General features: G+C 67.1%; 58 protein-coding genes (1 of these 58 only partly in view). 20 read left to right on the top strand and 38 right to left on the bottom strand.

All coding sequences use genetic code 11. From position 1 onward, the window contains the following. On the top strand, positions 1–712 hold the 3' portion of the coding sequence (locus ACSVC7_RS11130; protein ID WP_448204205.1) for an ethanolamine ammonia-lyase subunit EutB. The gene continues 680 nt to the left of window position 1, outside the view; 712 of the gene's 1,392 nt are visible here — the last part of the coding sequence; its start codon lies beyond the left edge, outside the window; the stop codon is at positions 710–712. After that, entirely contained in the window at positions 709–1,446 is a 738-nt protein-coding gene (gene eutC / locus ACSVC7_RS11125) for an ethanolamine ammonia-lyase subunit EutC (protein ID WP_448204206.1), read from the top strand. Before ACSVC7_RS11130 ends, eutC begins: the two co-directional genes overlap by 4 nt. Before the next feature lie 10 nt (positions 1,447–1,456). Here eutC and ACSVC7_RS11120 read toward each other — a convergent pair whose 3' ends face one another. Together ACSVC7_RS11120 and ACSVC7_RS11115 are read right to left on the bottom strand one after the other, a co-directional pair. Beyond that, positions 1,457–1,840, bottom strand: a complete 384-nt coding sequence (locus ACSVC7_RS11120) for a response regulator (protein ID WP_448204207.1) — start codon at positions 1,838–1,840, stop codon at positions 1,457–1,459. Between the two features lie 107 nt (positions 1,841–1,947). After that, positions 1,948–2,424: a CYTH domain-containing protein gene (locus ACSVC7_RS11115; RefSeq protein WP_448204208.1), complete on the bottom strand. Its 477-nt coding sequence runs from the start codon at positions 2,422–2,424 to the stop codon at positions 1,948–1,950. A 196-nt stretch (positions 2,425–2,620) separates the two neighbouring features. Between ACSVC7_RS11115 and ACSVC7_RS11110 the strand changes: the two genes are divergently transcribed. Further along, positions 2,621–2,836, top strand: coding sequence for a hypothetical protein (locus ACSVC7_RS11110; protein ID WP_448204209.1), 216 nt, complete (start codon positions 2,621–2,623; stop codon positions 2,834–2,836). 284 nt (positions 2,837–3,120) lie between these two features. On the opposite strand, the gene ACSVC7_RS11105 is transcribed toward ACSVC7_RS11110, so the two are convergent. Both ACSVC7_RS11105 and ACSVC7_RS11100 read right to left on the bottom strand, forming a co-directional pair. After that, positions 3,121–3,279, bottom strand: coding sequence for a DUF3309 family protein (locus ACSVC7_RS11105; RefSeq protein WP_448204210.1), 159 nt, complete (start codon positions 3,277–3,279; stop codon positions 3,121–3,123). A 146-nt stretch (positions 3,280–3,425) separates the two neighbouring features. Next, the gene (locus ACSVC7_RS11100) at positions 3,426–5,102 is read right to left on the bottom strand and encodes a hypothetical protein (RefSeq protein ID WP_448204211.1); all 1,677 of its coding nucleotides are present in this window, start codon (positions 5,100–5,102) and stop codon (positions 3,426–3,428) included. A 176-nt stretch (positions 5,103–5,278) separates the two neighbouring features. Here ACSVC7_RS11100 and ACSVC7_RS11095 point away from each other — a divergent pair, with 176 nt between their 5' ends. The 3 genes from ACSVC7_RS11095 (at position 5,279) to ACSVC7_RS11085 (ending at position 8,756) form a co-directional block, all read left to right on the top strand. Continuing rightward, positions 5,279–7,048 carry an ABC transporter ATP-binding protein gene (locus ACSVC7_RS11095; protein ID WP_448204212.1) on the top strand — a complete coding sequence of 590 codons (1,770 nt, stop codon included), beginning with the start codon at positions 5,279–5,281 and terminating at the stop codon, positions 7,046–7,048. Positions 7,049–7,151: 103 nt separating this feature from the next. Further along, the gene (locus ACSVC7_RS11090; RefSeq protein WP_448204213.1) at positions 7,152–7,841 is read left to right on the top strand and encodes a hypothetical protein; all 690 of its coding nucleotides are present in this window, start codon (positions 7,152–7,154) and stop codon (positions 7,839–7,841) included. 150 nt (positions 7,842–7,991) lie between these two features. Then, entirely contained in the window at positions 7,992–8,756 is a 765-nt protein-coding gene (locus ACSVC7_RS11085; RefSeq protein WP_448204214.1) for a metallophosphoesterase family protein, read from the top strand. A gap of 1 nt (position 8,757) precedes the next feature. On the opposite strand, the gene ACSVC7_RS11080 is transcribed toward ACSVC7_RS11085, so the two are convergent. After that, positions 8,758–9,222 carry a hypothetical protein gene (locus ACSVC7_RS11080; protein ID WP_448204215.1) on the bottom strand — a complete coding sequence of 155 codons (465 nt, stop codon included), beginning with the start codon at positions 9,220–9,222 and terminating at the stop codon, positions 8,758–8,760. Positions 9,223–9,603: 381 nt separating this feature from the next. On the opposite strand from ACSVC7_RS11080, the gene ACSVC7_RS11075 reads away from it, so the two are divergent. Beyond that, the gene (locus ACSVC7_RS11075) at positions 9,604–10,464 is read left to right on the top strand and encodes a hypothetical protein (RefSeq protein WP_448204216.1); all 861 of its coding nucleotides are present in this window, start codon (positions 9,604–9,606) and stop codon (positions 10,462–10,464) included. 68 nt (positions 10,465–10,532) lie between these two features. Here ACSVC7_RS11075 and ACSVC7_RS11070 read toward each other — a convergent pair whose 3' ends face one another. The 5 genes from ACSVC7_RS11070 to ACSVC7_RS11050 form a co-directional block, all read right to left on the bottom strand. Further along, on the bottom strand, positions 10,533–11,021 hold the full coding sequence (locus ACSVC7_RS11070) for a YajQ family cyclic di-GMP-binding protein (RefSeq protein WP_448204217.1): 489 nt from the start codon (positions 11,019–11,021) through the stop codon (positions 10,533–10,535). 82 nt (positions 11,022–11,103) lie between these two features. Further along, positions 11,104–11,628 carry a hypothetical protein gene (locus ACSVC7_RS11065; RefSeq protein ID WP_448204218.1) on the bottom strand — a complete coding sequence of 175 codons (525 nt, stop codon included), beginning with the start codon at positions 11,626–11,628 and terminating at the stop codon, positions 11,104–11,106. A 24-nt stretch (positions 11,629–11,652) separates the two neighbouring features. Beyond that, entirely contained in the window at positions 11,653–12,282 is a 630-nt protein-coding gene (locus ACSVC7_RS11060) for a DUF2135 domain-containing protein (protein ID WP_448204219.1), read from the bottom strand. Next, entirely contained in the window at positions 12,279–12,944 is a 666-nt protein-coding gene (locus tag ACSVC7_RS11055) for a hypothetical protein (protein WP_448204220.1), read from the bottom strand. The genes ACSVC7_RS11060 and ACSVC7_RS11055 overlap by 4 nt, the downstream gene beginning before the upstream one ends. After that, the gene (locus ACSVC7_RS11050; protein ID WP_448204221.1) at positions 12,923–13,243 is read right to left on the bottom strand and encodes a hypothetical protein; all 321 of its coding nucleotides are present in this window, start codon (positions 13,241–13,243) and stop codon (positions 12,923–12,925) included. The genes ACSVC7_RS11055 and ACSVC7_RS11050 overlap by 22 nt, the downstream gene beginning before the upstream one ends. A gap of 194 nt (positions 13,244–13,437) precedes the next feature. Here ACSVC7_RS11050 and ACSVC7_RS11045 point away from each other — a divergent pair, with 194 nt between their 5' ends. Beyond that, positions 13,438–13,869 (top strand): CBS domain-containing protein, encoded by a 432-nt coding sequence (locus ACSVC7_RS11045; RefSeq protein WP_448204222.1) that lies wholly within the window; start codon positions 13,438–13,440, stop codon positions 13,867–13,869. A gap of 72 nt (positions 13,870–13,941) precedes the next feature. On the opposite strand, the gene ACSVC7_RS11040 is transcribed toward ACSVC7_RS11045, so the two are convergent. Continuing rightward, positions 13,942–14,352 (bottom strand): bacteriohemerythrin, encoded by a 411-nt coding sequence (locus ACSVC7_RS11040; protein WP_448204223.1) that lies wholly within the window; start codon positions 14,350–14,352, stop codon positions 13,942–13,944. A 313-nt stretch (positions 14,353–14,665) separates the two neighbouring features. Here ACSVC7_RS11040 and ACSVC7_RS11035 point away from each other — a divergent pair, with 313 nt between their 5' ends. Then, complete coding sequence (locus ACSVC7_RS11035) at positions 14,666–14,938, top strand: DUF3072 domain-containing protein (RefSeq protein ID WP_448204224.1); 273 nt, start codon at positions 14,666–14,668, stop codon at positions 14,936–14,938. A gap of 22 nt (positions 14,939–14,960) precedes the next feature. On the opposite strand, the gene ACSVC7_RS11030 is transcribed toward ACSVC7_RS11035, so the two are convergent. The 7 genes from ACSVC7_RS11030 to ACSVC7_RS11000 form a co-directional block, all read right to left on the bottom strand. Beyond that, complete coding sequence (locus tag ACSVC7_RS11030) at positions 14,961–16,013, bottom strand: GNAT family N-acetyltransferase (RefSeq protein ID WP_448204225.1); 1,053 nt, start codon at positions 16,011–16,013, stop codon at positions 14,961–14,963. A gap of 347 nt (positions 16,014–16,360) precedes the next feature. Next, a complete protein-coding gene (locus tag ACSVC7_RS11025; RefSeq protein ID WP_448204226.1) occupies positions 16,361–17,365 on the bottom strand; it encodes a peptide ABC transporter ATP-binding protein in 1,005 nt (334 codons plus the stop codon). Then, a complete protein-coding gene (locus tag ACSVC7_RS11020) occupies positions 17,365–18,354 on the bottom strand; it encodes an ABC transporter ATP-binding protein (protein WP_448204227.1) in 990 nt (329 codons plus the stop codon). The genes ACSVC7_RS11025 and ACSVC7_RS11020 overlap by 1 nt, the downstream gene beginning before the upstream one ends. A gap of 8 nt (positions 18,355–18,362) precedes the next feature. After that, positions 18,363–19,277 carry an ABC transporter permease subunit gene (locus ACSVC7_RS11015; RefSeq protein ID WP_448204228.1) on the bottom strand — a complete coding sequence of 305 codons (915 nt, stop codon included), beginning with the start codon at positions 19,275–19,277 and terminating at the stop codon, positions 18,363–18,365. A gap of 9 nt (positions 19,278–19,286) precedes the next feature. Further along, entirely contained in the window at positions 19,287–20,297 is a 1,011-nt protein-coding gene (locus tag ACSVC7_RS11010; RefSeq protein ID WP_448204229.1) for an ABC transporter permease subunit, read from the bottom strand. Positions 20,298–20,424: 127 nt separating this feature from the next. Continuing rightward, entirely contained in the window at positions 20,425–22,026 is a 1,602-nt protein-coding gene (locus ACSVC7_RS11005) for an ABC transporter substrate-binding protein (RefSeq protein WP_448204230.1), read from the bottom strand. Positions 22,027–22,386: 360 nt separating this feature from the next. After that, positions 22,387–23,151 carry a class I SAM-dependent methyltransferase gene (locus tag ACSVC7_RS11000; protein ID WP_448204231.1) on the bottom strand — a complete coding sequence of 255 codons (765 nt, stop codon included), beginning with the start codon at positions 23,149–23,151 and terminating at the stop codon, positions 22,387–22,389. A gap of 127 nt (positions 23,152–23,278) precedes the next feature. Between ACSVC7_RS11000 and ACSVC7_RS10995 the strand changes: the two genes are divergently transcribed. After that, complete coding sequence (locus ACSVC7_RS10995) at positions 23,279–24,091, top strand: helix-turn-helix transcriptional regulator (protein ID WP_448204232.1); 813 nt, start codon at positions 23,279–23,281, stop codon at positions 24,089–24,091. A 6-nt stretch (positions 24,092–24,097) separates the two neighbouring features. Here ACSVC7_RS10995 and ACSVC7_RS10990 read toward each other — a convergent pair whose 3' ends face one another. Beyond that, positions 24,098–25,900 carry a methyl-accepting chemotaxis protein gene (locus ACSVC7_RS10990; protein ID WP_448204233.1) on the bottom strand — a complete coding sequence of 601 codons (1,803 nt, stop codon included), beginning with the start codon at positions 25,898–25,900 and terminating at the stop codon, positions 24,098–24,100. A gap of 482 nt (positions 25,901–26,382) precedes the next feature. Here ACSVC7_RS10990 and ACSVC7_RS10985 point away from each other — a divergent pair, with 482 nt between their 5' ends. Further along, positions 26,383–27,240, top strand: coding sequence for a ChbG/HpnK family deacetylase (locus tag ACSVC7_RS10985; protein ID WP_448204234.1), 858 nt, complete (start codon positions 26,383–26,385; stop codon positions 27,238–27,240). 155 nt (positions 27,241–27,395) lie between these two features. Beyond that, a complete protein-coding gene (locus ACSVC7_RS10980) occupies positions 27,396–29,081 on the top strand; it encodes a glycosyltransferase family 39 protein (protein ID WP_448204235.1) in 1,686 nt (561 codons plus the stop codon). A gap of 9 nt (positions 29,082–29,090) precedes the next feature. Here ACSVC7_RS10980 and ACSVC7_RS10975 read toward each other — a convergent pair whose 3' ends face one another. The 3 genes from ACSVC7_RS10975 to ACSVC7_RS10965 form a co-directional block, all read right to left on the bottom strand. Beyond that, positions 29,091–30,743 (bottom strand): AMP-binding protein, encoded by a 1,653-nt coding sequence (locus ACSVC7_RS10975; RefSeq protein WP_448204236.1) that lies wholly within the window; start codon positions 30,741–30,743, stop codon positions 29,091–29,093. Between the two features lie 3 nt (positions 30,744–30,746). After that, positions 30,747–31,274 (bottom strand): MarR family winged helix-turn-helix transcriptional regulator, encoded by a 528-nt coding sequence (locus ACSVC7_RS10970; protein ID WP_448204237.1) that lies wholly within the window; start codon positions 31,272–31,274, stop codon positions 30,747–30,749. A 164-nt stretch (positions 31,275–31,438) separates the two neighbouring features. Further along, positions 31,439–31,972, bottom strand: coding sequence for a hypothetical protein (locus ACSVC7_RS10965; RefSeq protein ID WP_448204238.1), 534 nt, complete (start codon positions 31,970–31,972; stop codon positions 31,439–31,441). Positions 31,973–32,650: 678 nt separating this feature from the next. Between ACSVC7_RS10965 and ACSVC7_RS10960 the strand changes: the two genes are divergently transcribed. Then, positions 32,651–33,448, top strand: coding sequence for a response regulator (locus tag ACSVC7_RS10960; RefSeq protein WP_448204239.1), 798 nt, complete (start codon positions 32,651–32,653; stop codon positions 33,446–33,448). A 119-nt stretch (positions 33,449–33,567) separates the two neighbouring features. Beyond that, positions 33,568–33,954 (top strand): hypothetical protein, encoded by a 387-nt coding sequence (locus ACSVC7_RS10955; RefSeq protein ID WP_448204240.1) that lies wholly within the window; start codon positions 33,568–33,570, stop codon positions 33,952–33,954. Positions 33,955–34,056: 102 nt separating this feature from the next. Here ACSVC7_RS10955 and ACSVC7_RS10950 read toward each other — a convergent pair whose 3' ends face one another. After that, positions 34,057–34,209 carry a hypothetical protein gene (locus ACSVC7_RS10950; RefSeq protein WP_448204241.1) on the bottom strand — a complete coding sequence of 51 codons (153 nt, stop codon included), beginning with the start codon at positions 34,207–34,209 and terminating at the stop codon, positions 34,057–34,059. 326 nt (positions 34,210–34,535) lie between these two features. On the opposite strand from ACSVC7_RS10950, the gene ACSVC7_RS10945 reads away from it, so the two are divergent. From ACSVC7_RS10945 to ACSVC7_RS10935, 3 genes are all read left to right on the top strand, one after another. Next, positions 34,536–35,351: an N-acetylmuramoyl-L-alanine amidase family protein gene (locus ACSVC7_RS10945; RefSeq protein WP_448204242.1), complete on the top strand. Its 816-nt coding sequence runs from the start codon at positions 34,536–34,538 to the stop codon at positions 35,349–35,351. 165 nt (positions 35,352–35,516) lie between these two features. Then, on the top strand, positions 35,517–36,107 hold the full coding sequence (locus tag ACSVC7_RS10940; protein ID WP_448204243.1) for a BON domain-containing protein: 591 nt from the start codon (positions 35,517–35,519) through the stop codon (positions 36,105–36,107). 24 nt (positions 36,108–36,131) lie between these two features. Further along, a complete protein-coding gene (locus ACSVC7_RS10935; protein ID WP_448204244.1) occupies positions 36,132–37,529 on the top strand; it encodes a hypothetical protein in 1,398 nt (465 codons plus the stop codon). A 6-nt stretch (positions 37,530–37,535) separates the two neighbouring features. On the opposite strand, the gene ACSVC7_RS10930 is transcribed toward ACSVC7_RS10935, so the two are convergent. The 11 genes from ACSVC7_RS10930 to rpoZ form a co-directional block, all read right to left on the bottom strand. Continuing rightward, on the bottom strand, positions 37,536–38,555 hold the full coding sequence (locus ACSVC7_RS10930) for a YcjF family protein (protein ID WP_448204245.1): 1,020 nt from the start codon (positions 38,553–38,555) through the stop codon (positions 37,536–37,538). Between the two features lie 136 nt (positions 38,556–38,691). Then, positions 38,692–40,104, bottom strand: a complete 1,413-nt coding sequence (locus ACSVC7_RS10925) for a YcjX family GTP-binding protein (protein WP_448204246.1) — start codon at positions 40,102–40,104, stop codon at positions 38,692–38,694. A gap of 95 nt (positions 40,105–40,199) precedes the next feature. Next, entirely contained in the window at positions 40,200–41,222 is a 1,023-nt protein-coding gene (gene era, locus ACSVC7_RS10920) for a GTPase Era (RefSeq protein WP_448204247.1), read from the bottom strand. Next, entirely contained in the window at positions 41,215–41,964 is a 750-nt protein-coding gene (rnc, locus tag ACSVC7_RS10915) for a ribonuclease III (RefSeq protein WP_448204248.1), read from the bottom strand. Before rnc ends, era begins: the two co-directional genes overlap by 8 nt. A gap of 37 nt (positions 41,965–42,001) precedes the next feature. Beyond that, positions 42,002–42,772, bottom strand: a complete 771-nt coding sequence (lepB, locus tag ACSVC7_RS10910; protein WP_448204249.1) for a signal peptidase I — start codon at positions 42,770–42,772, stop codon at positions 42,002–42,004. Continuing rightward, complete coding sequence (gene acpS / locus ACSVC7_RS10905) at positions 42,769–43,224, bottom strand: holo-ACP synthase (RefSeq protein ID WP_448204250.1); 456 nt, start codon at positions 43,222–43,224, stop codon at positions 42,769–42,771. The genes lepB and acpS overlap by 4 nt, the downstream gene beginning before the upstream one ends. Next, positions 43,221–43,982 carry a pyridoxine 5'-phosphate synthase gene (locus tag ACSVC7_RS10900; RefSeq protein ID WP_448204251.1) on the bottom strand — a complete coding sequence of 254 codons (762 nt, stop codon included), beginning with the start codon at positions 43,980–43,982 and terminating at the stop codon, positions 43,221–43,223. Before ACSVC7_RS10900 ends, acpS begins: the two co-directional genes overlap by 4 nt. A 128-nt stretch (positions 43,983–44,110) precedes the next feature. Continuing rightward, positions 44,111–45,280, bottom strand: a complete 1,170-nt coding sequence (purT, locus tag ACSVC7_RS10895; RefSeq protein WP_448204252.1) for a formate-dependent phosphoribosylglycinamide formyltransferase — start codon at positions 45,278–45,280, stop codon at positions 44,111–44,113. 64 nt (positions 45,281–45,344) lie between these two features. After that, entirely contained in the window at positions 45,345–45,755 is a 411-nt protein-coding gene (locus ACSVC7_RS10890) for an HIT family protein (protein WP_448204253.1), read from the bottom strand. Between the two features lie 37 nt (positions 45,756–45,792). Further along, the gene (locus tag ACSVC7_RS10885) at positions 45,793–47,964 is read right to left on the bottom strand and encodes a RelA/SpoT family protein (protein ID WP_448204254.1); all 2,172 of its coding nucleotides are present in this window, start codon (positions 47,962–47,964) and stop codon (positions 45,793–45,795) included. Between the two features lie 88 nt (positions 47,965–48,052). Next, a complete protein-coding gene (gene rpoZ / locus ACSVC7_RS10880) occupies positions 48,053–48,499 on the bottom strand; it encodes a DNA-directed RNA polymerase subunit omega (RefSeq protein ID WP_448204255.1) in 447 nt (148 codons plus the stop codon). A 309-nt stretch (positions 48,500–48,808) separates the two neighbouring features. Between rpoZ and ACSVC7_RS10875 the strand changes: the two genes are divergently transcribed. Beyond that, positions 48,809–49,414: a LabA-like NYN domain-containing protein gene (locus ACSVC7_RS10875; protein WP_448204256.1), complete on the top strand. Its 606-nt coding sequence runs from the start codon at positions 48,809–48,811 to the stop codon at positions 49,412–49,414. A gap of 47 nt (positions 49,415–49,461) precedes the next feature. On the opposite strand, the gene ACSVC7_RS10870 is transcribed toward ACSVC7_RS10875, so the two are convergent. Then, the gene (locus ACSVC7_RS10870; RefSeq protein ID WP_448204257.1) at positions 49,462–50,484 is read right to left on the bottom strand and encodes an esterase-like activity of phytase family protein; all 1,023 of its coding nucleotides are present in this window, start codon (positions 50,482–50,484) and stop codon (positions 49,462–49,464) included. 252 nt (positions 50,485–50,736) lie between these two features. Between ACSVC7_RS10870 and ACSVC7_RS10865 the strand changes: the two genes are divergently transcribed. Continuing rightward, positions 50,737–51,429: a sensor histidine kinase gene (locus ACSVC7_RS10865; RefSeq protein WP_448204258.1), complete on the top strand. Its 693-nt coding sequence runs from the start codon at positions 50,737–50,739 to the stop codon at positions 51,427–51,429. A 15-nt stretch (positions 51,430–51,444) separates the two neighbouring features. Here ACSVC7_RS10865 and ACSVC7_RS10860 read toward each other — a convergent pair whose 3' ends face one another. Together ACSVC7_RS10860 and ACSVC7_RS10855 are read right to left on the bottom strand one after the other, a co-directional pair. Then, on the bottom strand, positions 51,445–51,837 hold the full coding sequence (locus ACSVC7_RS10860; RefSeq protein WP_448204259.1) for a NifB/NifX family molybdenum-iron cluster-binding protein: 393 nt from the start codon (positions 51,835–51,837) through the stop codon (positions 51,445–51,447). A gap of 77 nt (positions 51,838–51,914) precedes the next feature. Next, positions 51,915–52,436 (bottom strand): MarR family transcriptional regulator, encoded by a 522-nt coding sequence (locus ACSVC7_RS10855; protein ID WP_448204260.1) that lies wholly within the window; start codon positions 52,434–52,436, stop codon positions 51,915–51,917. 149 nt (positions 52,437–52,585) lie between these two features. On the opposite strand from ACSVC7_RS10855, the gene ACSVC7_RS10850 reads away from it, so the two are divergent. Next, positions 52,586–53,431, top strand: a complete 846-nt coding sequence (locus ACSVC7_RS10850; RefSeq protein WP_448204261.1) for a tetratricopeptide repeat protein — start codon at positions 52,586–52,588, stop codon at positions 53,429–53,431. 52 nt (positions 53,432–53,483) lie between these two features. Here ACSVC7_RS10850 and guaB read toward each other — a convergent pair whose 3' ends face one another. After that, a complete protein-coding gene (gene guaB / locus ACSVC7_RS10845; RefSeq protein WP_448204262.1) occupies positions 53,484–54,962 on the bottom strand; it encodes an IMP dehydrogenase in 1,479 nt (492 codons plus the stop codon). Positions 54,963–55,024 lie beyond the last annotated feature (62 nt).

Here is a 55,024-nt window from a genome sequence, read left to right as displayed (position 1 = left end):
CACCAACACCATCGCCGCCATCGAGCGGGGCGCGCCGGTGGACCTCGTCTTCCAGTCCGTCGCCGGGACGGAGGCCGCCAACCGGGGCTTCGGCATCGACCTCGCCCTGCTGCGGGAGGGGCGCGAGGCCGCGCTGGCGCTGAAGCGGGGCACGGTCGGCGACAACGTGATGTATTTCGAGACGGGCCAGGGTTCCGCCCTGTCGGCCGACGCCCACCACGGTGTGGACCAGCAGACGGTGGAGGCCCGCGCGCACGCCGTCGCCCGCGCCTTCAAGCCCTTGCTGGTCAACACGGTCGTGGGCTTCATCGGCCCCGAATATCTGTACGACGGGAAGCAGATCATCCGCGCCGGGCTGGAGGACCATTTCTGCGGCAAGCTGCTTGGGCTGCCGATGGGCGTGGACGTCTGCTACACGAACCACGCGGAAGCCGACCAGGACGACATGGACACCCTTCTGACCCTGCTGGGGGTGGCCGGCGTCACCTTCGTCATGGGCGTGCCGGGGGCGGACGACGTGATGCTGAACTACCAGAGCACGTCCTTCCACGACGCGCTCTACCTCCGCTCGGCCCTCGGCCTGCGTCCGGCACCGGAGTTCGAAGCGTGGCTGGAGACCATGGGGCTTCTGCGCGAGGACGGCGGCATCCGCGACCTGCCCGCCCCCGCCCTGACCAACCTTCTCCAACAGACCGAGGCGGCGAAGCGATGAGCGAGCGTCCAAGCCTGGATCCCTGGTCGCGCCTGCGCGCCGCCACCCGCGCCCGCATCGGGCTGGGGCGCGCCGGGGACGGGCTGCCGACCGGCACCCTGCTGGATTTCCAGCTCGCCCACGCCCGCGCGCGGGACGCCGTGCACACACCCTTCGACGGGGACGCCGTCGCCGCCCGGCTGGATGGACGGGAGGTCATCCGCGTGCACAGCGCGGCCGAGAGCCGGTCGGTCTATCTGCAACGCCCCGACCTTGGCCGGCGCCTCGCGCCGGACAGCGCCGGGCTGCTCGCACCAGGATCTTACGATGTCGCCTTCGTGGTCGGCGACGGGCTGTCCGCCACGGCCGTGCACGACCACGCAGCCCCGACCCTGGCGGCGGTGCTGGCCCGGCTGGAGGGGTGGAGCGTCGCCCCCATCGTGCTGGCGACCGGATGCCGCGTGGCGCTGGGCGACGACATCGGCGCGCGACTCGATGCGGGGATGGTGGCGGTGCTGATCGGCGAACGGCCGGGGCTCAGCGCCGCCGACAGCCTCGGCATCTACCTGACCTTCGACCCGAAGCCCGGCCGCAAGGATTCGGAGCGCAACTGCATCTCCAACATCCACCCGCCGGACGGCCTTGGTTACGAGGCCGCGGCGGACAAGCTCGTGTGGCTTATGCGCGAGGCGCGGCGGCTGAAGCTGACCGGCGTGGCGCTGAAGGACGACACGCCGGGACTTGCCGCGCCATAGAGACCATGCCTCAAGCGGGAACCGGCAGCCCCAGCAGGCGCGCAACCGCCGCGCGCAGTTCCTTGTTCTCGAACGGCTTGTAGAGAACGGCGTCGGCGTTGAACATTTCCGTCATCTTCAGAACGTAGCCGGCCGGAAGATTCGGCGCCCCACCGGACATGGCGAGCACCTTCACGTCGGGAAAACGGGTGCGCACGGTCTTGATGAGTTCGATGCCGTCCACCTCCGGCATCAGCACGTCGGTGACGACGAGGTCAATCCCACCTTCTTCCAGAAGCGCAATGGCCGGGCGGCCGTCTTCCGCCTCCAGCACGTCGAGACCCAAAGTTTCCAGTGTGTCCACGACGGAAAGACGCACCGCGGGCGCGTCTTCGACCACCAGAACTCTTGCCATGCCCTTGATCCCCCCGATTCCCCCTTTGGCATAACACTATCCAGGATAGAGGGGCAATCGAGTCAAGGGTGGCGAGTGATTGCGGCGTTTTGCAGCGGACGTCCCGCTCAGGCCGCCGCGGCCCAGCGGCGGATAGGGGCACGCGACAGGGCGGAGTTGCTGTAGGCGGGCGCATGGGTGACTTCCGCCCCCACCCAGTCCGGCAGCGGCACGAGCTGGTCGGGGTGGGACATTTCCACCTCCGCGATGACCAGACCGGCGTTCTCGCCTTCGAACACGTCCACTTCCCAGCACAGGCCGTGGTGGTGGACGAGATAGCGGGTCTTCTCGATCAGCCCGCCCCGGCAGGATTCGCGCAGCAGGCGCTCGGCGTGATCAGCGGTGATCGGGTATTCATGTTCGTCGCGGGACAGGCCGCGACGCCGGCTTTTCCGGGTGATCGTGCCTTCGCCGCCGGCCAGGCGAACCCGTAAGGTGTGCTCCCCATCCGACGGAAGGTAGCCCTGCACGATCCGGATGCCGTCCGCGCAAAGGCGACGGATGTCCTTGCGGACCAGGAACCGTCGCTCGATCTCAATCGCCATGACACAGGCCTTTCGGCATATCCGACGTTCCGGGAGGTTATCCGGATCGGCGTGGCGGGGCAACGATGCAGCACGCACATGCAGGACGCCACAGCCATTCGGTATTACCACTTGGCGGTTTTTCAAGGACATGCTGCGGTGCGACAAACCCGGATCCACCCTGGGAACGACCAAATTTCCGGGTTAGAATGGCGCCATGACGAGCGACTCGGGCCTCTGGCTCATTCTCTTCGCGCTTTACGGGGCGCCTTTGCTGCATGTGCTGCTGTCGCCGCGCGGCGGTTCGTGGCGACCGCCGCCGGGGTCGAATTGCCCGTTCGGGCCACGGGCCGGCTGGCTGGTGATGATTCTGGTGCTGGGACCGATCGGCTGGCTTCTGTTCGCGCTGCGCCGCCCCCGGCGCCGGGGCTGAGTCACGACGGAACGCTCCGGACGCGTCCTCCCTCCCTCGCGGGACGGTGCGTCCGGAGCGTCCCGGCGAGCGATGCGCCTACAGCGCCGTCCTTACCTAAGGCCGAGGAAGGACAGGATCAGCAGAACGACGACGATAACGCCGATGATGTAGAAGATATTGGCCGGCATACCTGAGGTCTCCTCCTAGGATTGCCCCGTCGGCGGGGCGAATTCTGCCGCATGGATCGGCACCGCACGGGAAACCGCGCGACGACCGGGGACGTTCCGCCCCCGCGGCAGGCGTCAAATCCGTCCCATCAACAGCAGCACGATCAGGATGATCAGCAGCACGCCGACGATGCCGCTCGGCCCATAGCCCCAGGAGCGGCTGTACGGCCAAGCGGGGACCGCGCCCAGCAGGACAAGAATCAGAATGATCAGCAAGATGGTGCCAACGCTCATGGCATCCTCCGCAGTGTCGGGAATTCGAAGAGCAAAACGCGAACTCGGCCGCTTTGTTCCTCTCTGCGGCGTGTCGTCCGAACCCGAAGACAAGCCCTGGCGAACAGGCACATGGCCTTCGGGTGCTTTGCCTAACCCTGCGGGCCTCAGCGCCGTGGCGACGGCTCCCACACCTTTCGGAGCAAGGCGAGCTTTTCCCGGCCGGGGAGCCGTTCGTCGGACAGCGCTTCCAGAAGGTCGGCCAGGCGCTTCGACCGCATCACGCTGAACAGGATCAGCGCCACCGTCGGCAGCAGGACGAGGAAGAACAGGAACACCCGCGTCAGCAGCGGCTCTTCCGCCCAGGCGATCAGGTTCATGCCCAGAAAGCCGGTCGCCAGCGTCCCGATGGTGCTGACCACGGTGACCACGGTGAGGCGCAGCACCGTGTTCGCCTGCCGCCGCAGGCCGTCGCTGTCGAGATAGTCGCTCATGTCCTGCACCTCGTCGCGGATTTCGGCGTAGAGCCGCTCCGTCCCGAGGTGCCCGGACCAGAGGCGGAAAAGGTCGCGCAGCGGTCCCTGGATCGACAGTTCCTGGAACCAGTAGCGGTGGGTGAAGCGCAGGAAGATTTCGAAGATCTGCCGGATGTCGCGCTTGAACACCTTCACCGCATCGACCTTGCCGATGTCGAGCTGGCTGACCGCGCTGCCCAGCCGGTCCGACAGCATCAGCAGCGTCGCGCGGTGGAAATGGGCGACAAGGCCCAGCAGGAAATACTGGTGCCGGAACTGGCCCAGCAGCCCCGTTTCCACATCGGTGAAGACGGGGTCGGCGTCCGGGCCGACCATGACCATGGAATGCCCGCAGCACAGGATACGGCTGCGCGTCCAGGTCCCCGGCGCGTTCGGATCCCAATAGCGGTCGTAGCAGTAGCGCCGCTCGAACCCCCTCAGGAAGGACGGCGCGAAGGGCAGAGCGTCACCGGGGCCGGGCGCCGTCGCGAAGCCCAGCCGCACCCAGTCGGCGCGGGTCAGCCGTTCCGGCTCGTCCAGCGACAGGTAGGCCAGGGCCGGCATCCGCTGGTACTCCAACTGACGGTAGCGCAGCACGCCCGGCAGTTCCGAATGGTGCGGCACCATCGGGCGCAGCAGAAAGGCCCAGTGCGCGGCGATGTGGGGCGCCCGGTGCCGGCAGACGAAGGCCGTGTAGCTGTCCTTGTCCTCGTAGTCCGACGCCGCGAGAACCGCCCCGCCCTCCCCGATCCATTCCACACGGTGCGGGCATTGCGCGGCACTTCCGTCGGCGTTCCAGGCCGGCGGATAGGCGCGGCCGAGCCGGAACAGCGTGTCCTGCACGCAATCCAGCGGCAGATCCTCCGCCAGGATCTCCACGACCAGGATCGCGACGTCCACGTCATGGAAGAAATACAGGTCCACATGCGCGATGGCGAAGGTCCGAGCCTCCTCGCCCCGGCGCAGGGTCACCCGCAAGGCCGCCACGTCGCGCCGCCGGTACACCCGGATCGGCGAGCCGCCATAGCCCGGCCGGTGGTCGCGCGATGCGCCTTCCCCATAGAGAAAGCGCTGAACATGCGGCAGGAAGGCCACGAACTCGCTGTAATGACGTTCCTTGAAGGCGCTTTCGTCCTGGGTGAACTCGTCCGCGACCTCCTGCCAGGGGCAATCGGGACCGCCCAGCCACTCCCAATGATCCTGGACCTGCGCACCCGCCTTCAGCGGCATGAGCTGGACGGGCCACAGCAGGATTTCCCGGAACTTGCGCACGCGGATCGCGCGCTCGCTCTCCTCATCGGTCACCCCGTTGGCCACCTTGTCGGCCATGGCGCACCTCCCCTGCTTCACGAGCTTGGCTCATTTTTTGAGCATCGTAGCAGAGAGCGGCGGGCAAGGTACAAAGGAGGGAAAATTGCGACACGGGATTCCGGCAAGATCTCATTAACCATACTCGCGCAGGGTCGGCTCAAATTTTAACCAAACAGCCCTCCGCGAGACCGACCATGGCCGCCACGCCGACCTCTGCCGGACTGTTCGCCCTCTACGCCCGCGTGTTCCGCGAGGCGACGCGCTTTCGCCCCCACCTGACCGGCCTGCTTCTGCTGGGCATGCTCGGCACGCCCATCGGCCTGCTGATGCCGCTGCCGGTGACCATCGCCGTGGACAGCGTCATCGGCGGCAAGCCGCTGCCGGGCGCGGTGGCCTCGGCGGTGCCGGCCTGGCTGCTGGACAGCCCGTTGACGCTGGCCGTCGGGCTGGTGGTGACCGCGGCGCTGCTGACGCAGGCGCACGGGCTGGCCGACCGCATGCTGCGCGACTGGACCGGGCAGCGCATGGTCGCCGACTTCCGGTGCAAGCTGTTCCTGCACGCGCAGCGGCTGGCGCTGGTCCGCCACGACAGCAAGGGCATTTCCGACGCGCTGAACCGGATTGAGGACGACGCCAGCGCCATCCAGTGGCAGATCAGCCATGTTCTGCTGCCCTTCGTCACCTCGGCGGCTTATTTCGTGGGCATGGTCTGGGTGACCGCGCTGATCAACCCGAAGCTGGCCATCGTGGCGCTGGCCGTGTCGCCTCTGTTCGCGCTGCTGACCGCCCTGTCGCACCACCGGCTGCGCAGCCGGTGGGACGCGGTGTGCGAGAAGGACAGCGCCGCCAAGTCCGTCCTTCACGAGACGCTGTCGGCGCTCCGCGTGGTCCGCGCCTTCGGGCAGGAGGAACGGGAGGTCGGCCGCTTCGCCGCGCGCACCGACGACCTGATCCGCAGCTTCATGCGCGCTGCCCTGGCGGAGAGCGGCCTGGGCTTTCTGGTGTCGATCCTGCTGGCCTCGGGCACGGCGGCGGTGCTGTACATCGGCGTCACCGACGTGCAGGCGGGCGCCCTGACGGTGGGCGAGCTGCTGCTGGCCCTGTCCTACCTCGCCCAACTCTATCAGCCGCTCCAGAACATGGGGCATCAGGTCGCCGCGCAGCAGAAGCTGATGGCGAACCTGCGCCGCGCCTTCGCCCTGCTGGATGAGAAGGCCGACCCGGCGGAGCGGCCGAACGCCAAGCCGATGCTGCGTGCCCAGGGCGACATCGCCTTCTCCGACGTGTCCTTCGACCACGGCACGGGCCGCCCCATCGTGCAGGGCATGACCTTCGCCATCCCGGCCGGCAGCCGCGTCGGCATCGTCGGCAAGTCGGGGGCCGGCAAATCCTCCATGATCGGGCTGCTGACCCGCCTCTACGACCCCAAGACCGGCGCGGTATACTTGGACGGCGAGGATCTGCGCGACCTGCGGCTGGCCGATTTGCGCCGCCAGTTCGCCATCGTCGGGCAGGACACCAACCTGTTCTCAACCACCGTCGCGGCCAACATCGCCTACGGCCGCCCGGACGCGACCATGCGGGAAATCGTGGCCGCCGCGAAGGCCGCCGACGCGCACGACTTCATCATGCGCCTGCCGGAGGGCTACGACACGCCGGTGGGCGAGCGCGGCATGCGCTTCTCCGGCGGCGAGCGCCAGCGCATCGCGCTCGCCCGCGCTTTCCTGTGCGACGCGCCGATCCTGATCCTGGACGAGCCGACCAGCGCGGTGGACCTGCGCACCGAACAGGCGATCATGGACGGCGTGGAGCGGCTGATGGAGGGCCGGACCACCTTCATGATCACGCACCGCCTCGCCACCCTGCGCGACTGCGACATGCTGATCGAGATGGAGGCCGGGCGCATCACCGGCATCACCACCGAGGTGCGTCATTGGGTGTCCGGAATGACGCTGGCCGCGTAACGGCTTTCCGCGTCGGACTGTGAATTCGTTAACCAAGATGAAAGCCCGACCCTGCTAGCGTCCGCCCCCTGATACCGGCATTTCGCCGAAGGGAGTTCCGCGGATGACGCGCTGGGTTGGGCTTCTTCTCCTGGGGTTGGGGTTCGCGGCGCCGGCGCTGGCCGAAACCCTGCCGACCATATCGCCGACTCCCGTGTCCATGGCCATCCCCGCAGCCACCTGCCTGGGCGAGGGTCCGGCGCGACGCTGCACCGCCATGGTGGACCAAAGCTTCGCCAACAACCGTGGCGGCATGAGCGCGCTGAGCATCAGCGCCGTGCGCGACGCCACCTGCACCACGCTGCACATCGTCTTCGACGGGCCGATCGCCCTGGACCGCCCGGTGACGCTGACCCCGGACGGCGCGCCGGCCCAGCGCTTCTACACGCCCGACGAACTGACGGACCTCGCCCGCGCGCTGGACAACGGCACCCGCCCGAGCAACCCGGCACCGGAATTCGCGCGCTTCCTGACGCAGGTGTCCAGCGGCGCGATCAAGGACGCCGACGCCGGGCGGGAGATGCTGAACCAATTCGCCGCCATCAAGGAGCCCCGGCGCATCGGCCTGACCTGCGGGCCGATGGAGCGCCTGCTGCCGCAGATTCGGACCGGCCGCGCGGTGCGCCTGGAGTTCGAGGTGGAACCGCGCACCACTCTTCAGGCCTACCACTGGTCCCGGCTGGAGGGGCGGGCCGTGGATCTTCGTCTGGACGAGCTTCTGGCCTCCCTCGATCGGGCGATGCCGGGCTCCTGAGCGGCATTTTCCGCATTTCGGGATTAACCGCGACGCTCCCTTGACATATCATGGTATTCGCGACGGAAGTAAGCCGTCGCGAAGGGTTGGAGCCGACCCACCGGCACCCCCACCCTATCCATGGACCATGCCGCGGGAGGAGAGCGTCGCGTGTTCGGTTTTGCGCGCAGACTGTGGTCGGACTCGGAACCGGCGTCGGCCTCCGTGCCGCGCGGGGTGCGGGTCTACGCGGTCGGCGACATCCATGGCCGGCTGGACCTGCTGGAACAGTTGCTGGGCCAGATCGAGCGCGACGCCGCCAGCGCGGCCGATCTCGTCAAATACATCGTCTTCCTCGGCGACTATGTGGACCGCGGGCCGCAGTCGCGCATGGTGATCGACCGTCTGGCCGGCTACCCGCCACCCGGATTCGGCGCCATTCACCTGCGCGGCAACCACGAGGCCGCGATGCTGGAGTTCCTGGAGGACGCCCGCTCCGGCGCCGACTGGATCGCCTACGGCGGCGGCGCCACCATAGCCAGCTACGGCATCGTCCCGCCGGCGGAGGACGCCCCGGTCGAGCGCCTGGCCGAGATCCAGCATCAGCTTCTCGCCGCGCTGCCCCACCATCACCGGGCCTTCCTGACGGGCCTGCGGGCCAGCATCGCCATCGGCGATTACCTGTTCGTCCACGCCGGGATCCGCCCCGGCGTCCCGCTCGACCGTCAGTCCGAGTCGGACCTCTTGTGGATCCGGCGGGAGTTCCTGACCTCCCACGCCGATCATGGCAAGGTCGTGGTGCACGGCCACACCATCGCCGACCAGCCGGAAATCCGCGCGAACCGCATCGGCATTGACACGGGCGCCTTCGCCACGAACCGCCTGACGGCGCTGGTGCTGGAAGGCACGGACCGCCGCTTCCTCTGTACGATCTAGATCAAGTCCAGCCGGGTTTGGGCGCCTGAGGAGCCTCGGACGAGGGCTGTCCGGTCTGGGTCAACAGCGTTGTCAGCCAGCGGAAATTGTTGGGCATGCTCTGCGCCTGCAAGGCGCTCTGCACGACCTGCATGGCGTCGTCCGGGCTGGGCGGCTGCGGGTCGGGAGTCTGCGCATCGCCGGCGCCGGCATCGTCCGGCGCGCTCTGCGCGAAGACGCTGACCGCCCCGACGCCGAGGCGATGCTCGACGGAGGACAGGGCACTCACGGGGGACGCCGCCCCAACCTCGCCGGCGGACGTGCCGCCGCCGCTCGCGCCGACGCCGTTCAGCTGCTCCAGCATGGCCGCGAACTGGCCGGCGAGTTCCCCCGCCTGCCGGGACGCGCCCGTGCCTTTGCGCTCCAGGACCTCTTCGGCCCGGAGACGCACCAGCTTGTTGGCATCGGCGTTTGCCAGGATCGACATGGGGAAATGGCCCTGCGGCGTTTGGCAACCGCTTGGGATCTAGCAAACCTCAGGCCACACATTGTCGCAGGCGGCGCCTGAAGTTCCGGCGGTGCCCCGCCCGCACCCGGCAGAATCTGCCCACCGGATCGGCAAAAACGACCGGCCGGGAGGGAAAATTCTTACCGTCGGGAAACGCCACGACCGTGTTCGTCACGAAACGCGCAGCCCGTACATGGAAGGAGATATCGTCGGCGAAAAACGCTACGATTGCAGCCGCGGCCATGCAGAAGGCGCCGCCGGCGCAAGGCGTCGAACTCCTGGATTGCTCAAGGACGAGCCCCCCTGGCGTCGCGATGCCCCGCACCCGCCCAAACGCCACAAAGTCAAAGGATAACGCTGGTGTATTTCAACATTGCCTTATTTGGCGAAGAATACAATATGTATCGAAACACCATTTCTTTGTTCTACCATGCCCTTTGCGATCTGGGGCACGTTATGAAGATTTCAGAAAACAGCATTGATACGAGCGCCTACAACATTCTGCTCCCGCCGAAGGTTTTTCGCGCGGAAGAGGTCGTCAACTATCTACTGGCGCAGAAAATCCCCTATGGGTTCATCGGTGTCGAGACATTTCACGGATATAAGCACTGCCGCCTCGACGACCCTACGGAAGACAAAACGAACTTTCTCCGCTTCGTCGAGAATGCAAATCATATCTTTTGCATGTTCAAACAGGACGTTGATGAATACCGGCAAATCGGCGGAAAATCCGTATACGCGAAGTATGGCTTTAATCCATCTGCTCTGGAAATAAAAAGACCGAACCAACTCCCAATCGACGTTTTCTTTTTTGGAGACGTCGACGGCCGACCGAGGCGGTCACGCATTTTGCAGGCGCTGGCCGACCGGGGGCTCCGCGTGCACCTTCTTACCGGTTCCGTCCAAAGCCGGCCGTCGCTTGTTCGGAATTCTCTCATCGGGATGTCGAAGATCAACCTCAACATCAATCACTCATCCCATGTGAGCCCGCAGCGGGTCGTTTATCTGGCGAACAACAGGATTCTGTGCGTCTCCGACACCGCCGAGGATCCGGACGGCTATCTTGCGACGGCCATCGTGCATGACAGCGACGAGGCGCTCGTCGACTGGTGCTGTGAGTATGTCAGTTCCGGGAACCCGGCGGCCGATGGTGAACGGGCGTACGAAATCGCGAGCCGGGAGCCGATGACCCGGATCCTGGAAGCCGCACTCGACGGTTGAACGACAGCACCGCTTCCCAAAAAGAGGCGCCGATGAAGGGAGACGGCCCCTTCATCGGCGCGCCGGCATCAGTCGCGGAAGTTCACGTATTGCAGCGGCTGCTCGATCTTCAGGCCGCGGACGAGTTGGATGGCTTCCTGCAGGTCGTCGCGCTTCTTGCCGGTGACGCGCAGCTCGTCGCCCTGGATGGAGACCTGGACCTTCATCTTGCTGTCCTTGATCGCCTTGACGATGGTCTTGCCGAGGTCCTGGGCGATGCCCTGCTTGACCGTGATGACCTGACGCAGGGCGTCGCCGGCCGCGCGTTCCGGCTTGTTGGTGAAGTCCAGCGCGCCGGCGTCGAGCTTGCGGCGGGTCACGTAGACGCGCAGAAGCTCCTGCATCTGCTGCAGCTTGGGGTCGTCGTCGGCCAGCAGCGTGATGTCGTTCTCTGTGCGCTCCACCGTGCAGCGGGAGCCCTTGAAGTCGAACCGCGTCTCGATCTCGCGGCGCATGCCGTTGAGCGCGTTGTCGATTTCGTGGATGTCGGTTTTGGATACGATGTCGAACGACGGCATGACGGGCTCTCTTCCTCGAACGGACAGTTTGCCGGAACCGTAGACGTTACCGTCCGCCACCTCAAGCGTCAGGTCGGCCGTTTTAGGTGGGCTGTCCCGGATGCTGGAACTCGATGCCCGGCCCACCGTTGCCGGGGCTGTTCTGATAGGGCTTGTCCGGCATCTTCGGCTGCGGAAGCGCGTAGAAACGCGGTTCGCGGTCGTCCCAGGACCGTTCGAAGGGCAGGCGCATCATCGGCTGGGTGCCGTTGCGTTGCGCCTCGCGCTGGGCCTCCTGAAGCTGTTCGGCCATGCGCCGGTCCCAGGGCAGCCGGTAGAGGTTCGGGGCGTGTTCCCACAGCAGGGTCAGGTAGATCGCCTCGTTCTCCACCAACGTGGCGCTCAGCACCGTCGCCTCCTGGACATGGGAGCCCAGCCATTCCAGCGTGACCGGCTTGGCCCGGCCCAGCAGCGTGGCCGGGGCCGCGTAGGCGGCCGGCAGCATCAGCGCGAACAGCACCAGGATGATCGCCCGCGCCATCCGGTTGCGCGCCCAACGCAGGGCGGAAAGCACCAGCAGCAGCGTGACGATCGCGACGAAGCCGAAGATGACGGTAAGGCTTTCCATGGGCGCACTCTTCAAAAAGGCGGGTCAGTTCTTGACGGCGCGAAGCGGCTTGAACAGGGCGTTCAGGGATCCCGGAACCAGTTCGCCCTTTTCGGTCAGGGTGAAGCGGAAGGCGGTCACCTCGTCCCCTTCATGGTCGAGCCGCACGCGCGTCGCGGCGATGGTGGCGGCTCCCGATTCGTGCTCCGGCTTTACGCGGGCAACCACGCGGACCCAAATGGGATAGACGTTTTCAAGATTGCGGAACAGATGGACGTTGACCACGTATTCACCGGGTGGAATCCCGCGCGAATAGGAGGTTTCGAAGTTGATTTCGGTCGGATCGGCGTAGGCTCCCAGGTCGTCGCGCAGCAGGTTGAAGATCAGCCCGGACTTGTTGGAATAGCCGACCGGCACATCCCCCGGCGCCTGCACCCAGAGGTCCACGTCGGTGCGCAGCTTGTCGTCCCAGCGCGCCTCGATGATGACGTTGCCGGGCGGTTCCAGCCCGGCGGCCGACGACGCCCCATTGGTCTGGTTGGCTTCGGCTTTCTTGGCATCGTTGATGAATGGCACCGCCAGCACAGCACAGGCGACGAACCCGCACAGCAGCAGGGTCAGCAGATCCCGCGCGACGAGCACACCGGTTTGGTCCTCGCCAAGGAAATCGTTCATGACGCGGCCTCGCCGCCCAGGGTGTTGAAGGCGGCGGGCTGCTTGGCGAAGGTAACGCTGTCCGGAGCCACGGCTCCATGCGCCGGCGGCATGCGCCGGCGGGCGTGCGCCTCATCCATGATCAGCGCGCAAAGCGACGCGGTGGCGCCGCGCAAAAGCTGCAGGTTGCAGGTGGTCCAGAGGCAAAGCGCCCCGCCCATCATCGTTGCGTAGATGGCCACGCCGAGACCGCTGGCCAGCGTGGTCACCATTGCGCCGGCCGACGAGGCGTTGCCCACCATGTCCGGCGTGATATTCGCGGCGAACAGGCTGAACCCCCAGGCCGTGCCGATCAGGCCCAGCATGCCCAGGGCGTTGGCGATGTGCTGAAGATGCGAAATGCGCGAAAACAGCCGGATCTCCAGCGCGCGCTCGCTTTCAACGGTGGACATGCGCCCGGCACCGGCCTTGGCGTTGTCCAATTCCCCACCGATCTTCCAGACCCGATAGGCGGACATGAACAGCCCGATCAGGAACACCGTGGCGATGACGGCGGTGGCAACCGCGATGTGGCCGGTCAAAACGCGGTCGAGCCAGCCTTGAAGATAGAGCACCAGAACAAAGGCTATCGCCGTCAAATTGAACGCCGTGAATTTCGCCTTTAGAAGCCATTGCTCTTCCATATGACTGCCTCCTGTCGATATTGGAGTTTTCCCGGTGTCTCCGCGCACACGGAGAGCGATGGCAAGGGGGCGCCCTCGCGGCGATGCATCGATGCGGGCCGGTGAGGATTTTGCCGGTGAGGGTTTTGAATATCGGTGGGAATGCCGCCGGGAATCGGGCCGGGAATCAGAATTGCGCCGTTCCAGAGTGCGGACCGCGTGAGAGCCCCACCCGTCACGGGGAACGGCGGCTCGGCCGCGACCCGGATCCACAGCTTCGACAGGCACATCGGCGCACCTTCGCCGGCGTTGCGCGACAACGGATTCGTCCAGGGCAAGACCGTTCAGGATTCATCCGTCCACCATTGAACCCGGCCTCCGGTCAAGAGTTCCCGGCGGGGACCGGCCGGCTACGGGCTTTCGGGTGGAACTTTCGGACAGGTCCTACGGTTGTCTGGCCGGTCGCAACGAGGCTGCAAGCTTTGCCAAAAGCTAGCCACAGGGGGAGGACATCATGCAGATCCGGGACATCATGACCCGCGAGGTCAAGCTTGTGAATCCCAACACCCCGCTTCAGGAGGCCGCGCGCATGATGCGCGACGCCGACACCGGTTTCCTGCCCGTGGGTGAAAACGACCGGCTGGTCGGCACGCTGACCGACCGCGACATCGCCATCCGGGCGGTGGCCGAAGGCAAGGATGTGAAAAGCGCCAAGGTGTCCGATGCGATGACGCCGGACCTCGCCTACGCCTTCGAGGACCAGGACAGCAGCGAGGCCGCCCAGATCATGGCCGAAAAGCAGATTCGCCGTCTGCCGATCCTTAACCGCGACAAGCGTCTCGTCGGCGTGGTCGCGCTGGGCGATCTCGCCACCAAGACCGGGGACGACGACGTGGTCGGACAGACCGTCCAGGACGTCAGCGAACCGGGAAAGGGTAAGCGGTAACCACGTCCATTAAGAAAGCCCCTCTTCCCTGACGGAAGAGGGGCTTTTTTGCCTTATTTGGCAAGATTGGCCTTACTTGATGCCCTTGCCGTTCAGGAAAGGACCGTACTTCTTGTCGGTGCCCTGGATGTGCTTGACCAGCCAGTTCTTCAGGAAGTTCATCACCTCCATGCTCAGCGTGGCGGTCGCGCCGGAGTGATACTTCTGCTGCACGTCGATGACCTGCTTGGTCAGGGCGTCGTGTTCCGCCTTGTGGGCGGCGGTGTCCGGGTAGCCGTGCTGCTGGAAGTAGCGCTCCTCGTTGGCGAAGTGCGTCTTGGTGTAGGCGATCAGCCCGTCCAGGATCTTCCCCAGCACGTCCTTGCCGTGTCCGCTCTGCACCGCGTCGAACAGCTCGTTCACCATGGCGACGAGCTTCTTGTGCTCGTTGTCGAACTGCGCAACCCCGACGCTCAGCTTGTCGGTCCACTCCATCAGCGGCATGTGTCGCTCCCTATCTCGTGCGGAGAAATCGATTGTTTCGCAGGCGGACCCTGTAACCTGCCGCAAAAAGGTACCTGCTTCGGCAGGGCGATTCAACGGACGGTAGGACCAACGGCATGGGCACAGGCCGCGACACCGCGTCGCTGCCGTTTGTTCTCGAAAGAAGTGGCCATCACACCTCGCTCACCACTCCAGGATGCCGCTGCTGAAACCGAGCAACCTCCCATGGCGAGCGTCGAAAAACATCCTGCTTGGGAACCATCGCCGCGGATCTCCTGTTGATCGCCTGTTTTCGGATCACGAGGAACAAATCATGAACAACAAGCATCAGCACAGCGATCAGCACAGCTCGCGCGACGACCGCCATGATGCCACCGCCAACCCCAAGACGGGCGACGACCATTCCAACCGCGACAAGAACCCGGACGACTGGACGACCGGCGACGAGCCGATGACCGGCGCGCAGGCCTCCTACCTGAAGACGCTCAGCGAAGAGGCCGGCGAGTCCTTCGACGGCGATCTCACCAAAGCAGAGGCGTCCAAGCGCATCGACGCGCTTCAGGAGAAGACCGGGCGCGGCGCGTGATCGGGCACGCCACCGCGGCGGGTTATCCCGCCGCTCGGTCTTCCCGGCGCGGAGCCATGCCGGCACTGCCCAGCGTGTAGGCCAGAAGGTCCCGCCCGAAGTCGGTCGCCATGCAGATCCGCTCCGGATCCACCGGCGCCCCCAGCGGCCCGACGCTGCCGGGCATGCCGCGATACTGCAGGCGCAACAGGTCTCCCTGATCCGATTCCGGGAACACGCCCGCGAAGAGGAAGCCCATTGCCTCCAGCCGGCCGGCCATCATCTGCGTGGCCGGTTCGGCCAGCGGCAGGTCGAGGTAGACCGCCTCGGCGCGCGCCAGCGCCGCCTCGCGCAGGCGCAGCCTCACGGTCTCCACAAGATTCAGGCCGCATTCGGCCACGCGGATCATCGCCGCGCCGAAATCGGGCATGAGCCGCAGGCGGACGTCCGCCGTCTCGGGCAGGGTCGCCAGCGCGCCGAGCCGTGCCGTCGCGATGCGGCGATCCAGGCCGGCGTGGCGGTAGATCCGCTCCACCATGCCCCAATGGGCCAGGGGCGCGTAAACGGTGCGCGCCGGTTCCCGGTTCAGGCGGATGTAGAACAGCACGGCCGTCTGCCGCTGCGCGCCGGGGCTGTCGAAGGCGGTGAATGCGCGCTTGGCCGGGATGTAGTCCAGCAGGATGCCGGTCTCCCGCGCGCCCATGGCGATGTTGGCCTTTTGCGAGTGGTCGTGGATGGTGACCGCCTCGCCATAAAGTCCCAGAAGTCCGTCGGCCTTGGCCTTGGCGAAGGCGACTTCCTTCAGCTTCTTGAAGAGGCCGCCGCCACGGTGAGCCGGGTCCACGATGCCCATTGTGACCTCGGCGATGCGGCTGCCGGCATGTTCCTTCATCAGGCCCTGGTGGGCGACGATCTCACCATCCGGCGTCACCGCCACGACGGAATAAAGCCGGCCGCTGCTCAGCAAGCCCCGAACCTGTTCCGGGTCGTACACGAAGGGCTTGTAGGTGTCCCCATAAACCCGCTGCATGCAGCGCGCGAAGGCCTGGGCGTCCTCCGGGACCATGGGGCGGACCGCAACCGGGATGACAGACATATGGGGCTTCTCCTTTTTCTTGGGGGCCGCCACACGCGGCGCCTGCAAGACGAAGTGAGAAACACACGCGAGCATCCGTCAAGTTAACGCTCGTTTGCGCGCGTGCGACGAATGAATCACCACCCTCAGGTAGCATGCAACCGGATTATTACTCAACCGAGGACAAAAAGAATCGAGGCGATATTAAGAAAATTGCAAGCTATCGACCACGAAGACGATAGAACTTGAGTCATACTTGGGTATTGCACCAGATTGATTTGTTCAATAAAAGTTTAATGGTATTTTAGGAAAAGTGCCGATCAACAACTCAGCCCTTCGGGGCGGGCCACCGCCCGCCCCCTCACCAGCTATTCCATCTGTTCGGCGTAATGACAGGCGACCAGCCGCTCATCCACCGGACGCAGGGCCGGCACCTCGGCGGAGCAGCGCTCCGTCGCGTGCGGGCAGCGCTTGTGGAAGGGGCAGCCCGGCGGTGGGTTCAGGGGCGACGGCAGTTCGCCCTTGGGGATCACCCGCTCCGCCCGCAGGGCCGGGTTCACGCGCGGCGTCGCCGCCAGCAGGATGCGCGTGTAGGGGTGGCGCGGGCGAGAGAAGACCACGTCCTTCGGACCATGCTCCACCGGCCGCCCAAGATACATCACCATGATGGCGTCGGCGATGTGACGCACGACGCTCAGATCGTGGGAGATGAACAGGTAGGCGAGGTTCAGCTCCTCCTGCAAATCCATCATCAGGTTCAGCACCTGCGCCTGGATCGACACGTCGAGCGCCGACACCGGCTCGTCCGCCACGACCACGCGCGGGTTCAGCATCAGCGCGCGGGCGATGGCGATGCGCTGGCGCTGCCCGCCGGAGAACATGTGCGGGTAGCGGTCGATCTGGTCCGGGCGCAGGCCGACCTTCGCCATCATGGCGAGCGCCCTGTCCCGCCGCTCCTGCTTGCCCATGGGGGTGTTGATGACCAGCGGCTCGCTGAGGATGGAGCCCACGGTCTTGCGGGGGTTCAGGGAGCCGTAGGGGTTCTGGAACACCATCTGGACGGTGCGCCGCAGCTCCTTCATCTCTGCGGCGCTGCGCCCCACGACATCGCGGCCGTCGTAGAGCAGTTGCCCCGACGACGGCGGCTCGATCATGGTGACCGAGCGGGCGAGCGTGGACTTGCCGCAGCCGGACTCGCCGACCACCGCGAGCGTCTTGCCGGCCTCCAACTGGAACGACACGCCGTCCAGAGCCTTCACCGTCGCCATCGGCTTGAAGGCGCCGCGCTTCACCGCATAGTGCTTGCGCAGGTGGATGGCCTCCAGGACCACCGGCCCGGTCGTGGGCATGGTTTGGATCATCATGTCGGTCATCACACGGCCTCCTCGGCGCCGACGGGCCGGTCGGACAGCGGGTAGAAGCAGCGCGCCTTGCCGGCGTCCACGTCGAACAGGGCCGGACGCTCGGCGCGGCAGAGGTCGGTGGCGAAGCGGCAGCGCGGGTTGAACAGGCAGCCCTGCGGGCGGTCGCCGATGCCCGGCACCACGCCGGGGATGGTCGGCAGCCGCCGCTTGCCCAGCGCCCGCTCCGGCAACGCGTCGAGCAGCGCGCCGGTGTAGGGGTGGCGCGGCGCCTTGAACAGTGCGTCCACCGGCCGCGTCTCCGCCACCTGGCCCGCGTACATCACCACGACGCGCTGCGCCGTCTCCGCCACCACGCCCATGTCGTGGGTGATGAGGATCAGCGCCATGCCCCGCTCCTTCTGGAGGCGGACCAGCAGGTCGAGAATCTGCTTCTGGATGGTCACGTCCAGCGCGGTCGTCGGCTCGTCGGCGACCAGCAGGCGCGGGTTGCAGGCGATCGCGATGGCAATCATCACACGCTGGTTCATGCCGCCGGAGAGCTGGTGCGGGAAGGCCGACAGGCGGCTTTCCGGGGCGGGGATGCCGACCTGCTCCAGCAGCTCGAGGGCCCGGTGCTTCAGCGCCTTGCCCGACAGCCCCTCATGCACCTTCAGCGTTTCCATGATCTGGAAGCCGACGGTGAAGCAGGGGTTCAGGCTGGTCATCGGCTCCTGAAAGACCATGGCGACGTCCTTGCCCGTGATCTTCCGCCGCGCCGACGGGCTGAGCGTCAGCAGGTCCGTGCCGGCGAAGCTCATGCGGTCGGCCAGCACCTTGCCGTTGGAGCCCAGCAGGCCCATCACGGCCAGCGAGGTGACGGACTTGCCGGAGCCGGACTCGCCGACGATGCCGACCACCTCGCCCTCGTCCACGGTGAGGTCGATCCCGTCCACCGCGCGGAAGGTGCCGGCGCGGGTCGTGAACTCGACGGACAGGTTCTTGATGTCGAGAAGAGGCATGATGCGGCTCAACGTTTCAGCTTCGGGTCGAGCGCGTCGCGCAGCCCGTCGCCCAGCAGGTTGAAGGCCAGAACGGTGACCAGGATGGCGACGCCGGGCCATGTGACGACCCAGGGCGCGCGCTGGAGGTATTGCAGGGAGGAGGCCAGCATCGTCCCCCATTCCGGCGTCGGCGGCTGCGCGCCGAGGCCGAGGAAGCCCAGCGCCGCCGCGTCCAGGATGGCGGTGGAAAAGCCCAGCGTCGCCTGCACGATCAGCGGAGCGACGCAGTTGGGAAGCACCTCGACCAGCATCAGGCGCAGCGGCCCGGCCCCGGCAACGCGCGAGGCGACGACGTAGTCCTTGCCGGCCTCCGCCATCACGGCGGCGCGGGTCAGGCGGGCGTAGTGCGGGATGACCACGATGGACACGGCCAGCATGGCGTTGACCAGCCCCGGCCCGAGGATGGCGGCCACCACCACGGCCAGCAGCAGGCTGGGCAGCGACAGCAGGATGTCCATCAGGCGCATGGTCAGCACGTCGGCGATGCCGCCGAAGAAGCCGGCGACCATGCCCAGCGCCAGCCCGACCACCAGCGACAGCGTCACGACGATCAGGCCGATCATCATCGACAGCCGCGCGCCGTAGAACAGGCGGGACAGCACGTCGCGCCCGATGTCGTCGGTGCCCAGGACGAAGCGCCAGCTTCCCCCGTCCTGCCAGCCCGGCGGGACGAGGATGGCCTCGCGGTACTGAATGTTCGGGTCGTGCGGCGCCACCAGCGGGGCGAACAGCGCCACCAGCGCGATGGTCACGATCACCGCCAAGCCGATCATGGCCCCGGTATTCTGCCGGAAATGGTACCAGAACTCAACCAGCGGATGCGGCGGCTGCGCGGTCGGGACGGTGGCGGCGATCGCCGTGTCTTGGACTTCGGTCGTCATGACGTCACCTCACCGCGAATGGCGGATGCGGGGGTTGAGGACGCCGTAGAGAACGTCCACCAGCAGGTTCACGGCCATCACCGTCGTCGCGATCAGCAGCACCCCGCCCTGCAGGGCCGGGTAGTCGCGACGGTTGATGCTCTCGATCAGCCACTTGCCCACGCCCGGCCAGGAGAAGATCGTTTCCGTCAAGATGGCGCCGCCCAGCAGCGTACCGACCTGAAGGCCGATGACCGTCACCACGGGGATCAGCGCGTTGCGCAGCGCGTGCAGGCCGATCACCCGCCGTCCGGCGAGGCCCTTGGCCCGCGCGGTGCGGATGTAGTCCTCGCCCAGCACCTCCAGCATGGCGGAGCGGGTCATGCGTGCCACGACCGCCAGCGGGACCGTGCCCAGCACGATCATCGGCAGGATCAGGTGGCGCAGCGCCGACCAGAAGGCGTCGGTTTCGCCGGCCAGGAGCGTGTCGACCAGCATGAAGCCGGTCACCGGCTCCACATAATAGAGCAGGTCCAGCCGGCCGGACACCGGCGTCCAGCCAAGCCCGACGGAGAAGAACAGGATCAGCAGCAGGCCCCACCAGAAAATCGGCATGGAATAGCCGGTCAGGCTGACGCCCATCACACCATGGTCGAAGATCGAGCCGCGCTTGACCGCCGCGACGATGCCCGCCGGCAGCCCGAGGACCGTGGCGAACAGCATGGCGAGCATCGCCAGTTCGAGGGTCGCCGGGAACAGGGTCAGGAATTCGCTCAGCACCGGGTTGCGGGTCACCAGGGAAATGCCCAGGTCGCCCGACATCACCCCGCCGACATAATCGAGGAATTGCCGCCACATCGGCTGGTCCAGGCCCAGCTCGTGCCGCAGTTCCAGAAGGCGTTCGGGGGAGATGCCGCGCTCGCCCACGCGCACCTCGATGGGGTCGCCGGGCACGAGCCGGATCAACAGGAAGGTCAGGAAGGTGACGCCGAGGAAGGTCGGAATCACCAGACTCACCCGCGTCAGGATGAAGCGAAGCATCGGATCGTCACCGGGGCTCGAAACGAAAGCAAGGGGGCCGATGCCCCCTTGGTTTCTGCTTCCGCAAAGGGAAGGCCGGGGTTTTAGGCCCCGGCATCACCTTTGTAAAGTTGTTCGTATGGCGGACTTATTGTTTCAAATCGACGCCATAGAAACGATGCACGCCGAACGGGTCCATCTTGTAATCGACCACATTCTTGCTCAGCGCCATGTGCACCACGGAGTGAGCGACGGTGAACCAGGGCGCCTCTTCCTTGAAGATCACCTGCGCCTGCTCGTACAGCTTGGTGCGGGCGGCGATGTCGGTGGTGCGCTTGGCCTCCAGCACAAGGTCGTCATACTCCTTGTTGCACCACTTGGAGACGTTCGACCCGCCCGGACGCGCGGCCTCGCAGCCCAGCAGCGTGTGCAGGAAGTTGTCCGGATCGCCGTTGTCGCCGGTCCAGCCGAAGGTGGCCATCTGGTGCTCGCCGGCTTGCAGGCGCTTGCGGTACTCGCCCCACTCGTACTGGACGATCTTGGCCTTCACGCCGATCTTGGCGAGGTCGGCCTGCATCATCTCGGCCATGCGCTTGGCGTTGGGGTTGTACGGGCGCTGCACCGGCATGGCCCACAGGTCGGTTTCGAACCCGTCGGGATAGCCGGCCTCGGCCAGCAGCTTCTTCGCGCGGTCCTGGTCGAAGGGATAGTCGTCGATGTCCTTGTTGTAGGACCACATGGTCGGCGGAATCGGGTTCTTCGCCGGAACGCCGGCACCCTGATAGACCGTGTCCACAATGGCCTTCTTGTCGATGGCCATGTTGATCGCGCGGCGCACGCGCACGTCGTCGAACGGCTTCTTGGTGACGTTGAAGGCCAGATAGCCGATGTTCAGGCCTTCCTGGTCCATCATGGCGATGGAGGCGTCCTTCTTCAGCGCCTCAAGATCGGCCGGGTTCGGGTACGGCACGATCTGGCATTCGCCGTTCTTCAGCTTGGCGATGCGCACGGTCGCGTCCGGCGTGATGGCGAAGACGAGGTTGTCGATCGGCGCCTTGCCGCCCCAATACTGGTCGAACGCCTTGTAGCGGATGACCGCGTCCTTCTGGTAGGCGACGAACTGGAAGGGGCCGGTGCCGATGGGCGCCTGGTCCATCTTGTCGATCTGCTTCTGCTTCAGCAGGAAGTCGCCGTATTCGGCCGACTGGATCGCCGCAAAGGGCATCGCCAGGTTGGCGATGAAGGGCGCCTCGACCTTGTTCAGCGTGAACTTGACCGTGTAGTCGTCCACCTTCTCGATCGACTTCAACAGGGTGGGCATGCCCATGTCGTTGAAGTAATCGTAGGCACCGCCGGAGACCTTGTGGAAGGGATGGTCGTTTTTCCACTGGCGATTGAACGACCACAGCACGTCATCCGCGTTGGCGTCGCGGGTCGGCTTGAAGTCGTTGTTGCTGTGCCACTTCGCCCCCTTGCGGAGGTGGAAGGTGTAGGTCAGGCCGTCGTCCGAAACCTCCCAGGATTCGGCAAGGCCCGGAATCACCTTGGTGCCGCCGCGCTCGAAATGGACGAGGTTGTTGTAGACCGGCAGCGACACGTCGAAGCTGGTGCCGGTGGTGTTGACCATCGGGTTGAAGTTTTCGGGGCTGCCCTCGGAACAATAGACGAGGGTCTTGGCCGCCTGTGCCGGTGCCGCAAGCGCCAGCGCAGCGGCGACGCCGAGCCCGGCTCCCAGCAGAATACGCTTCATAGTGTTGTGCCTCCCGCATTCGGTCGATGGGGCCGGTATAGCCGGCCAACCGCATGGTTTCCCGGTTCATTTGGCGCGCGGCCGATTCCCCTGTCAACACGCTAGCCAGCGTAGTCCTCGCGGCGCAAGCCGCGGGATTCAGTCCAGCCGGTGTTTCAGTCCCGGTCCGGTTTCCTTGAACCCTTCGCACTCTAAGAAACGCAGGGAATCCGGCCATTCCGTGGCGGTCATTCGTTGGCGGGGCGCGCAGGCCTCCACGCGCGCCCCCCCACCACGGCCCGACTGTTCCAGAACGGCCCGAATCGGCGCACGCCCACCACGCGGGAGCGCGACTCCGGAAGGATGCGCCGCTCCCCGGCGTTACACCGGCACCGCCTCGAAGACCGTCGCCTCCAGTTCGAAGCTTCCGTCCTCCTCGATTGCGAAATGCCGACGCACCTCGGCGGACGCCATGTCCTGGAGGGAGCGGATGGCGCGGGCGTGCGTCTCCGGCGTCCGCGTGCGCGCGGTCCAGACCGGGAAGTCCATGCGCAGGCGGCGCGTCGTCATTCCGGTGACCGCGAAGCCGGCGCGGGCCAGGGCCGCCGTCCACTCCGCCACGCTGTAGTTGCGCACGTGCGACGGGTCGCGCAGCAGTTCGATGGCCTGGAAATGAGTGTCGAGCAGCGCCGAACCCGGCGCGATGACGTCCGCGAAGATCGCGTAGCCCTTCGGGTTCAGCACGCGCCGCGCCTCGCGCAGGCCGGCCTCGGCGTCCAGCCAGTGGTGCACGCTGAAGCGGCTCAGCACCGCGTCGAAATGGCCGTCCGGGAAGGGCAGCCGCTCGGCGGGCGCCTGTTGGGTGCGGATGTTGGCGAGGCCGCGCTCGGCAGCGGTGCGCGCCACGGTCTCCAGCATCGCCGCCGTCAGGTCGACGGCGACCACCTCGCCCGCATGGGGCGCTATGCGGTAGGCGACATGCCCGCCGCCGCAGCCGAGATCCAGCGCGCGGGCGACCGGGCGTTCGCGCAGGACTGCTTCGATCTGGTTCAGGTCCGCGCCGGCGGCATGCACCGCGCTGGTCAGGTAATCGCCGGCGCGCACGCCGTACTGGTCGGCGACGACGCTGTGGTGGGTGTTGGTCATGGTGACATCTCCTCTCGCCCGGTTGATCCGGTGGTGTGTTCCGATGGTGGTGTTCCGGAGGCGCAGCATCCACCGGCGCACAACCGGGTACAAGGCAAGCGCTTATCCTGGTATAATCACTGCTACGATGAATTCCATCACAGACCACCGCCGCCTGCTGGGCGCCTTCCTGCGCACCCATCGGGAGCGGCTGACGCCGGCTGAGGCGGGCGTCCACGGCGGCAGTGTCCGGCGGCGCACGCCGGGGCTCCGGCGGGAGGAGGTGGCGCAGATCTGCGGCCTCAGCCCCACTTGGTACACGTGGCTGGAGCAGGGCCGCGACGTGTCGGTCTCCCCCGGCGCGCTGGCTCGCATCGCCCGGGGGCTGCGGCTGACGAGTGCTGAGCGGGCCTACCTGTTCGAACTCGCCCGCAAGCGCGACCCCGATGCCGCCGGGGCCGAAGCAGCGGACACCCCGCCCGCCCTGCTGTCGGCGCTGGAGGCCATCACGGCGCCCGCCTACCTGCTCGACCGCGTCTGGAACGCCTGCGGCTGGAACGACGGAGCGGCCCGCCTTTTCTCCGGCTGGCTGGACGGGGCGGAGCGCAACCTGCTGCGCTACGTCTTCCTAGACCCCACGGCGCGCCGTTTTATCTGCGATTGGGAAAACCGCGCCCGCCGCCTGCTGGCGGAGTTCCGCGCCGACACCGCGCGGCGCGCCGACGATGACGACGTAACCGCCCTGGTGCGGGATCTGCGCGACGGCAGCCCCGCCTTTGCCCGGCTGTGGGACGACCACGGCGTTCTGGAACGCGAAGGGGGCCTGCGGGCTTTCCACCACCCGCTGGACGGCCCATTGCGGTACGAACAGGTGACGCTGTGCCCCGCCGGACGGCCGGAGCACAAGCTGGTCATGCTGCTGGCCTCGCCCCCGGAGGACGTCCCGGCGGCGGGGGCGTGAGGCCGGTCAGCCAGCCTGCACGCGCGCCAGGAAGCGGTCGACCTCCGTCCGCAGGGCCGATGCCCGCTGGCCGAGCTGTTCGCACGCATCCAGCATGCCGTTGGCCGCCTGCCGGGTGTGCTCGGTCGTGTCGCTCAGGCCGTCGATGTTGGCGGACACCTGCTCGTTGCCGCGCGCAGCCTCGTGGGCGTTGCGGGTGATCTCCGTGGTGGCGGCGCCCTGCTGCTCCACCGCGCTGGCGATGGCCGTGGTGATGCCGCTGATGCTGGCGATGGTCTGGGTGATGCCGCCGATGGCCCCAACGGCGTGGGCGGTCTCCTCCTGGATGGCGCCGATCTGCTGCTGGATTTCCTCCGTCGCCTTGGCGGTCTGGCTGGCGAGATTCTTCACCTCCGACGCCACGACGGCGAAGCCCTTGCCGGCCTCGCCCGCGCGCGCCGCCTCGATGGTGGCGTTCAGGGCCAGCAGGTTGGTCTGGCTGGCGATCTCGTTGATCAGACGGACCACGTCGCCGATCCGCTGGGCGGCGGCGGCGAGGCCCTTCACGCTCTCGTTCGTGCTGTCGGCCTCGCGCACGGCGGTCTGAGCAACCTCCGACGCGGTGGCGACCTGACGGGCGATCTCGCCGACGGAGGCCGACAGTTCCTCCGCCGCCGCGGCCACCGCGTGGACGTTGGAGGTGGCGAGCTGCGCCGCCCCCGACACCGCCCCGGCCCGGTGCGAGGCGGAATCCGCCGCCGTGCTGACCTGCTGGACGTTCGACCGGATGGACGATGCGGAGCTTTGCACCGCATCCATGTTGCCGAGCACCGCGCGTTCGAAGTCGCCGGCGAGGCGCCGCAACGCCTCGCGGCGTTCGGTCTCGGCCTCCGCCTTCATGGCGTCCTGCCGGCTGCGCAGCGCCTCCGCCTCCACAAGGCCCTGCTTCAGCGTGCCGGCGGCGCGCGCCATGTCGCCGATCTCGTCCTGGCGGTCAAGGCCCGGGATCTCCACCGACCGGTCGTTCCGGGCAAGGCGGCCCAGCACGTCCCGCAGACCGTCCAGCGGCCCGACGACACGGCCCAGCAGGATCCAGGCGGTGAGGCCGACGACGACGCCCAGCACGGTCAGCGACAGGATCATCACCCGCTGGCTGTTCTGAAGCGAGGCTTCCGTTTCCTCGATGGCGCCTTTCGTCCGCTGGTCCAGAAGGACGAAAAACTCGTCCACCGGGGCCATGATGTCCGCCTTGTACTTGTGGTACTCTGGCGAGTGCATCAGCTTGCGGGCGAGCTCGAAGTTCGGCTCCTTCTTCACCGTGTATTTGCCGGTGCCGTCGTTGTAGAGACCCTTGACGGCGTTCATCGCCTCGGTCTCCAGGTTGACGAGACCATCGGAGTTGGCCTGGGCCTTGCGCAGCTTGGCGAACTCGGCGTCGGTGAAGCCCGCGCGCTTCATCAGCTCCTGCAATGGCACGCGCTCGCCGTCGGGGCGGGGTTTCTGGCCGGTCGCCGCGACGAAGTCCCAGTAGATGCGGCTGTAGCCCTGGGGACGCGGCTTCTCGCCGTTGCGGATCGCCAGCACGTCCCAGTACTGGGCCTCGTACTTGGCGTCGCCGGTAACCACGTAGGTCCGCGCCAGACGCGTCAGGTCGTCGGAGCTTTGCCGCAACTCGTCGGCCAGCAGGTAGGACTCATAGCGCGACTGGTGCGCCTGCTCCAGCCGTGTCCGGGCATCGCCCAGCGCCAGGAAGGACAGGAAGTTGGCGACGAAGGCGGCGATGAGAACCACGACAAGAATGACAACCGAACGGCGAATGGTCAGACCCATCGGACAATCCTGTTTTTGCAATGTTCCTTGAATGCATGGCACAGCGATATGCGGTCCGGATAATGGCAAAATGTCGCATCAGGATGTTGTCGATGGCAGAAAACCATGTTAACAGCACAAATTAATGCGGATTAATTGGTAGGCAATTGCCTACTTTGCGCGCACATGAAGAGTACAGCATGATCGTTCATGGATTCTATTTGCACGAGCGCGCCAACATCATCAACATGAACAAATTGCGCTCACAACGAACCGCCAAAGCGGCCGATCGATCGCACCTCGGACATATGACATTTGCATGAATTGTTTGCGCGCGACGCCGCCGATTGCTGGCCGACGCAGCGCCAAGCTCGCGGAATGCATTGGGATGCGGCACTCCGCCGGTCCTTGACCATCGTGCCGCATGCGTCCACGGTTGACCATTGTGGCGCATGCGTCCACGGTGCGTCTTCACCGAAGCCGCCCCAAAGCCTTGCCGCCCGATGCCCCCCGAACCGACGCCGCACCCCGTGCTTCTCTGCGCCGACGACTACGGCCTGTCGCCGGGCGTGAACGAGGCCATCCGCGACCTGATCGCGGCCGGTCGCCTGACGGCCACCTCGGTCATGGCGCTCTGCCCCTATTGGGCCGAGGGGGCACCGCCGTTGAAGGCCCTGGCCGACCGGGCGGATGTCGGGCTGCATTTCACCCTGACCGACCAGCCGCCGCTGGGGCCGATGCCCCGGCTGGCGCCGGACGGGCGCCTGCCGCCGCTCGGCCGGCTGATGACGCTGGCCTACACGGGCCGGCTGGACGCCGCCGAAATCCGGGCGGAGCTGGCCCGGCAGATCGAAGCCTTCACGGCGGCCTGGGGTGGTTCGCCGGCCTACATCGACGGGCACCAGCACGTTCACCAACTGCCCACCGTGCGCGAGGCGGTGGCCGACGCATTGTCCGCCCTGCCCGGCGCCTACGTCCGACTTTGCGGAGAGCCGGCGGGGGACGTCCTGCGACGCGGCATCGCCGTGCCCAAGACGCTGCTGATTGGGGGCTTGGGCGGCGGTATGGCGCGGCTGGCGCGCGGACGGGGCATCCCAGCCAACGGCAGCTTCCGCGGCGTTTACGACTTCTCCGGCCGCGAGCCCTTCGGCGACCTGATGGCGCGCTTCCTGGACCGGCCGCGCGGGCGCACGCTGGTCATGGTTCATCCCGGCATCCCGGACGAGGCGCTGCGCCGCGCCGATCCGCTGGTGGACCAGCGTAAAGTCGAATACGACTATCTGAAAGGCCCCGCATTCGCGGAACTTTTACGGGCGAAGCAAATTCGACTTGCACGCTTTGCGGATCTTTCGCCGAATTGATGCGGCGCAGCAAAGCTATGGCGCTCTGCGGTAGCCTTTGACCACGGCCGAACAATTCGTTACCTAGGAATTGTCACGGCCGGCGCGTCGCGGGTTGAGAAAATCCGGCGTCTTGCGCCCGCCCGTGTCTGGGCGGCCGCTGGATTTTCCTTCGCATGACCGAGCACGCACCGTTCGATCCACGGCTTTCGCTCGCCACCGGCCTCGGCGCGGTGGAGAAGCCGGCCGTGCGCGCCAAGCCGGTGTGGGACCAACTCGCCCGCATTCTGCTCTTCTGCCTGACCATCATCGCCGCGCTGACCTTCCGTGACTACGGCATCAGCACGGACGAGGAGGTGCAGCACATCTACGGCCAGAAGCTGCTGCACTTCTACAGCAGCGGGTTCCAGGACTGGTCGGCCTTCAGCTTCAAGGACCTGTATCTCTACGGCGGGTTGTTCGACCTCGCCGTGGCGCTGCTCGTCCCGGTGTCTCCGTTCGAGGAGTACGACACCCGCCACCTGCTGTGCGCCATCGTCGGGGTGATCGGCATCGCCGGGACATGGCGGCTCGGCCGGTTGCTGGCGGGGGCGCGGGCGGGGTTCCTGGCGGCCGTGATGCTGGCGCTGTCGGGCGTCTATTACGGGGCGATGTTCAACAACACCAAGGACGTGCCCTTTGCCGCCGCCATGGTGTGGACGGTCTATTTCGCCACGCGCATGGCGCTGCAATTTCCCAAGCCCCGGCCGTCGGCGGTGCTGAAGTTCGGGCTGGCGCTGGGGCTGGCGCTCGGGATCCGGGTCGGCGCGATCCTGGCAGGGGTCTATCTGGGCGGCGCGGCTGTGCTCTACGTTGCCCTGACGGGGCGCCGTGCGGGTTGGCGCGCGGCCTTGGCCGACGCGCGGAGCATCGCCCTGCGCTCCCTGCCCGGCCTGCCGGTCGCCTACGGCCTGATGGCGGCGCTGTGGCCCTGGGGGGCGTTCGAGCCGCTGAACCCCTTCCGCGCGCTGTTCACCTTCTCGAATTTCCAGCACCTGCAATTCTCGCTTCAGACGCTGTTCCTCGGCGAGATGGTGTCGGCCATGGACGCGCCGGTGCTGTATCTGCCGGTCTACCTGCTGATCAAGCTGCCGGAAACGGTGGTGGCCGGGGCTGGGGTCGCCGTGCTGATGGGCGGTGCCTGGGCGTGGCGGACAGCGCGCGAGGGAGCCGCCTGGGACCCGGTGGTGCGCCACGCCATCACCACGCTCGCCGCCTTCCTGCCCGTCCTGATGTTCGTGGCGATGCGGCCAACCGTCTACAACGGCATCCGCCACTTCCTGTTCGTCGTGCCGCCGCTGGTCGTGCTGGCCGCCATCGCCTTCGACCGCCTGTGGAGCGCCGCGGAATCGCGGGGCGAGGTGGCCGGGCAGGCCGTGGCGCTGGCGCTCGCCGCGACGGCGACGGTGCAGGCCTGGTCGCTCGGCACGCTGCACCCCAACCAGTATGTCTACTACAACCAGTTCGTCGGCGGCATGAAGGGAGCCGCCGGCCGGTTCGAACTGGATTACTGGGGCAACTCCCTGCACGAGGCGACCAAGGAGCTGATCGCCTTCGTGGAGCGGGAGAACGACGGCGGCACCCCGCCGCGCACCTACACGCTGACCGTCTGCGGCAACCCCCTGGCGGTGCGCTACGACCTGCCGCCCTGGCTGAAGCTGGTCAACGGGGTGGAGCCGGACTGGCGCCGCGCCGACTTCTTCCTGGCCTTCACGCAGAGCCGCCGCTGCCCCGGCCTGCTCGATGGGCGACCGATCATCGAGATCGGGGTGGACGGCGTGCCACTGTCCATCGTCAAGGACCGCCGCCGCGTAGAGGAGTAGGCGGCGGCGCTACCGGTCGTCACCCTCCGTCCACTCACGCTGGCGGAGCTTGTAGCGCTGGATTTTTCCCGTTTCCGTGCGGGGCAGCTGGTCCAGGAACTCCACGGCGCGGGGGTACTTGTAGGGAGCGATCTGGTCCTTGACGTAGGACTGGAGCGTCTCCGCCAGATCCTCGTTCGGCCGCACGCCGTCGCGCGTCACGATGAAGGCCTTCGGAATGGAGCCGCGCAATGGGTCCGGAGAGGCGATGACGGCGCATTCCTCCACCGCGTCGTGGCGCAGCAGCACATTCTCCACTTCCAGGCCGGAAATCTTGTAGCCGGCCGAGACGATCAGGTCGTCGGTGCGGGCGTGGTACCAGAAATAGCCGTCCTCATCCATGTGGAAGGCGTCGCCGGTCAGGTTCCAGCCCCGCTGCACGTAGTTTTCCTGGCGCGGGTCGTCCAGGTAGATGCAGCCGGTCGGCCCGCGCACCGCCAGACGCCCGACCTGCCCCGGCGGCAGCGGGTTCAAATCCTCGTCCACCACGCAAGCCTCGTACCCCGGCACCACCTTCCCCGTAGCGCCCGGACGCACATCCCCCGGCACGGAATGCAGCACCGCGTTCAGCAGCTCGGTCGTGCCGAAGCTGTCCAGCACGTCCAGCCCGGTGGCGGCGCGCCATCCCTCCAGCGCGGCCGCCGGCAGCGGCTCCCCGGCGGAGACGCAGACCCGCAGACCGCGCAGTTCCTCGGCCTCGGCCGGATTCGCCTGCAGGCGGGCGGTCATGGCCCGGTAGACCGTCGGGACCGTGAACATCACCGTTGCCTTGTGCCGCACCGCCGCCTCCAGCAGCCGGTCGGGCGTGGCGCGGTCCAGCAGCACGACCGACGCGCCGATGCGCAATGGGAACAGCAGCATCCCGCCCTGCCCGTAGGCGAAGGCCAGCGACGGCGTGCCGCAGAACACGTCGTCGGCCGTGGTGTTCAGGATGGAGCGCGGCGACAGGTCGGCCACGGCCAGCAGGTCGCGGTGGAAATGCGCGGTGGCCTTCGGCGTGCCGGTCGTGCCGGAGGTGAAGGCGATCAGCGCAACGTCGTCGGCCGCCGTGTCGGCGGCAACGAAGCCGGCCTCCACGCGCGCCATGCGCCCTTCCAGGTCGCCGCCCGGCCCGCCGTCGCCGAAGGTCAGCACGGGCGGCGGACTCGTCAGCGCATCGCGGGCGTTCACCACCTCGCCCACGAAGCGCGCGTCGCAGAGCACGAGGTTCACGGCGGCGCGGTCCAGAATGGCTTCCAGTTCCGCCGCGCGCAGCAGCGGCATGGTCGGCACCACCACCGCGCCGGCCTTCAGAACGGCCAGCCAGCAGGCGGCGAGCATGGGCGTGTTGGGACCCCGCACCAGGACCCGGTTGCCGGGAACGATGCCGTGCTCCTCCGCCATCACCCGCGCGATGCGGTCCACCGTGTCGCGGAAGCGGCCGTAGCTCCACACCGCCTCCCCACAGATCACGCAGGGCCGTTCGTCCCAGCCCCGCCCGCGCCAGCCGTCCAGCAGCTCGGCGGCGGCGTTCAGGCGCTCGGGATAGGCCAGTTCCGGCCGGTCGTAGTTGAAGTCGGGAAGCTGGTCCGGCGGGGGCAGGCGGTCGCGGGTGAAGCTGTCGATGTGACCGGAGCGAGCCATGCGCTAGTGCCCTCCCCCGCGCGCCGATGTCTTGAGCTTACCAAGAAGGCCCATGAGCTGCACCACATCCTCGTGCGACAGTCCGTCCGTCAGTTCGGCCAACCAGCGGCGCTGCGCTGCGCTGATCGCCTGGACGACGGCGCTTCCCTCCGGCGTGATGCGCACGACCTGGATGCGCCGGTCGTTGGACGCGGGAGTGCGCGTGACCAGCCCGTCCTTCAACAGCCGCTCCACGATCCCCGTGACGTTGCCGTTGGTGACCATCAGGCGCTTCGACAGCTCGCCCATGGTCAGCCCCTCCGGCGCGCGGTCGAGCAGCGCCAGCAGGTCAAAGCGTGGCGGCGTCGTCTTGAACTCGGTCCGCAGACGGCTGCGCAGCCGCGCGCCCATCAGGACGGCACAGGCCGAAAGACGCAGCCAGAGGCGCATCTCCGGGGAGGCGGCAAGATCGGCCGCGGCCTCCACATCGACCGACGCGTCCCCCTGCGCCGCAGCCGAGGACTCGGCCGCCGCGATGGCGGATCCCTTCACGGTCTGTCTCCACTCCCTGTGGGAGACATCCGCCGGAACGGTGCCTCCTCTTTGTATGGAGTCTTACTGTAGTGCGGAGCTCGGCCTTTGAGCCATGCAAGGACAGAATGGTGGGTGCACAAGCAATAATCATTTACGAGGGGGGAGCGCGCCCGCTGCCCTGGTCACCCGTTGCTGAGGTACAGGTCGATTTCGCCCTGCTCCATCACATGGGCGGTGCCGTGGATGATGCCGTTGGCAACCTGGATGATGCGGTGGATCATCGCCACGGAGGTCTGGCAGTCCAGCCGCAGCTTGTCGCCCGCCCCGTCCTGGATGTCGGTGCCGATGCGCTCCAGCGTGTGGCGCACCACCTGATGCGCCTGGGCGATGGTGTCCTCGAACGGGCGCTTGAACTTGGACGGGACGTGCCCGTAGGCCTCGATCGCCAGATCCCGGTCGGAAAAGCCGCTGTCGCGGAAATGCTCCTGATAGCTCTTGGGCTGCCAGATCAGGCACTCCTCCAGCATGTCCGGCATGTCCGGGATCATCTCGATCAGCATCACGATTTCGTTGAAGTGATTGAGATAGTCCGTGGCGAGCAGCGTCTTGTCGGAGATGTTGGTGCCCTTCACGCGCTCGCGCCACGCCTGGAAGTCGGCCAATTCGTCCGGCGGAATGCCGTCGTTGACGGACGGGTCGAAATCTTGCTCGGCCATGCGTGGTTCCGGGACGATGCGACGACGTGGCGGTGGAACTGGGCGATAAGACGGGGGCGGAGGATCAGTCAGTAATACCCCAAGAATCCGCGCGCAAGCCTACGTATGCGTAAACGCCCCCTCAAAAAGCAAAAAACTTCTCAAAGGGCAAAAAAATGCCGCCGATGCGATCCTGGGTACGGCGCATCCGGCGGCATCAGGGACTGGCGGTTCAGGGAGGAATCACACCATTGCTCACCAGAACACCCCCTATTCCGGTTTGTTCCCGCGCATCTCGCATGTGCGGCATGCGGGAACAAAAAGCCGCAGCCCGAAAAAAAATCGCGCCGCCACCGGGGGATGGTGACAGCGCGGGGAGTCTTGGGAACACTCGCCATGGCCCCAGCGCGAAGGATCGGCGGGGCCAATACCAGAGTGCTGGCGTAAGTCTTTCCCGAGGGTTAACGGCCGCTTTTGTCACAGGATCACGCCCGTTCGAGGTACAGCCCGGCCCGCTAGCCGCTATGACGTACCCCAATCCAGCTATCACCAATAACCCTTTAGAATTCACTCCTGATAAGGCGCAGTTCGCGCCATATGATCCTAACTTTGTGAAAGCTTGAACACTTAGAATTTTGTCATGCCAAGAACCGCGGCGGTGTCCACAAAACCGCTCCGCCACGAGGTACGGGGAGAGTCATGGATCAAAACACCCGCCACCTGATGGAGCATTTGCCGTATCTGCGCCGCTACGCCCGCGCCTTGACCGGGACCTCGGTGCAGGGAGATGCCCTGGTGACGCGCACTCTGGAATGGTACCTGGACGGGCCGGGCGCTTCGGGCGGCGCGGATCTGTCCCGCGGGTCGCTGTACCGTCACCTGAACCAGCTTCAGGACGGCGGGGTGCCGCGCAACGGCATGGCGACGGTCCACCCGGTCGAGGCCGCGCTGCACAGCCTGGACGAGACCGACCGCCGGCTCTACCTGCTGGTCAACCTGGAAGACCTGCCGGTCGCCGATGCCGCCGCCGTCCTGCAGATCCCGCCGGAAGAGGCGGTGGAGCGGCTGAACCACGCCCGCGAGCGGGTGCGCGAGAAGCTGGCGGCGGTGATCCTGATCGTTGAGGACGACGCCATCATCGCCTTCGATTTGGCAGAAACCGTGCGCGGCATGGGCCACACCGTTTGCGGCAACGCCGCCACGATGGACGAGGCGCTGGCGCTCGCCGCCCGGCACGCGCCGACGCTGGCGCTGATGGACATCCGGCTGGCCGAGGGCGACAATGGCATCGAGGTGGCGCGGGAACTGCGGCGGCAGCGCTTCCTGCCGGTGATCTTCGTGACCGCCTTCCCCAGCGAACTGTCCAAGCGCGGGCTGGAGCATCTGGGGCCGGTGATCCCCAAGCCCTTCACCCGCGAACAGATCGAACAGGCGATCACCCGCGCCGTCTTCACTCCTCACGCGGAAGACGTGGGCATGGCGATGAAGCCGCACTGACCGCGCGCCCGTCATTGCGGTCGGACGGGCGCCGCCTCGGGCAAACGCCATCTAGGGACGGCAGCTTTTGGTAAAGACTTTCGTGCGACACTCATCTCCTCGACCGGGGGAGGTGGGCCATGAGCATGGGCGGCAAGATCATCGGCGAATACGCCAAGGGGAAGGTGGACAAGCTCCTGACGCCCGAGGCGGCGGAGAGTTCCTCGCGCCATCGCATCATGCATTTCCTGGAAAACATGGAAGCCGCCATCCTGGAGGCAAACTGCGAGGTGATCGGGCGCGAAATCCCGCACCTGAACCAGGAGTCCTTCCTGCGTATGGCCGTTCGTGTGGCGGAGCTGCGCGCCGACTACATCCGCGCGGGCCTGAAGGTGGCGGAGGCGCGGCACCCCGACACCAAGGCCGTGGACGAGTTGGCCCGCGTCCGCCGGGCCTACGAGGAACTGCAGGCCGTCTTCGAAGCGGCCGAGCGCATCATCGAGCGCGGCTACGTGAAGCTCGGGTAATCCTGAAAAGCGAAGGCCCATAAACAACAAACCCCCTCCCCCGCCGTGGCGAGGAAGGGGGCCGGACCGAGGTGCCCATGGGGGCGGTCCGTGGCGCGATCATCAAACGTCGCGGAAGTGTTCCAACTCCCGGCTGAGATTCGTCGCCTGCTGCTTCAAGGCAACCAGACGTCGCACGTCAGGGGCCGAGCTCCGCTCTTCCTTCTCCAGCTCGTCCTCGACGTCGCGCTGCTCCTGCCGGATGATGTTGAACAAGGCTTTTCTCAACATCGTCACCTCCCGAGCTTATTGATAAAATTTTAGCGCTTTCGGAGACTATCTTCAAGGAAGCGGTGAGGAGAGTCGAATCCTCATCGGGCCATGTCCGGGCGTATGAATATCTTCCGGAGACATCCGAAGGCATTACCTCTTCGGACCTTGACAACCCTTCTGCGCGCACCCATTGGTTAACGCGGCCGCAAGGCCAGGAGCCGCCCCCTCTCCGATGCCCCGCCCGACGTCCCGGACAGACGCGACCGGACAGACGTGATGGTCCCGGCGGCACATCCGGCGGCTCCGATCCCGGCGGAGCTTTGGGGCCTATGGAACGCAGACGTTTCCTGCATCTTTCACTGACCGTACCTCTCGCCGCCTCCGTCACCGGGGCGCTGCTGCCGGTTCCGGCCTTGGGCGCGGAGCCAAAGGCGAAAGGAACAAGCCGCCCGGCGCCCAGGCGCCGGATCGTCGTTCTCGACCCCGGCCACGGTGGCATCGACCCCGGCGCCATCGGCACGCGCGGCACGCTGGAGAAGGAGGTCACGCTCGACATCGCGCGCGAGGTGGCGCGGCTGCTGTCCGGACAGCACGGAGTTGGGGCCACGCTGACCCGCTCCGACGACCGGTTTCTGGAATTGCAGGAGCGGGTGGATCGGGCGCGCGAGGCGCGGGCCGACCTGTTCGTGTCCATCCACGCCGACAGCGCCCCGAACCGCGACGCGCGCGGCCTGTCGGCCTACACCCTGTCCCCGAGGGGCTCTGACGCCTTCGCGGCGGCCCTCGCCACCAAGGAAAACGCGGTGGACCGTTTGGGCGGCGCTGACCTCAAGGGCGCCAAGAAAGTGGTCAAGGACATCCTGCTCGACCTCACCGCGCGCCACACCAAGCGCGCGTCCCTGATCGCCCGCCAGTCGATCGTCCGCGGGGCGGGAAAGGACCTGCCGTTGCTGGACAATCCGATGCGCTCGGCGAACTTCGCCGTGCTGAAGGCACCCGACATTCCCTCCGTCCTTCTTGAGACTGGATTCCTATCGAACCCGCGTGACGAGGAGGTTCTGCGGGACCCCAGGGCGCGACGGACCGTCGCACGCGTGCTGGCGCGGGAAATCGCCGCGCTGGTCACCCGCGCACCCTTCGCCTAGACGCCGCTCCTTCGCACCTGCAGCGAGTGAAACATTCGTGCATCACCCCGGAACAAAACGACGATGAAGCACACCACTTCCAAGATTCCCCATTGCCAACGCGCCTGCGGCATGACTTTTTCCGGCCGCCCGTCCTTTCGGCGGGCCGGGGAGCGGAGGCAGAGCGTGTCGGGGTTTGGCCGCCTTTGGGCGCTGGTCGGAATGGCCGCTGTGGCGGGCCTCGCGTCCGGCTGCGCGCCCCTTTTGCTCGGCGGCGCCGCGGCCGGCGGCACGGCCGCCGTGGCCGCGACGGAGCATCGCGGCCTGTCCGGCTTCGCGTCCGACGCCGAAATCCAGGCCCAGATCAACCACCTGTGGTTTCAACACTCCCTGGACATGATGCGGCGCATCGACATGTCGGTGACCCAGGGCCGCGTGCTGCTGACCGGCCGCGCCGCCGACGCGCAGATGCGCCTGGACGCCGTCCGGCTCGCCTGGCAGGCGAACGGCGTTCAGGAAGTCATCAACGAGATCCAGGTGGACAACCAGTCGGGCATTCTCGACAGCGCCCGCGACACCTGGATTTCGACCCAGCTGCGGACCAGACTTACTTTCGACTCCCGAATCCATAGCCAGAATTACAGCATCGATACGGTGAACGGCGTTGTTTATCTGATGGGTCTGGCCGAAAACCAGGACGAGCTGGACCGCGCCATCGAACACGCCCGCTCGCTGCCCAACGTCCAACGCGTCGTCAACTACGTCCGCATCCTCTAGCGCCCCAAGGTCGACCGCACCGCCATGGCCCTTCTGCCCGCCTTCGCCAGCCGCACCGCTTCCGCCCTTGCTACGGCCCTGTTCCTGGCCGTGGCGGCGCTGTCCGCTGCGGCGTCGTCCGCGCTGGCTCAGGGACTGCTTCCGGTGGCGGCGCAGCAGCCGTCGTCGCCGGAGCAGGGGCCGGCCAACCGCCTGTTCGTGCAGGCCATGCAGATGATCCGGCAGGCCGACAACACCTACGACATCGCGGAGGAAAGCCGCCTGCTGAAGGAGGCGGACAAGCTCCTGAACGAAATCGTGGTGAAGTATCCGGACAGCGCGCTCGCGGTGCAGCTGGTCACCAACCAGTTCGTCGGCGACTTCGACTTCTACGAATTCCGTTCGCGCATCCGCGCGCTGGTCTGCAACGAGCCGCTGACCTCGCTCTGCTTCCTGCACCGCATCGGGGAGATGCTGCCCCCGGTGGAGACGCCGATCAGCGCCGCGCGCTGGGACTGGCTGTCGCTGGCGGTCGCATACAGCACGGTGGGCGACACCGCCCGCGCCAAGGAGATCATCGCCCCCTTCGTCAGCGCCGTGCGCCGGGGGGCCGCCGCCGACGGGGCCGGGCAGGACCTGTTCGTCGCCCGCGCCCTGGCCCTGATGGGGCAGACGCAGCTTGCGCTCGACATCACCCGGCAGATCGCCGACTGCTCGACCCGCATCTACAACCTCGCCGACATCGCCAAGGCGGCGGCGTGGCGGGGCGACGTGAACCTGACCGTCCAGCTTGCCGAGGAGGCGAAGGCCTACGCCACCGCCCGCGGCTGTTCGTGGGAGCTGGGGCTGGTCGCCCAGGCGCTGCTGCGCGCCGGGAAGGAGAGTGCGGCCCGCACCTTGTTCCTGAACACGGTGGAAACGCAGTTCTCCAAGTTCCGCGAAACCAAGGGCGACTGCTGCCCGCCGGAGCTGGCCGTGGCCGCGGCGGAACTGGGCGACAGCAACCTCGCGCTCAGCCTGCTGCGCACGGTGCAGGACGAGAATCCCTGGACCATCCCGGCGGTGCTCGGCCGGCTGGCCCGGCGCACCGACGCCTCCGTGGCGCTGGCCTATGCGGAGCAGGTGCAGGACATCGACATCCGGGGCGAATCCTTTGCCGAACTGATCGAGGCGGCGCTGAAGCGCGGCGACCCGACCACCGCCACCGAGCTGATGAAGCGCCTGAACAAGCTGGTGGACGAGGCCGCCGGGCGACGCCCCGGCCTGCTCGCCCAGAAAGCGAAGGCGGAGAAGGTGATGTATGGCGACGACCGCTGGCGCAAGAGCTTCCAGGCCTCCATCAACGCGGCCGAGCGCGCCAGCAACTTCGTCCGCCGCGACATCGGCGCGCCGCTGTTGGCCGCCCTGGTGCGGATCGAAACCGGCCTGCCGATGCTCGACTGACGCCGCCTACAGGACCTGCTTCGGCAGGGACAGCAGTTCCTTGCGGATTTGCCCGAGGCTTGGGCGGTTGGTCGGGCCGAAGGCGATGGGGCGGCAGAGGTGCATGGCGGTGACGCCGACCCGCGCGGTCAGCAGCCCGTTGATGACCCCCTGCCCCATCCGCGTGGAGATGGCCGCGGCGAGCGAGCCGCCCAGCGCCTCCACCGCCACATGGTGGGCGCTTTCCGCCACGCCGGCGACCGCGATGTTGGCGAGCATCCGCCGCAGCAGCTTCAACGACCCGACATAGCCCGGCCGCGCGCCGTAGAGGGCCGCGATCTCCCGCACCAGCTTCAGATTCCGCCACAGCACGACGGCGAGGTCTACGACCGCCGCCGGGCTGAGCGCTGTCGCCACCGCCGTGTCGCGCGCCGCGCGCAATACCATCTGGTAGGCGCGCCGGTCGAGCGGCTCCAGCACCTCGCGGTCGAGCAGGCGCACGATCTCCGCGTCGTCGTGGGCGTCGGTGACGTGGTCCTTCACCCGCACCAACGCCGGCTCCAGATCGGGGCGCCCGTCGTAGAGCCGCGCCAGCGACCCGGCGAAGCGGTCGGCCTGCCCCGGATGGATTTCCGCCGACAGCCGCTCGGCCTCGCCGCGCAATCCCTCGATCTTGCGCAGGCGGCGCAGGGAGCGCAGTTCGCCCACCAGCATCGCCACCGCCGCCCCGCCGGCCACCGCAACGGCGGCAGCCACCAACACGCCCAGTGCGATGCTGGTGGAGAAGGCCCGGGTGAACAGGTCCCAGGTGTCGAAGCCCAGCGCCACCAGCACCAGCGCCGCGACTGAGCCCGCCAGCCAGCGCCCCAGCCGACTTTTCGGCCGGTCCTCGGCCAGCAGCGCGGGCAGCCGCTCGGCGGCTGAGGTGCCGGCGATGATCGCCTCTTCCTCGACGGCAGGAACCGGAACCGCCCGCTCCGGCTCGAACTCCATCGGCGGCACCCAGGCCGCGTCTTTTTTGTCTTTGGTGGAGTGACGGTCGCTCATGGCTCTTCTCCCCCGTCATCCCCGCAAAAGCGGGGATCCAGGGCCACTCGGACAGGCACGGAATTGCCCTGGATCCCCGCCTTCGCGGGGATGACGAAGGAAAACCGTCGTCGGACTAGGAAAACGCCACAGCCCCTCATTCCAGATAATCCCCCAGCAGGAATTGCAGCGCCTGATCCAGGCGGATGTGCGGCAGGCCGCGCGTTTCGCGGGACAGGTCGGCGGGGGGCTGGAAAGCCATGAAATTGTAGGGGCGATCCTGGCCGGGCGGGAAATCCGCGTCCTCCGGGATCTCGCCGGGGAACAGGACGGTCGGCCGGTCGCGCCCGATCGGCACGCCGCGCACGCAGCGGAGCTGGCGCCCCTCATGCTCGCTGACCACCGTCTCGGTCGACTTCAGCGCGGCGAGGGCCATGGTCTCCACCTGCGCGCCCTCGAACCGGATGCTGGAGCGCGCGTCGGACACCAGCCGGTCGAGAAGGTGGCGCAGGCTGTTGTGCTGGTGCGAGGCAACGTGGTCGGCCTTCGTCGCCGCGAACAGCACGCGGTCGATCTTGGTGCCCAGCAGCCAGTCGAGCCAGCCGGACGCGCCGTGGCGGAAGGGCTCCAGGCTCAGTTCCAGGGCGCGCTTCATGTCGGCCATGCCCGCCGGGCCGGAGTTCAGCGCGCCCAGCACGTCGATCAGCACGATCTGCCGGTCGAGCCGAGCGAAATGGTCGGCGAAGAAGCGGCGCACCACGTTGGTCTTGTAGGCCTCGTACCGGTCCTCCATCAGCGCCCACAGGGTGCCGCGCCCGCGCCGGTCCCCCGGCAGAGGGCAGAAGGTCAGCAACGGCGCGTTCGCCAGATCGCCGGGCTCCACGAAGCGGCCGGGCTGGATCAGGCTGAGCAGGTTTTCCGACCGGCGGCAGGCGTGCAGGTAGTCGGTGTAGAGCGCCGCCCCGCGCCGCGCCTCCTCCTCCTCGGCGGGCGCCGCCGGGTCGATGGTGGCGAGCCAGCCGCGCCAGGACACCGACAGCTCGTCGCGCGGAGGGCGTCCGGCAAGGTCCAGCGTCAGCGCGCTCCACTCCGCGAAGGACTGGTGCAGCAGCGGCAGGTCCAGCAGCCATTCGCCGGGGTAATCGACGATGTCCAGGTTCAGCGTGGCGACCGGCTGGATCGTCCGCTTGATAACCGCGTTCGGGCGGTAGCGCATGGACAGGCGCAACTGCCCGATGCCGCGCGTCGGGTCCGGCCAGACGGGCATCGGGCCGGTCAAGGAGGCGAGATGCTGCTCCAGTTCAAAGCGGGGCACGTCCGGGTCGGGCTGCGGCCGCAGGCGCGACGCCTGGAACCGGCCGGAGGACACCACGTCCAGGAAGGGCAGCCGGCCGGCCTTCAGCAGGTTGTCCACCAGCGCCGTAACGAACACCGTCTTACCGGCGCGGCGCAGGCCGGTGACGCCCAGCCGGACATCCTGTTCCAGGATGTTGCCGGACACGAGATCGCCGGCCCGCCCCAACAGGCGCGAACCGGCGTCGTACAGATCGTTGAAAAGGGGAAGGCGCACGGTCGGGCGGCAGTCTGCGGTGAGGACGGACGCCCCTTATATGGGATAGCGCGCGCCCACTCCCAGATCCTCCCGCTGCGTCAGTTTGCGCCCCCCTACGAAGCGCCGAAATCCAGGCCCCAGGCCTCGTAGCGCTCCGGATCGTTCTCCCAGTCCTCGCGGACCTTCACGAACAGCATCAGGTGGACGCGCTGCTCCAGCATCTCCTCCAGCTCGGTCCGGGCGGCCTGCCCCAGCGCCTTGATTCGGGCGCCGCCCTTGCCCAGCACGATGGCCTTCTGGCTGTCGCGCTGCACGTAGACGACCTGCGAGATCTTGACGGAGCCGTTCTCGAACTCCTCCCACGCCTCGGTCTCCACCGTGGCGGCGTAGGGCAGTTCCTGGTGAAGCTGCTGGAACAGCTTCTCGCGCGTGATCTCCGCCGCCAGCAGGCGCATGGGCATGTCGGAGATCTGGTCCTCCGGGTAATGCCACGGGCCTTCCGGCATGCGGGCGGCCAGGAAGTCGCGCAGATGCTCCACCCCGTCCCCGGTCGAAGCCGACAGCATGAAGATGTCGGTGAAGATGCCCTCGTTGTTGAAGCTCTCGGCGAGGCCCAGCAGCTTTTCGCGCGGAACGAGGTCGATCTTGTTCAGGACCAGGATGGCCTTGCGCCCCTGCTCCTTCAGGCGGGCGATGATGCCCTGCGTGTCGTTGTCGATGCCCCGGCGCGACACGTCGTACAGCACGCCGACCAGGTCCGCGTCCTCCGCCCCCTGCCAGGCCGCCTGCACCATCGCGCGGTCCAGCCGGCGCTTCGGTTTGAAGATGCCGGGGGTGTCCACGAAGATGATCTGGCTGTCGCCGGCGATGGTGATGCCCAGCACGCGCGTGCGCGTCGTCTGCACCTTGGAGCTGACGATGGACACCTTGGAGCCGACCATCGCGTTCAGCAGCGTCGACTTGCCCGCGTTCGGCGCCCCGACCAGCGCCACGAAGCCGCAACGCGGGTGTTCCGGCACATGCCCGCCCCCGCCAGCGTCCTCGTGGGCGTCCTCGCCGGCATCCTCGCCGTCGAAGTCGTCATTCACATCGTCGAAATCGTCGCCGTTCGATTCGTTGTCGTGACCGTCAGTCATCGACCTGCACTCCCATCTGGCGCAGCAAGGCGCTGGCCGCTCGTCGTTCCGCGAGGCGCTTGGACGGGCCTTCGCCGATCACCGGCTTCATGCCCTTCAAGTGCACCGCGATGCGGAACATCGGCTCGTGCGCCGGTCCGCTCTGTTCGATCAACTCATAGGTGGGCAGCGGCTTGTTGTGCCCCTGCGCCCATTCCTGCAACGCCGTCTTCGCGTCCACCGGCGGCGGTTCCGCCCGGTCGATCTGCCCGGCCCAGGCGGAGCGGATGAAGGCCTGCGCCTTCTCCATCCCACCGTCCAGGTACAGGGCGCCGATCACCGCTTCGCAGGCGTCGGCCAGGATGGTGCGGTTGTTGCGCCCGCCCCCCTGCGATTCCGCCGGGGACAGGCGCAGGAAGCGCCCCAGCCCGATGGCGTCGGCGACGCGGCCCAACGCTTCCCGCCGGACCAGCGAGACGTGCCGCTTGGCGAGCGCGCCCTCGCGTTCGTTGGGGAAGCGCTCCAGCAGCCATTCCGCGATGACGAGGCCGAGCACCCGGTCGCCCAGGAACTCCAGCCGTTCGTAATCCTTGCCCGGACCCTGCTCCGGCCGGCCGGCGCCGCGCGGGACGCGCTCCAGCCCCATCAGGCTGGGGTGCGTCACAGCGTCGGCCAGCTTCTCCATATCGGCGAAGCGGTGGCCCAGCGCGGCGGCCAGATCGTCGAGGTTGACGGTCGGCTCCGCCCCATTCTCCGAACCCACGTTTTCGGAACTCGCTTTCTCGGAACTCACCGCAGTCCTACTTCACGCTGTTGAACAGGCGGCCGAAGCGCAGGTCCGCCGGCCAGCGCCAGATCTCGAAGAAGCGCGTCCCGTCTTCCAACGAGAAGAACAGGAATTCGGCGCGGCCGACCAGATTTTCCAGTGGGACATACCCCACCTGCGACGGAACGCGGCTGTCCAGCGAGTTGTCGCGGTTGTCGCCCATCATGAACAGGTGGCCGTCCGGCACCTTGAACACCGGCGTGTTGTCCAGCGGGCCGTTGTCCGTTTCCTCGATGATGCGGTGGACCTTGCCGTTGGGCAGGGTTTCCAGATACTGCGCGACGCGCACCTCGCGGCCCAGGCTGTCGCGGGACACGTAGTCGTCGATCCGCTCGCGCTTCACCGGCTGGCCGTTGATGTGCAGGACGCCGCCGATCATCTGGATCGTGTCGCCGGGCAGGCCGATGACGCGCTTGATGTAGTCGGTCTTGTTGTCGCGCGGCAGCTTGAACACCGCGACGTCGCCGCGCTCCGGCGCGTGGCCCAGGATGCGGCCCTCGAACACCGGCAGGCCGAAGCCGACCGTGTATTTGCTGTAGCCGTAGGAGAATTTGGAGACGAACAGATAGTCGCCGACCAGCAGCGTCGGGATCATCGAGCCCGAGGGGATGTTGAACGGCTCGAACGCGAAGGTGCGCACGCCGAAGGCGATGATCACCGCGTAGAAGACCGTCTTCACCGTTTCGGCAAAGCCGCCTGCCTCTTTGGTCTTGTCAGCCAGGGCTGTCTGCTTGTTCATGGTCATGCGGGGGATGCCGTGGAGGTGGTGATGGGAGCGTCGATCGGTTCGGCGCTGATGATGACGAAGGCTTCCGCCATCGGGTATTCGTCGGTGAGCGTGACGTGGATTCGCGCCTGCATGCCGGGCGGCGTGATCGCCTTCAGCCGCTCCAGCGCGCCGCCCGTCAGCCGCATGGTCGGCTGGCCGGAGGGCAGGTTCACCACCCCCATGTCGCGCCAGAACACCCCGTCGCGGAAGCCGGTGCCGAGCGCCTTGGAGCAGGCCTCCTTCGCCGCGAAGCGCTTGGCGTAGGTGGCGGCCCGCGCGCTGTGCTTGCCGGCGGCCCCGGCGCGGCGTTCGGACTTGGCGCGCTCCACCTCGGTGAAGACGCGGTTGATGAAGCGGTCGCCGAAGCGGTCGAGCGATTGCTCGATTCGGCGGATGTCGATCAGGTCGTTGCCGATGCCCAAAATCATGAGGCCGCCGATCCCGCCGCCACTCCGGTCCGGGCGTCCTTCATCAGCGCGCGCATGCGCTGGATGGCGTTGCCGAGCCCGACGAAGATCGCCTCGCCGATCAGGAAATGCCCGATGTTCAGTTCCACGATGGTCGGGATGGCGGCGACCGCCCCCACCGTCTCGTAGTTCAGGCCGTGGCCGGCGTGGCATTCCAGCCCGATGGCCTCCGCGTGGGCGGCGGCCTTGACGATGCGCGCCAGCTCGGATTCGCGCTCCGGCCCGGCGGGAGCGTCGCAATAGGCGCCCGTGTGCAGTTCCACCACCGGCGCGCCGAGCGCCCTGGCGGCATCGAGCTGCGCCGGCTCCGGGTCGATAAACAGGGAGACGCGCACGCCCGCCGCGCCCAGTTCGTTCACGAAGCGCTTCAGGTGTTCGGTCTGGCCGATCACGTCCAGCCCACCCTCCGTCGTCACCTCCGTCCGCTTTTCCGGGACGAGGCAGGCGGCGTGGGGCCGGTGGCGGAGCGCGATGCCCAGCATTTCCTCCGTCGCCGCCATCTCAAAATTCAGCGGCAGCGAAATTTCGGCGCGCAGGCGTTCGATGTCCGAATCGACGATGTGGCGCCGGTCCTCGCGCAGATGCGCGGTGATGCCGTCGGCCCCGGCCTCGGCGGCGAGCTTTGCCGCGCGCACGGGATCGGGATACCGCCCGCCCCGCGCGTTGCGGACGGTCGCCACATGGTCGATGTTCACGCCGAGGCGGAGAGGACGGGGCACGGACGGACACTCCAGAATGCGCCGCCCCCCGCGGACAGTCGGCGGGAGGGGCTGCCGTCTATATAGCGGGGGTGCGGCGTCCCGTCACGCCCCGCCTTCGCCGATCCGGCCCTCGAGCACCGCAACCGTCACGAATAGCGGATCGTGATGGCCGAGGCGGCCTTCAGCGCCCGTTCCCGCGCGTCGTCGGTGGAAGACCCGGCGGCGAGCGCCACACCCATGCGGCGGTTCTTGCGCGTCGTCGGCTTGCCGAACAGGCGCACGTCCACGTCGTACTCCGGCGTGCCGTGCGTCAGTGCGTCCGCCAGACCGTCGATGGAGAACGCCTCCGCCTCCTGGTCGGCGAGGATGACGGCCGAGGCGGTCGGGCCATGCACCCGGATGCCGGGAATCGGCAGGCCCAGGATGGCGCGGGCGTGCAGGTCGAATTCCGAATAATTCTGCGACAGCAGCGTCACCATGCCCGTGTCGTGCGGCCGGGGCGACAATTCGGAGAAGACCACCTCGTCCTTCGTCACGAAGAACTCGACGCCGAAAATGCCGTAGCCGCCCAGATTGTCCACGACGCGCGTCGCCATCGCCTTGGCGTCGTCCAGCAGGCGGTCCGGCATCGCCACCGGCTGCCAGGATTCCTGATAGTCGCCGCGCTCCTGCCGGTGGCCGATGGGTTCGCAGAACAGCACGCCGTCGCGCGTGCGCACGGTCAGCAGGGTGATTTCGTATTCGAAGGCCACGAACTCCTCGACGATGACCTTCTTCCGGTCGCCGCGCATGTTCGCGACCGCGTAATTCCAGGCGGTCTCCAGTTCCTCCGCGGTGCGGACGGTGCTCTGCCCCTTGCCGGAGGACGACATGACCGGCTTGATGACGCAGGGCAGACCGGTGTGTTCCGCGCCGGCCTTCACCTCCTCCAGGCTTTCGGCGTAGCGGTATTTGGAGGTGCGCAGGCCCAGCTCGGTCGCCGCCACCTCGCGGATGCGGTCGCGGTTCATGGTCATGGTTGCCGCCCGCGCGCTTGGCACCACCGTCAGGCCGGCGTCCTCGAACTCGTGCAGCACTTCGGTCCGAATCGCCTCGATCTCCGGAACGATGAAGTCCGGCCGGTGCTTCGCGATGGCCGCCCGCAGGGCGTTCTCGTCGAGCATGGAGAACACCTCCGCCGCATCGGCCACCTGCATCGCCGGCGCATTGGCGTAGCTGTCGCAGGCGATGACCTCGCAGCCGAGGCGCTTTGCCGCGATGACGAACTCCTTGCCGAGTTCCCCGGAGCCGAGGAGCAGGATTTTGGCCGTGAACATACTGGGAGGACTCCTGTCGATCAGAGCGGACAAACTAGCCGCACCGCGCCTCCGCGTCACGCTCTCACTCCACCACGATCCGCTCCGCGAGCGCCTTCAGCTCGTCCATCGGCGGGTTGTTGCGCGGCCACACGAGGTCGGCGCCGTCCTTCTCGTAGCGCGGCACCACATGGACGTGGATGTGCGGCACCGTCTGCCAGCCGGCCGGCTTGTTGGCCTGGAGCAGCGTGATCCCCTCCGGCGCGAAGGCCGCCTGCACGGCGCGCGCGACCCTGTGCACGGTGCGGAACAGAGCCGCCGCCTCGTCCTCCGTCACGTCCAGGATGGTCGGCGCCGGGCGCTTCAGCGCGACCAGCACATGGCCGGGGTTCACCTGCCCGGCGTCCATGAAGGCGAAGGTCTGGTCGTCCTCATAGACCTTGGCGCAAGGCAGTTCGCCAGCGATAAGTCGGTTGAAGATGGTGGGCGTGGACATGCTTCCTCCCGCTTGTGTTTGCGGGAGTATACCGTCGTTACCGCCCGCGCGCGCGCTCCACGGCGTTAATGGCGGGAGTCGCCCGCAGAGCCGCCATGATGTTGGTCAGGTGCTTGGCGTCCTTCACGTCGATGTCGATCAGCAGCTCGAAGAAGTCGGTGTTGCGGCTGGTGATCTTCAGGTTCGTGATGTTGCCGCCGTTCTTGCCGATGACCGTGGACAGCGTGCCCAGCGAGCCCGGCTCGTTCGCCACGACCAGCGTGATGCGGCCGACATGCTCCTCGGGGTTGTCGGGGCCGATGTCCCAGGCGACGTCGATCCAGCGCTCCGGCGACTCGTGGAAGCTCTCCAGCGTTTCGCAGTCGATGGTATGGATGGTGACGCCCTTGCCGGTGGTCACGATGCCGACGATCCGGTCGCCCGGCAGCGGGTGGCAGCAGCGGGCGTAATGCACCGCCATGCCCGGAATCAGCCCCTTGATCGGCAGCGGCGCGTTGTTGCCCTTGGCCTTCGGCTTGGGCTTCGGGATCGAAATGGCGTTCTTGTCGTCGCCTTCCTTCGGCGTCGCCACATGCGGCTTGTGGCCGGGGAAGACGGCGTGGAAGACCTCGCGGCCCGAATGCAGGCCGGAGCCGACGCTGGCCAGCAGGTCTTCGGCGCTCGGCTGCTGGAAGATCTTGATGACGCCTTCCAGCGCCCGTTCCGAGAACTCGTAGCCTTCGGCCTTGAACTGGCGCTGCAGGATGGCGCGGCCGAGTTCGATGTACTGGGCGCGCTGCTGCGTGCGCAGGAACTTGCGGATGCGCGCCCGCGCCTTGCCGGTGACGACGAAGCGCTCCCACCCCGGCACCGGCGTCTGCGCCTTGGAGGTGATGATGTCGACCTGATCGCCGTTCTGGAGCTGCGTGCGCAGCGGCAGCATGCGGCCGTTGATCTTCGCGCCGACGCAGTGGTCGCCGACCTCCGAGTGGACGGCGTAGGCGAAGTCCACCGGAGTCGCGCCGCGCGGCAGCGCGATCAGGTCGCCCTTCGGCGTGAAGCAGAAGACCTGGTCCTGGAACAGCTCCAGCTTGGTGTGCTCCAGGAACTCCTCGGGCTTCTGGGCGTGCTCCAGGATGTCCAGCAGCTCGCGCAGCCAGCGGTACTCGCGCCCCTGCTGGGTGCGCTGTTCACCCTGCTTGTAGGCCCAGTGGGCGGCGACGCCGAGTTCGCAGATCTCGTGCATGTCGCGGGTGCGGATCTGCACCTCGATCCGGTTGCGCTCCGGGCCGATCACGCCGGTGTGCAGCGAGCGGTAGCCGTTCGGCTTGGGCGTGGAGATGTAGTCCTTGAAGCGCCCCGGCACGACCGGATAGTGGGCGTGGATGATGCCCAGCGCCTGATAGCACTCCGCCACCGAGTCGACCATCACCCGGAAGGCCATGATGTCCGACAGCTGCTCGAAGCTGACGTTCTTGCGTTGCAGCTTGCGCCAGATCGAATAGGCGGTCTTCTCGCGGCCCGAAATGCCGACCTTGGGCAGCCCTTCCTCGGCCAGCCGCTCGCGCAGTTCGTCGATGATGCGCTGGACGCGATTCTCGCCTTCGGAGCGCAGGCGGGCGAGCTGTGCCAGGATGCTGTCGCGCGCGTCGGGGTTCAGCTCCGCGAAGGCGAGGTCTTCCAGCTCGTCCTTCACCTGATGCATGCCGATACGCTCGGCCAGCGGCGCGTAGATCTCGATGGTCTCGCGGGCGATGCGCTTGCGCTTGTCCGGGTTCTTCAGGTGGAACAGCGTGCGCATGTTGTGCAGCCGGTCGGCCAGCTTCACCAGGAGGACGCGGATGTCCTCCGACATGGCCAGCACCAGCTTGCGGAAATTCTCGGCCTGCTTGGCCTGCTCGCTGTGCAGTTCCAGGCGCGACAGCTTGGTCACGCCGTCCACCAGACGGGCGATTTCCTTGCCGAAAAGCTTTTCGATGTCCTCCATCGTCGCGACGGTGTCTTCGACGGTGTCGTGCAGCAGCGCGGTCGCGATGGTCCCGGCGTCCAGCTTCAGCTGCGTCAGGATGCCGGCGACCTCCAGCGGGTGGAGGAAGTAGGGGTCGCCGGAGGCGCGGGTCTGCGACCCGTGCGCCTTCATGGAGAAGACGTAGGCGCGGTTGAGCAGATCCTCGTCGGCCGAGGGGTCGTACGCCTTGACGCGTTCGACAAGCTCATATTGCCGGATCATGGCACCGGACCCGGCGCGCGATGCGCCTTGTTAGCGTGTAGACTGAAAGGGGGCCTTCCGGCCCCCGAACCGTTGCGAGCGGCCAGCGTCAGAGATCCCCATCCGCGTCGCGGCCGGCGACGTCGTCCTCCGTCATGTCGAAGGCCGATTCCGGCGCGCTGTCCATGTCGGAGAGCATGTCCTCGCCCTCGCCCACTTCCTCGGCGTCGCTCATCGCGTCGTCGTCGTCCAGCGAGTTGTCGCTGCGGGCCGCCCAGTCGTGCTCGCCGGCCATCAGCTCGACGATCTCCTCCTCGGGCTCGTCCGGCTCGACGTGCTTCTGGTGGCCCTTGATCAGAGCGTTCTTCAGATGCTCCAGCGTCACCGTCTCGTCCGCGATCTCGCGGAGCGCCACGACGGGGTTCTTGTCGTTGTCGCGGTCGATGGACAGCGGAGCGCCGGACGCGATTTCACGCGCGCGCTGAGCGGCAATCATCACCAGCTCGAACCGGTTCGGAACCTTGAGGACGCAATCTTCGACGGTAACGCGGGCCATACCAAACCAACTCCGGGATCTGCGAAGGCACTCGACTATATTGATGCGTCCGCGTTGGTGCAAGCGCTTCGAGCCATGTCCGCGACGGTGGTCAGCTCCGCCCGCCTTACCCCCACCGCTTTGGGAACCAGAGCGGACACCCCCTTGCTCCAACAAAGCCGAGGCCCTAATTTCTATGTAGGCGAAACGCAATTTCGCGCAGGCCGGACATAAAACACAATCTCTTGTAGAAGGAATACGACATTGGAACGCAATGCGACTTTGCCGAAGGATGTTACTAAGCTGTTTTACAAGGAAGAACGCCTCGCGATGTTCATCGACGGCGCCAATTTGTACGCCGCCGCGCGGGCACTGGGCTTCGACATCGACTACAAGCGCCTTCGCGATGGTTTCGCTTCGGAAGGGCGGCTGGTGCGCGCCTTCTACTACACGGCACTGGTGGAAGATCAGGAATATTCGCCGATTCGTCCGCTGGTCGATTGGCTGGACTACAACGGCTACACCATGGTGACGAAGCCGACCAAGGAATTCACCGACGCGTCCGGCCGGCGCAAGATCAAGGGCAACATGGACATCGAACTCGCCATCGACGTGATGGAGATGGCGGAGCGCGTGGACCACATCCTGCTGTTCTCCGGCGACGGCGACTTCCGCCGGCTGGTCGAGGCCGTGCAGCGCAAGGGCGTGCGCGTCAGCGTGATCAGCACCGTGCGGTCGCAGCCGCCGATGGTCGCCGACGAACTGCGCCGCCAAGCCGACAACTTCATCGAGTTGCAGGATCTCGCCCCCAGCATCGCCCGCATCCACCACCACCGCGACCCGATGATGAGCGCCGGCGGCATGGGTGGCAGCATGAGCGGTGGGATGGGCGGCAGCGACCGCAGCGACCCGAACGGCCTGTACGAGAACGTCTGATCCTGTCGCCGGGGCGCTGGTTCCGAGGCGCTGGGCGGGCGACCGCCTCAGCGCCTCGCGATGGCCGGCCTCAGCGCCTTGGCCGGAATCGAGAACATCGCCAGATAGGTGCGCTGCAGGACGCTGCGGTTGTCGTCCGACACGATGTAGACCAGCAGGTCGCCGTCCGGTCCCGGACGCACCGCGATTCCTTCGAAATTGTCCACCAGCAGCGGCGGCTCCAGCCGGGCGAGTTCCACCCCGTCCATGGTGGCGCCCGGCCGCAGCGACTCGGGACGGACGTGCACGATGCGCGCCGCCCAGCCGCCCAGCAGGGACACCCGCCGCTCCAGCACCAGCGCGCCGCCGTCCGGCAAGGCCGCCGCTCCGGTCGGGCGGAACCGCGGCGCCGCGCGGTAGGTCAGCGGCTGCCAGTCGGACCGCGTCCCCGCCCCTGGCTTGGCAATGCCGGGCTTTCCGATCCAGGCACGGCGCTCCTGCACCCCGTTGTCGTCCCCTTCCTCGATGGCCAACAGGCGCCCGTCGGCCAGCAGGGTCATCGCCTCGATCCCGCTGTTGGGTGAGGCTGCTTCCAGCCCTGGCGGAGTCGGCAGCCGCACCGGCGCGCCTTCGGGGCGGTCCGGTCCGGCCGCGTAGCGCAGGATCCGGTGATTGCGCTCGAAAGACACCAGCCAGCTTCCGTCCGGCAGGCGCACGACCTCTTCCGAATCGTTGCGCCGGCCCCGGTAGGACGGATCCTCGTCCACCGGCAGGATCCGTCCGACGAAGTCTCCGGCACCGGTCAGGCGCCCCTCGGCGTCGTAGGTCAGCCGGCCGCTCAACGTTTTGCCGAGGTCGCTGAGCGCCAGGAAACGGCCGCCGTCAGGGCTGACCCAGAGGCCGGACAGCCCGCCCACGCCGCCACCTTCCGGCAGTTCCAGGGCGCCGCGAAAGCGCAGGGCACCGACCTCCGCCGTGTCGGGACGCCCGGCGTCGAGCGGAACGGTCAGGGAGGCGACGGACGGGCCGGTGCTGCCGGCCATCGCGGCACAGCCGCCGGCCACGGCCAGCGCGCCGAGAAGCGGGATCATCAAGGTTCGCAATCGCATGCGGCCAATCAACCATGGGCCGCCGGATCCGCAAACGCCTTTTCGGGCTTGCCGACGGCCCGTCCGGGCCAACCCGGCGGGCGCATAGGCCCTACCTCCCCGGTCGTTGATGTGCAAACGATCAGTGTATGCGGTCCGAGTTACCCCACCAGAACCAATTCGAGAGTGGGGCGAAGCGCATAAATTGTTCTCGACCTTACCAAAACGTCACCTGCTCCAGCCGAGAACCGCGTGATGCCAATTCCTCCCCGGTCACAGCCGGTCACCCTGCCCCCGGATCGTCCCGCCACCGGTCCGGACGCGCCGGAGGACCCGCTTGCCGCGCGGATTCGGGAATTGGAATCCGAACTGCGCGAGTTGCAGCATCGTGCCAAGAACAGCCTCCAGCTCGTCATCAGCCTGCTGAAGCTGCAAACCGGCCGCATCCGCGACCCCGACGCCCGCGCCGCCTACGAGCAGACCCTGGTCCGCATCGAGGCATTGGCGATCCTCTACCGCCAGCTTCACGAGTCCGGAACCGGCACCCATGTGGACCTCAGCCGCTATGTGGAGGCTCTGGCCGACGCCGTGAAGCACGGCACGCCCGGCGGCCTCGCCAACGTCCCCATCGAGGTGAACAGCGACCCGATCCAGATCGGCCTGTACGAAGCAATGCCGCTGGGGCTGATCACGGCGGAACTGCTCACCAACAGCCTGCACCACGCCTATCCGGAACAGGGCTGGATCAAGGTGTCCATCACGCAGGAGACCAACGGCCGCGCCCGCCTGACCGTGGAGGACAACGGCCGTGCCCTGCCCGCCGGGTTCGACACGACGGCGGAGGACGGGCTGATGCTGGCCGAGGCCCTGGCCGCGCAACTGGGCGACACCCTGTCCACCGACAGCGACGCCACCGGCACCACCGCCAGCGTGTCCTTCCCGGTTTAGGAGCGGCAACGGCGCTCAGTCGTGGGCGTGCTCATGGTCATGGTGCCCGTGATCGTGGTGCTCATGCGGAAATTCCGGGGCGGGCGCAGCCTTGACGGTGCCGGCCAAATAATCGCGAATCGCCTGGACCGGATCGGCTTCGGTCGTGGTCACGGGCTCGATGCCACGGCGGCGCATGTGGTTGATGAAGCCCTGACCCGAGCTGCCCGTAATCACCACCTGCACCTCATCGATGGGGTGCGGGCGGCCGTCGCCGGCGAGGTGCAGCACCTCGTCCTCGGCCAGCTCGATGCACTTGATCTCGACGGGTTCCCGACCGGCCTCGGCCTCGAACACCAGGAAGCGACGGGTGCGCCCCCCATGGGTCGCGATGCTGCGGAAATCCTGGGTGCCAACAGCGAACTTCATGCAAAACCTCCCCCGGTGGCGAGCGCGTCACCGTCGCACGACGGATTGTCGCGCAAACTGAGGGAAGTCAATTCGCGTTAAAGGATTTCCGTTTCGTCGGAGCGAATCACGTCCGTCCACTTGCGCTCCAGCCGGCGCAGCGTGCGGTAGGTCACCTCGAAATCCTGGCTGTCGCCGTCGGTGCGGATCAACCCTTCGGAATGGACGGACGCCATGTGGCGCAGACGGTCGCACAGTTCCATGCCCTTGGCCGACAGCTTCAGCCGGGCGGCGCGCTTGTCGCGCGGCGAGGCGGTGCGGTCCACATAGCCCATGTCGACGAGCTGCTTCAGATTGTAGGACGCATTGGAGCCCAGGTAATAGCCGCGCTCGATCAGGTCGCGGACGCTGATCTCGCCGTTGGAGATGTTCAGCAGCATCATGACCTGCACCGGGCTGATGTCGTCCACGCCGATGCGCCCCAGTTCGATGCGCAGCACGTCGAGGAAGCGGCGGTGCATCCTTTCGATGATGCGCGCCACCTCATGGTACATCTGGGTGGCCGTCGCCTTGTCCTTGCGCGCGGCGTCTTCGGGCGGGGGCTGAACGAGCGTGGACATGGGCCTCGGGGTCTGCCTGGAAGGTCGGGAACGCGTCTCCGGAATGGAAATACCCTAGGGAGCGAACTGTTTAAGATATGTTAACTGTGAAAGGCGAGAGTGACGGGCATCGTCATCACCCCTTCATCCAGCCTTCACGCCGGGTGCGCATGTCCTCTTTTTGTCACGGCTTTTTCTTTCGCCGGCTGCGCGCGACCGCCGGAGCGGCGGCCCTGGCCGCCGGCTTGGCGGTCCTGCCGCTGACCGGCTGCGTGACGCTGGGCGACGGTGCGGCGAAGCCATCGGCCCAAGGCCAGGGAGCACAAGCTCAGGGGGGCAACTACGCGTCCCTGATGCGCATCGCCGCCCAGGCGCAGTCCCAAGGCGACCTGAACACCGCCAGTACGCTGTTCGGCCGCGCGCACGAGACCGCTCCGGACAAGGTCGAACCGCTGCTCGGCCTTGCCAACGCCCTGACGGATCTCGGCCGCCCCCGTGAGGCGCTGGACGCGTGGCGTTCCGCCCTGACCCGCGAGCCGGCCAACCCCGACGCTCTGCGCGGCTATGGGCGCGCGCTGATCGCCATGGACCAGCCGCAGGAGGCCGCGCGCCAATACGCCTCCTTGCTCAGCCGCGATCCGAAAGACGTGCGCGCGCTGACCGGGATCGGCGTGGCGAAGGACATGATGGGCGACCATGCTGGGGCGCAGGCGCAGTACAGCGCCGCCCTGGCGCTCGCCCCGAACGACCGGAACACGCGGAACAATCTGGGGTTTTCGTTGCTGCTGTCGGGCAAGGCGGCCGAGGCCATCGCGATCCTGGAACCGCTCGCCCGCGACCCGGCGGCCACGGCCCAGCAGCGGCAGAACCTCGCGCTGGCCTACGGCCTCGCCGGCCGCGACGACGAAGCGGCGCGCACCGCGCGCCTCGACCTGGACGAGACGGCGGTGCAGCAGAACCTCGCCTATTACCGCGAAGCCCGCGCGGGCGGCCGGACGGTGGACATCCCGCGTTGAACGTTTGCGCCGTTGGGTTGAGGCTCGGCCTCAACCCACCAACCACCGCCCGTCAGCCCTGGCGGTAGTTCGGCGACTCGTTGGTGATCGTGATGTCGTGGACGTGGCTTTCGCGCAGGCCCGCGTTGGTGATGCGGACGAACTCGCACTTCGTCTGCATGTCCGCGATGGACTTGCTGCCGGTGTAGCCCATGGCCGCGCGCAGGCCGCCGACGAGCTGGTGGATCACCGCCGACATCGGCCCCTTGTAGGGCACGCGGCCTTCGACGCCCTCCGGCACCAGCTTCATGGTGGAGACTTCCTGCTGGAAGTAGCGGTCGGCCGAGCCACGCGCCATAGCGCCCACCGAGCCCATGCCGCGGTAGCTCTTGTAGGAGCGGCCCTGGTACAGGATCACCTCGCCGGGGCTCTCGTCGGTGCCGGCGAACAGGCTGCCGAGCATCGCCACGCTGGCGCCCGCCGCAATGGCCTTGGCGAGGTCGCCGGAGAACTTGATGCCGCCGTCGGCGATCACCGGGATGCCCAGCTTCTCGCAGGTCTCGACCACGTCCATGATGGCGGTCAGCTGCGGCACGCCGACGCCCGCGACGATGCGGGTGGTGCAGATGGAGCCTGGACCGATGCCGACCTTCACGGCGTCGGCGCCGGCGTCGATCAGCGCCTTGGCCGCGTCACCGGTGGCGACGTTGCCGGCGATGACCTGCGTGTAGTTGGACAGGTTGCGCGCGGCGCGCACCTGGTCCAACACCTTTTGCGAATGGCCGTGCGCGGTGTCCACCACCAGCACGTCCACGCCCGCGTCGAACAGCGCCTCCGCCCGGCGCAGCCCGTCCGGGCCGGTGCCGGTGGCGGCTGCGACGCGCAGGCGCCCCTGGGCGTCCTTGCAGGCGTTCGGATAGGCCTGCGCCTTTTCGATGTCCTTCACGGTGACCAGACCGATGCAGCGCTGATCCTCGTCCACCACCACCAGCTTTTCGATGCGGTGCTTGTGCAGCAGGTGCTTGGCCTCGCCCTGGCTGACGCCCTCGCGGACCGAGACAACGTTCTTGGTCATCAGTTCGCTGACCGGCTGCTTCGGGTCGCTGGCGAAGCGCACGTCGCGGTTGGTCAGGATGCCGACCAGCTTGCCGGTGCCGCGGGCGTCGAGGCTTTCCACCACCGGAATGCCGGAGATGCGGTAGTCGGCCATCAGCTGCAGCGCGTCCGCCAGCGTGGCGCCGGGGGTGATGGTGATCGGGTTCACCACCATGCCGGATTCGTACCGCTTGACCTTGCGGACTTCCTCGGCCTGCTGCTCGATGGTCAGGTTGCGGTGGACGACGCCGATGCCGCCGGCCTGGGCCATGGCGATGGCGAGGCTGCTTTCGGTCACCGTGTCCATGGCCGACGACATCAGCGGGATGCCCAGCTCGATGGACTTGGTCAGGCGGGTGCGGGTGTCCACCTCGTTCGGCAGAACCGAACTTTCGGCCGGAACCAAGAGGACGTCGTCGAAGGTCAGGGCTTCGCGAATCGAGGTGGAACGGGCCATCGTCGGTCTCCCGGAAGAAAAGGCAGCCTGGAAAAAATTTGGCGCACTATACACAAGACCAT

Source organism: Azospirillum mesophilum, from assembly GCF_053470405.2.
Note: the sequence above shows the minus strand (reverse complement) of the source record. Positions and strands in the feature narration are given on the sequence as shown.

Coding starts and splice junctions, on each gene's coding strand:
- ACSVC7_RS10935 (WP_448204244.1), top strand. CDS start 36,132: ATGGCCCTTCTGCCCGCCTTCGCCAGCCGCACCGCTTCCGCCCTTGCT.
- ACSVC7_RS10850 (WP_448204261.1), top strand. CDS start 52,586: ATGTCCTCTTTTTGTCACGGCTTTTTCTTTCGCCGGCTGCGCGCGACC.
- eutC (WP_448204206.1), top strand. CDS start 709: ATGAGCGAGCGTCCAAGCCTGGATCCCTGGTCGCGCCTGCGCGCCGCC.
- ACSVC7_RS10980 (WP_448204235.1), top strand. CDS start 27,396: ATGACCGAGCACGCACCGTTCGATCCACGGCTTTCGCTCGCCACCGGC.
- ACSVC7_RS11010 (WP_448204229.1), bottom strand. CDS start 20,297: ATGCTTCGCTTCATCCTGACGCGGGTGAGTCTGGTGATTCCGACCTTC.
- acpS (WP_448204250.1), bottom strand. CDS start 43,224: ATGATTTTGGGCATCGGCAACGACCTGATCGACATCCGCCGAATCGAG.
- ACSVC7_RS11120 (WP_448204207.1), bottom strand. CDS start 1,840: ATGGCAAGAGTTCTGGTGGTCGAAGACGCGCCCGCGGTGCGTCTTTCC.
- ACSVC7_RS10870 (WP_448204257.1), bottom strand. CDS start 50,484: ATGATCCCGCTTCTCGGCGCGCTGGCCGTGGCCGGCGGCTGTGCCGCG.
- ACSVC7_RS10865 (WP_448204258.1), top strand. CDS start 50,737: ATGCCAATTCCTCCCCGGTCACAGCCGGTCACCCTGCCCCCGGATCGT.
- ACSVC7_RS10885 (WP_448204254.1), bottom strand. CDS start 47,964: ATGATCCGGCAATATGAGCTTGTCGAACGCGTCAAGGCGTACGACCCC.
- ACSVC7_RS11090 (WP_448204213.1), top strand. CDS start 7,152: ATGACGCGCTGGGTTGGGCTTCTTCTCCTGGGGTTGGGGTTCGCGGCG.
- ACSVC7_RS10995 (WP_448204232.1), top strand. CDS start 23,279: ATGAATTCCATCACAGACCACCGCCGCCTGCTGGGCGCCTTCCTGCGC.
- ACSVC7_RS10990 (WP_448204233.1), bottom strand. CDS start 25,900: ATGGGTCTGACCATTCGCCGTTCGGTTGTCATTCTTGTCGTGGTTCTC.
- ACSVC7_RS11105 (WP_448204210.1), bottom strand. CDS start 3,279: ATGAGCGTTGGCACCATCTTGCTGATCATTCTGATTCTTGTCCTGCTG.
- ACSVC7_RS10965 (WP_448204238.1), bottom strand. CDS start 31,972: ATGGCCGAGCAAGATTTCGACCCGTCCGTCAACGACGGCATTCCGCCG.
- ACSVC7_RS11040 (WP_448204223.1), bottom strand. CDS start 14,352: ATGCCGCTGATGGAGTGGACCGACAAGCTGAGCGTCGGGGTTGCGCAG.
- era (WP_448204247.1), bottom strand. CDS start 41,222: ATGACTGACGGTCACGACAACGAATCGAACGGCGACGATTTCGACGAT.
- ACSVC7_RS10860 (WP_448204259.1), bottom strand. CDS start 51,837: ATGAAGTTCGCTGTTGGCACCCAGGATTTCCGCAGCATCGCGACCCAT.
- ACSVC7_RS11045 (WP_448204222.1), top strand. CDS start 13,438: ATGCAGATCCGGGACATCATGACCCGCGAGGTCAAGCTTGTGAATCCC.
- ACSVC7_RS10985 (WP_448204234.1), top strand. CDS start 26,383: ATGCCCCCCGAACCGACGCCGCACCCCGTGCTTCTCTGCGCCGACGAC.
- ACSVC7_RS11100 (WP_448204211.1), bottom strand. CDS start 5,102: ATGGCCGACAAGGTGGCCAACGGGGTGACCGATGAGGAGAGCGAGCGC.
- purT (WP_448204252.1), bottom strand. CDS start 45,280: ATGTTCACGGCCAAAATCCTGCTCCTCGGCTCCGGGGAACTCGGCAAG.
- ACSVC7_RS10960 (WP_448204239.1), top strand. CDS start 32,651: ATGGATCAAAACACCCGCCACCTGATGGAGCATTTGCCGTATCTGCGC.
- lepB (WP_448204249.1), bottom strand. CDS start 42,772: ATGACCATGAACAAGCAGACAGCCCTGGCTGACAAGACCAAAGAGGCA.
- ACSVC7_RS10945 (WP_448204242.1), top strand. CDS start 34,536: ATGGAACGCAGACGTTTCCTGCATCTTTCACTGACCGTACCTCTCGCC.
- ACSVC7_RS11060 (WP_448204219.1), bottom strand. CDS start 12,282: ATGAACGATTTCCTTGGCGAGGACCAAACCGGTGTGCTCGTCGCGCGG.
- guaB (WP_448204262.1), bottom strand. CDS start 54,962: ATGGCCCGTTCCACCTCGATTCGCGAAGCCCTGACCTTCGACGACGTC.
- ACSVC7_RS11025 (WP_448204226.1), bottom strand. CDS start 17,365: ATGACCGACATGATGATCCAAACCATGCCCACGACCGGGCCGGTGGTC.
- ACSVC7_RS11070 (WP_448204217.1), bottom strand. CDS start 11,021: ATGCCGTCGTTCGACATCGTATCCAAAACCGACATCCACGAAATCGAC.
- ACSVC7_RS11015 (WP_448204228.1), bottom strand. CDS start 19,277: ATGACGACCGAAGTCCAAGACACGGCGATCGCCGCCACCGTCCCGACC.
- ACSVC7_RS10975 (WP_448204236.1), bottom strand. CDS start 30,743: ATGGCTCGCTCCGGTCACATCGACAGCTTCACCCGCGACCGCCTGCCC.
- ACSVC7_RS11065 (WP_448204218.1), bottom strand. CDS start 11,628: ATGGAAAGCCTTACCGTCATCTTCGGCTTCGTCGCGATCGTCACGCTG.
- ACSVC7_RS11110 (WP_448204209.1), top strand. CDS start 2,621: ATGACGAGCGACTCGGGCCTCTGGCTCATTCTCTTCGCGCTTTACGGG.
- rpoZ (WP_448204255.1), bottom strand. CDS start 48,499: ATGGCCCGCGTTACCGTCGAAGATTGCGTCCTCAAGGTTCCGAACCGG.
- ACSVC7_RS10955 (WP_448204240.1), top strand. CDS start 33,568: ATGAGCATGGGCGGCAAGATCATCGGCGAATACGCCAAGGGGAAGGTG.
- ACSVC7_RS11035 (WP_448204224.1), top strand. CDS start 14,666: ATGAACAACAAGCATCAGCACAGCGATCAGCACAGCTCGCGCGACGAC.
- ACSVC7_RS11020 (WP_448204227.1), bottom strand. CDS start 18,354: ATGCCTCTTCTCGACATCAAGAACCTGTCCGTCGAGTTCACGACCCGC.
- ACSVC7_RS10855 (WP_448204260.1), bottom strand. CDS start 52,436: ATGTCCACGCTCGTTCAGCCCCCGCCCGAAGACGCCGCGCGCAAGGAC.
- ACSVC7_RS11030 (WP_448204225.1), bottom strand. CDS start 16,013: ATGTCTGTCATCCCGGTTGCGGTCCGCCCCATGGTCCCGGAGGACGCC.
- ACSVC7_RS11055 (WP_448204220.1), bottom strand. CDS start 12,944: ATGGAAGAGCAATGGCTTCTAAAGGCGAAATTCACGGCGTTCAATTTG.
- ACSVC7_RS10930 (WP_448204245.1), bottom strand. CDS start 38,555: ATGAGCGACCGTCACTCCACCAAAGACAAAAAAGACGCGGCCTGGGTG.
- ACSVC7_RS11080 (WP_448204215.1), bottom strand. CDS start 9,222: ATGTCGATCCTGGCAAACGCCGATGCCAACAAGCTGGTGCGTCTCCGG.
- ACSVC7_RS11000 (WP_448204231.1), bottom strand. CDS start 23,151: ATGACCAACACCCACCACAGCGTCGTCGCCGACCAGTACGGCGTGCGC.
- ACSVC7_RS11095 (WP_448204212.1), top strand. CDS start 5,279: ATGGCCGCCACGCCGACCTCTGCCGGACTGTTCGCCCTCTACGCCCGC.
- ACSVC7_RS11005 (WP_448204230.1), bottom strand. CDS start 22,026: ATGAAGCGTATTCTGCTGGGAGCCGGGCTCGGCGTCGCCGCTGCGCTG.
- ACSVC7_RS10875 (WP_448204256.1), top strand. CDS start 48,809: ATGTTCATCGACGGCGCCAATTTGTACGCCGCCGCGCGGGCACTGGGC.
- ACSVC7_RS11115 (WP_448204208.1), bottom strand. CDS start 2,424: ATGGCGATTGAGATCGAGCGACGGTTCCTGGTCCGCAAGGACATCCGT.
- ACSVC7_RS10890 (WP_448204253.1), bottom strand. CDS start 45,755: ATGTCCACGCCCACCATCTTCAACCGACTTATCGCTGGCGAACTGCCT.